At 52.4% G+C, this 57,671-nt stretch carries 50 protein-coding genes and 1 other RNA gene (1 of these 51 running past the window's edge); 41 read left to right on the top strand and 10 right to left on the bottom strand.

The features are described 5' to 3' along the window. The 3 genes from pgsW to pgsB form a co-directional block, all read right to left on the bottom strand. Positions 1-110, bottom strand: partial view of a poly-gamma-glutamate system protein gene (pgsW, locus tag NFS31_RS08530; RefSeq protein ID WP_251493459.1) — the start only. Its footprint begins 1,045 nt before the window's first position; 110 of the gene's 1,155 nt are visible here — the first part of the coding sequence; its start codon is at positions 108-110; its stop codon lies off the left edge, out of view. 104 nt (positions 111-214) lie between these two features. Continuing rightward, entirely contained in the window at positions 215-622 is a 408-nt protein-coding gene (locus tag NFS31_RS08525) for a poly-gamma-glutamate biosynthesis protein PgsC/CapC (RefSeq protein ID WP_251493456.1), read from the bottom strand. Further along, positions 615-1,751 (bottom strand): poly-gamma-glutamate synthase PgsB, encoded by a 1,137-nt coding sequence (gene pgsB, locus NFS31_RS08520; protein ID WP_251493453.1) that lies wholly within the window; start codon positions 1,749-1,751, stop codon positions 615-617. The genes NFS31_RS08525 and pgsB overlap by 8 nt, the downstream gene beginning before the upstream one ends. 268 nt (positions 1,752-2,019) lie before the next feature. On the opposite strand from pgsB, the gene NFS31_RS08515 reads away from it, so the two are divergent. The 6 genes from NFS31_RS08515 to NFS31_RS08490 all read left to right on the top strand — a co-directional run bounded on the left by NFS31_RS08515 (position 2,020) and on the right by NFS31_RS08490 (position 8,324). Continuing rightward, complete coding sequence (locus tag NFS31_RS08515) at positions 2,020-3,288, top strand: TRAP transporter large permease subunit (protein ID WP_251493450.1); 1,269 nt, start codon at positions 2,020-2,022, stop codon at positions 3,286-3,288. A 15-nt stretch (positions 3,289-3,303) separates the two neighbouring features. Beyond that, positions 3,304-3,450 carry a hypothetical protein gene (locus NFS31_RS08510; protein ID WP_251493448.1) on the top strand — a complete coding sequence of 49 codons (147 nt, stop codon included), beginning with the start codon at positions 3,304-3,306 and terminating at the stop codon, positions 3,448-3,450. Between the two features lie 13 nt (positions 3,451-3,463). Further along, positions 3,464-4,606 (top strand): M14 family metallopeptidase, encoded by a 1,143-nt coding sequence (locus NFS31_RS08505; RefSeq protein ID WP_251493446.1) that lies wholly within the window; start codon positions 3,464-3,466, stop codon positions 4,604-4,606. A 342-nt stretch (positions 4,607-4,948) separates the two neighbouring features. Next, on the top strand, positions 4,949-5,716 hold the full coding sequence (locus NFS31_RS08500) for a M14 family metallopeptidase (protein WP_251493444.1): 768 nt from the start codon (positions 4,949-4,951) through the stop codon (positions 5,714-5,716). Between the two features lie 33 nt (positions 5,717-5,749). Continuing rightward, entirely contained in the window at positions 5,750-7,594 is a 1,845-nt protein-coding gene (ggt, locus tag NFS31_RS08495; protein ID WP_251493442.1) for a gamma-glutamyltransferase, read from the top strand. A gap of 67 nt (positions 7,595-7,661) precedes the next feature. Continuing rightward, positions 7,662-8,324, top strand: coding sequence for a DUF6305 family protein (locus tag NFS31_RS08490; protein WP_251493440.1), 663 nt, complete (start codon positions 7,662-7,664; stop codon positions 8,322-8,324). 97 nt (positions 8,325-8,421) lie between these two features. On the opposite strand, the gene NFS31_RS08485 is transcribed toward NFS31_RS08490, so the two are convergent. Continuing rightward, on the bottom strand, positions 8,422-10,560 hold the full coding sequence (locus tag NFS31_RS08485; RefSeq protein WP_251493438.1) for a methyl-accepting chemotaxis protein: 2,139 nt from the start codon (positions 10,558-10,560) through the stop codon (positions 8,422-8,424). 319 nt (positions 10,561-10,879) lie between these two features. Between NFS31_RS08485 and NFS31_RS08480 the strand changes: the two genes are divergently transcribed. The 11 genes from NFS31_RS08480 to NFS31_RS08430 all read left to right on the top strand — a co-directional run bounded on the left by NFS31_RS08480 (position 10,880) and on the right by NFS31_RS08430 (position 20,463). Continuing rightward, positions 10,880-11,554 (top strand): Rossmann-fold NAD(P)-binding domain-containing protein, encoded by a 675-nt coding sequence (locus NFS31_RS08480; protein ID WP_251493436.1) that lies wholly within the window; start codon positions 10,880-10,882, stop codon positions 11,552-11,554. Further along, a complete protein-coding gene (locus NFS31_RS08475; RefSeq protein WP_251493434.1) occupies positions 11,467-12,555 on the top strand; it encodes a sodium/glutamate symporter in 1,089 nt (362 codons plus the stop codon). The genes NFS31_RS08480 and NFS31_RS08475 overlap by 88 nt, the downstream gene beginning before the upstream one ends. 120 nt (positions 12,556-12,675) lie before the next feature. Beyond that, positions 12,676-14,106: a sigma-54 interaction domain-containing protein gene (locus NFS31_RS08470; RefSeq protein ID WP_251493433.1), complete on the top strand. Its 1,431-nt coding sequence runs from the start codon at positions 12,676-12,678 to the stop codon at positions 14,104-14,106. 3 nt (positions 14,107-14,109) lie between these two features. After that, positions 14,110-14,976: a YitT family protein gene (locus NFS31_RS08465; RefSeq protein ID WP_251493432.1), complete on the top strand. Its 867-nt coding sequence runs from the start codon at positions 14,110-14,112 to the stop codon at positions 14,974-14,976. Between the two features lie 168 nt (positions 14,977-15,144). Beyond that, positions 15,145-15,402, top strand: a complete 258-nt coding sequence (locus NFS31_RS08460) for a hypothetical protein (protein WP_251493431.1) — start codon at positions 15,145-15,147, stop codon at positions 15,400-15,402. A 585-nt stretch (positions 15,403-15,987) separates the two neighbouring features. Further along, a complete protein-coding gene (locus tag NFS31_RS26870) occupies positions 15,988-16,731 on the top strand; it encodes a hypothetical protein (protein WP_275563881.1) in 744 nt (247 codons plus the stop codon). A 298-nt stretch (positions 16,732-17,029) separates the two neighbouring features. Then, complete coding sequence (locus NFS31_RS08450; RefSeq protein ID WP_251493430.1) at positions 17,030-18,742, top strand: recombinase family protein; 1,713 nt, start codon at positions 17,030-17,032, stop codon at positions 18,740-18,742. 78 nt (positions 18,743-18,820) lie between these two features. After that, on the top strand, positions 18,821-18,970 hold the full coding sequence (locus NFS31_RS08445; RefSeq protein WP_251493429.1) for a hypothetical protein: 150 nt from the start codon (positions 18,821-18,823) through the stop codon (positions 18,968-18,970). Between the two features lie 48 nt (positions 18,971-19,018). Then, complete coding sequence (locus tag NFS31_RS08440) at positions 19,019-19,306, top strand: hypothetical protein (protein ID WP_251493428.1); 288 nt, start codon at positions 19,019-19,021, stop codon at positions 19,304-19,306. Then, a complete protein-coding gene (locus NFS31_RS08435) occupies positions 19,299-19,808 on the top strand; it encodes a retropepsin-like domain-containing protein (RefSeq protein WP_251493427.1) in 510 nt (169 codons plus the stop codon). Before NFS31_RS08440 ends, NFS31_RS08435 begins: the two co-directional genes overlap by 8 nt. A gap of 55 nt (positions 19,809-19,863) precedes the next feature. Further along, positions 19,864-20,463, top strand: coding sequence for an N-acetylmuramoyl-L-alanine amidase (locus NFS31_RS08430; protein ID WP_251493426.1), 600 nt, complete (start codon positions 19,864-19,866; stop codon positions 20,461-20,463). A 190-nt stretch (positions 20,464-20,653) separates the two neighbouring features. On the opposite strand, the gene NFS31_RS08425 is transcribed toward NFS31_RS08430, so the two are convergent. Beyond that, complete coding sequence (locus NFS31_RS08425) at positions 20,654-21,376, bottom strand: hypothetical protein (RefSeq protein ID WP_251493425.1); 723 nt, start codon at positions 21,374-21,376, stop codon at positions 20,654-20,656. Positions 21,377-21,828: 452 nt separating this feature from the next. Between NFS31_RS08425 and NFS31_RS08420 the strand changes: the two genes are divergently transcribed. The 10 genes from NFS31_RS08420 (at position 21,829) to nagA (ending at position 34,949) form a co-directional block, all read left to right on the top strand. Next, complete coding sequence (locus tag NFS31_RS08420) at positions 21,829-25,224, top strand: UvrD-helicase domain-containing protein (protein WP_251493424.1); 3,396 nt, start codon at positions 21,829-21,831, stop codon at positions 25,222-25,224. 64 nt (positions 25,225-25,288) lie between these two features. Next, positions 25,289-26,356, top strand: coding sequence for an L-threonylcarbamoyladenylate synthase (locus tag NFS31_RS08415; protein WP_251493423.1), 1,068 nt, complete (start codon positions 25,289-25,291; stop codon positions 26,354-26,356). 30 nt (positions 26,357-26,386) lie between these two features. Continuing rightward, positions 26,387-28,207, top strand: a complete 1,821-nt coding sequence (locus tag NFS31_RS08410) for a B12-binding domain-containing radical SAM protein (protein WP_251493422.1) — start codon at positions 26,387-26,389, stop codon at positions 28,205-28,207. A gap of 20 nt (positions 28,208-28,227) precedes the next feature. Then, a complete protein-coding gene (locus NFS31_RS08405; RefSeq protein WP_251493421.1) occupies positions 28,228-28,950 on the top strand; it encodes a 3'-5' exonuclease in 723 nt (240 codons plus the stop codon). Between the two features lie 146 nt (positions 28,951-29,096). Next, the gene (locus tag NFS31_RS08400; protein WP_251493420.1) at positions 29,097-30,587 is read left to right on the top strand and encodes a VanW family protein; all 1,491 of its coding nucleotides are present in this window, start codon (positions 29,097-29,099) and stop codon (positions 30,585-30,587) included. Between the two features lie 13 nt (positions 30,588-30,600). After that, on the top strand, positions 30,601-31,173 hold the full coding sequence (locus NFS31_RS08395; protein WP_251493419.1) for an AIR synthase family protein: 573 nt from the start codon (positions 30,601-30,603) through the stop codon (positions 31,171-31,173). Positions 31,174-31,185: 12 nt separating this feature from the next. Further along, a complete protein-coding gene (locus NFS31_RS08390; protein ID WP_251493418.1) occupies positions 31,186-31,668 on the top strand; it encodes an Lrp/AsnC family transcriptional regulator in 483 nt (160 codons plus the stop codon). Beyond that, positions 31,665-32,831 carry an aminotransferase class I/II-fold pyridoxal phosphate-dependent enzyme gene (locus tag NFS31_RS08385; RefSeq protein ID WP_251493417.1) on the top strand — a complete coding sequence of 389 codons (1,167 nt, stop codon included), beginning with the start codon at positions 31,665-31,667 and terminating at the stop codon, positions 32,829-32,831. The genes NFS31_RS08390 and NFS31_RS08385 overlap by 4 nt, the downstream gene beginning before the upstream one ends. Before the next feature lie 371 nt (positions 32,832-33,202). After that, positions 33,203-33,694 (top strand): tRNA (cytidine(34)-2'-O)-methyltransferase, encoded by a 492-nt coding sequence (locus NFS31_RS08380; RefSeq protein ID WP_251493416.1) that lies wholly within the window; start codon positions 33,203-33,205, stop codon positions 33,692-33,694. A gap of 58 nt (positions 33,695-33,752) precedes the next feature. Then, on the top strand, positions 33,753-34,949 hold the full coding sequence (nagA, locus tag NFS31_RS08375; RefSeq protein ID WP_251493415.1) for an N-acetylglucosamine-6-phosphate deacetylase: 1,197 nt from the start codon (positions 33,753-33,755) through the stop codon (positions 34,947-34,949). Here nagA and NFS31_RS08370 read toward each other — a convergent pair. From NFS31_RS08370 to NFS31_RS08350, 5 genes are all read right to left on the bottom strand, one after another. Beyond that, positions 34,912-35,478 (bottom strand): Uma2 family endonuclease, encoded by a 567-nt coding sequence (locus NFS31_RS08370; RefSeq protein ID WP_251493414.1) that lies wholly within the window; start codon positions 35,476-35,478, stop codon positions 34,912-34,914. The two genes, nagA and NFS31_RS08370, sit on opposite strands and share 38 nt — an antisense overlap. A gap of 348 nt (positions 35,479-35,826) precedes the next feature. Next, on the bottom strand, positions 35,827-37,746 hold the full coding sequence (locus NFS31_RS08365) for an extracellular solute-binding protein (RefSeq protein ID WP_251493413.1): 1,920 nt from the start codon (positions 37,744-37,746) through the stop codon (positions 35,827-35,829). Beyond that, complete coding sequence (locus NFS31_RS08360) at positions 37,746-38,570, bottom strand: ABC transporter permease (protein WP_251493412.1); 825 nt, start codon at positions 38,568-38,570, stop codon at positions 37,746-37,748. Before NFS31_RS08360 ends, NFS31_RS08365 begins: the two co-directional genes overlap by 1 nt. 101 nt (positions 38,571-38,671) lie before the next feature. Next, complete coding sequence (gene potA, locus NFS31_RS08355; protein ID WP_251493411.1) at positions 38,672-39,748, bottom strand: spermidine/putrescine ABC transporter ATP-binding protein; 1,077 nt, start codon at positions 39,746-39,748, stop codon at positions 38,672-38,674. A 41-nt stretch (positions 39,749-39,789) separates the two neighbouring features. After that, the gene (locus NFS31_RS08350) at positions 39,790-40,323 is read right to left on the bottom strand and encodes a helix-turn-helix domain-containing protein (RefSeq protein WP_251493410.1); all 534 of its coding nucleotides are present in this window, start codon (positions 40,321-40,323) and stop codon (positions 39,790-39,792) included. A gap of 352 nt (positions 40,324-40,675) precedes the next feature. Between NFS31_RS08350 and NFS31_RS08345 the strand changes: the two genes are divergently transcribed. The 14 genes from NFS31_RS08345 (at position 40,676) to NFS31_RS08280 (ending at position 57,108) form a co-directional block, all read left to right on the top strand. Next, positions 40,676-41,740: a lactonase family protein gene (locus NFS31_RS08345; protein WP_251493409.1), complete on the top strand. Its 1,065-nt coding sequence runs from the start codon at positions 40,676-40,678 to the stop codon at positions 41,738-41,740. Between the two features lie 103 nt (positions 41,741-41,843). Continuing rightward, a complete protein-coding gene (gene aroC, locus NFS31_RS08340) occupies positions 41,844-42,956 on the top strand; it encodes a chorismate synthase (RefSeq protein WP_251493408.1) in 1,113 nt (370 codons plus the stop codon). A 471-nt stretch (positions 42,957-43,427) separates the two neighbouring features. Beyond that, complete coding sequence (locus NFS31_RS08335) at positions 43,428-44,024, top strand: TIGR01440 family protein (RefSeq protein WP_251493407.1); 597 nt, start codon at positions 43,428-43,430, stop codon at positions 44,022-44,024. A 285-nt stretch (positions 44,025-44,309) separates the two neighbouring features. Further along, positions 44,310-45,869 (top strand): 23S rRNA (uracil(1939)-C(5))-methyltransferase RlmD, encoded by a 1,560-nt coding sequence (gene rlmD / locus NFS31_RS08330; protein ID WP_251493406.1) that lies wholly within the window; start codon positions 44,310-44,312, stop codon positions 45,867-45,869. A 163-nt stretch (positions 45,870-46,032) separates the two neighbouring features. Further along, positions 46,033-47,973 carry an 8-amino-7-oxononanoate synthase gene (gene bioF, locus NFS31_RS08325; RefSeq protein ID WP_251493405.1) on the top strand — a complete coding sequence of 647 codons (1,941 nt, stop codon included), beginning with the start codon at positions 46,033-46,035 and terminating at the stop codon, positions 47,971-47,973. After that, complete coding sequence (locus tag NFS31_RS08320) at positions 47,963-48,445, top strand: hypothetical protein (protein ID WP_251493404.1); 483 nt, start codon at positions 47,963-47,965, stop codon at positions 48,443-48,445. Before bioF ends, NFS31_RS08320 begins: the two co-directional genes overlap by 11 nt. A gap of 313 nt (positions 48,446-48,758) precedes the next feature. After that, positions 48,759-49,020: signal recognition particle sRNA large type (gene ffs / locus NFS31_RS08315), an RNA gene on the top strand. A gap of 199 nt (positions 49,021-49,219) precedes the next feature. After that, the gene (locus NFS31_RS08310; RefSeq protein WP_251493403.1) at positions 49,220-50,299 is read left to right on the top strand and encodes a 6-phosphofructokinase; all 1,080 of its coding nucleotides are present in this window, start codon (positions 49,220-49,222) and stop codon (positions 50,297-50,299) included. A gap of 15 nt (positions 50,300-50,314) precedes the next feature. Further along, entirely contained in the window at positions 50,315-51,931 is a 1,617-nt protein-coding gene (gene dnaX / locus NFS31_RS08305) for a DNA polymerase III subunit gamma/tau (RefSeq protein WP_251493401.1), read from the top strand. 54 nt (positions 51,932-51,985) lie between these two features. Beyond that, positions 51,986-52,339 (top strand): YbaB/EbfC family nucleoid-associated protein, encoded by a 354-nt coding sequence (locus NFS31_RS08300; protein ID WP_251493399.1) that lies wholly within the window; start codon positions 51,986-51,988, stop codon positions 52,337-52,339. A 4-nt stretch (positions 52,340-52,343) separates the two neighbouring features. Continuing rightward, the gene (gene recR / locus NFS31_RS08295) at positions 52,344-52,943 is read left to right on the top strand and encodes a recombination mediator RecR (protein ID WP_251493397.1); all 600 of its coding nucleotides are present in this window, start codon (positions 52,344-52,346) and stop codon (positions 52,941-52,943) included. A 67-nt stretch (positions 52,944-53,010) separates the two neighbouring features. Continuing rightward, on the top strand, positions 53,011-55,488 hold the full coding sequence (locus tag NFS31_RS08290; RefSeq protein WP_251493395.1) for a tetratricopeptide repeat protein: 2,478 nt from the start codon (positions 53,011-53,013) through the stop codon (positions 55,486-55,488). An 85-nt stretch (positions 55,489-55,573) separates the two neighbouring features. Continuing rightward, on the top strand, positions 55,574-56,401 hold the full coding sequence (locus tag NFS31_RS08285; protein WP_251493393.1) for a Cof-type HAD-IIB family hydrolase: 828 nt from the start codon (positions 55,574-55,576) through the stop codon (positions 56,399-56,401). Between the two features lie 2 nt (positions 56,402-56,403). Beyond that, positions 56,404-57,108 (top strand): CvpA family protein, encoded by a 705-nt coding sequence (locus NFS31_RS08280; protein ID WP_251493391.1) that lies wholly within the window; start codon positions 56,404-56,406, stop codon positions 57,106-57,108. Positions 57,109-57,671: the final 563 nt, after the last annotated feature.

Below are 57,671 nucleotides of genomic sequence, written 5' to 3'. Positions count from 1 at the left end.
GTCCTGGTCTGGCGGATCAGGAGCAGGGAGGCCAGGAGCATGAAAAGCGGGGCCAGCAGCCAAAGATATCGTTTGAGATGCCGGATATCGCCGCTATGCATTCTGTTCATAAATCTCTTTTTATTGTCTGAGCGCTTCATATTTACCTCTGTAAAATCTTGTTTTCTCTGCAAAATCAGTGTGGCAATTCAGGAAACCTTTGAGCGGTTATCCGTCAGCGCATTAGAATAAACATCATACATGTAAACAGGGTTACAATCCCCAGTGAAAGGAGCGTGGGCAGAACGTGCTGGCGCTCCATGTCGCGTCCGAGGATTCCGGGAATGAGATTGCCGATGGAGACCGCGGCGCCGGCTCCCAGGGCGCCGGCCAGGAATTTAAGCAAAACACCGGTCATGATATAGACGGCATAGCGTCTGCGGCCGTACAGAATCATGTATTTGGACAGGAAATGGACAATGGCGACGCAGAGAAGAGCCAGGAGGACGGTTCCCGCCAGGCGCTTTAAGTCATAGGAATACATGGCAAAATAGGCCGGGACGATGATGCCGCCCGGAGACAGATCTGTAAATTCGGTGTAGATCAGGCTTGCTATAATGCCTAACAAAAGAATATCATTCATCGCGTAGTCCCCCTTTTGCAACAGATCCTGTTATCTCAGGATGTTCTTCCTCCAGTTCTTTTATCATCCGGTATCCGGCGCCCTTGATATTCCCGATCCCCACCAGGAGCGCTCCGGAAGGAATCTGCTTTAAACAATCCCTGTAGTTGCGTACGACCCGCAGATCCGCCACGCCGGCCCTGGCAAAGAGGCGCTTTGGAAGGGCCGCGCCCGCCCCGGTCAGGTATACGGTGTGATCCCTGTAATGCGGAAAAAAGTGCCGGGCGAACAGGAGGGCGCGGTCGGGCCTGTCCTCCCTGTGGTTATATAAAAAACAGAGCTCTGCGCAGCCATTCCGTTCATCCTCCACATTGTTTTTCGTGGATTGTGGATCATTGGCCGAAAAAAGGTTTACAAAGTGGAAAACCTCATGGCGCCCGTTCTCCATGGAGTACCGTTTCCGGATGCCGAAGTCCTCTTTGACAGTGGGAAGGCTTTTTTGAAATTCTTCCTCCGTCACGCCGAGCAAGGCGCTGACCGCCCGGGCGACGCCGATATTTTCCGAGGACGTGCCGGTGGCAGGGCAGAGCGCGAGGCGGCAGTTCTTTTTCTGGCAGGCATCCTCAAACAGCGAGGCCGCAAGCGGGTCGGCGGTGTAGAGCGTCCCGTTTTCAGGGATAGTGGACGATAAGGAGGCGGCGATCTCCTCCAGCGAGTCCCCCATCTCAAATACATGATCATAGCGGACATTGGTGATAACCGTGATATCGCTCCTTACGATCTGCTCCTGGGCGATTTTCTGGAGCTCTGGATTGACGGCCATGCATTCCAGAATGAGGATCTGAGCACCCTCGCGCCTGGCGCGGCGGATAATCCGGAGCTGTTCATGGATATTGGCGGGCCCCAGACGCCGGACCGGGCTTTCATGGCCGTTTACATCGATGATCATCGCGTCCGTGCCGGTTGTTTTTGTGAAAACCCTGTAGCGGGTCCGCAGCGCCGCGTCAATCAGGCGGCAGGTGGATGTCTTTCCGCGGATGCCGTTGACATGGATAACCGCGCGAAACGAGGCCAGGCAGGCGCGGTTGATGCGGTTTTCTATATAAAAATAGCATAAAACAACGGCAAATAAACATATAAACACATACATATTGAATCCCTCCATGCCCATCATAACAGCTTATTCCGAAAAAATCAAAAAATATTGTCCAAAAACTTGAGAGAAAAATGGGAAAAAATAGACAGAGCACATTCTGATCAGTATGATGTTAAGCATAACGATCTGAGGTGAAAAGAGGAGGGACAGGATATGGGAAGAAACGGGCCGGTATAGGCAGATATGGAACGGTAACCGTCCAGGGTTATCTGAACCGTTACATGGAACGAGAGGACTATTTTTTAGAAAGAAGGAGAAAACAGTGAGTCACGAACTTATCGTATTTATCGTAATGATCGGTATCTTTATGCTGGGCTGCTTCCTTGCAAAGCTTCCGGTGGGCGTGTCAATGATGCTGTCCGCGATCGGGGGATGCCTGGCCGGCGGCGTGGGGATTCCCGTCCGCCATCTGGTAGAAGGTACGTTTTCGTATGTGGATACCATTCTTGTCATTGTCACAGCCATGGTATTTATGAAGGTGGTGGAGAAATCAGGAACGCTGGATGCTTTAAGCGCTTTAATTATTAAAAAATTTCATAAGCATCCCGCCATTCTTCTGATCCTGATTATGATTGTCATCATGTTCCCGGGTATGATCACAGGTTCCTCTACGGCAGCCGTTCTGTCAGCGGGAAGCATCATGGCCCCTGTGCTTCTGATCATGGGCCTGGACAGTGTTACCGCAGCGGCCCTGATCGCCATGGGCGCGCTCCTGGGCATGGTTGCTCCGCCAGTAAACCTGCCGGCGATGATCATCGGCGGCGGCATCGACGTTCCCTTTGTGGGCTTTGGGATTCCGCTGCTTTTACTGACGATCCCGGTGGCCATCTTTGCCGCGCTGTTCCTTGGACTTAAGCAGGCAAAAAACATGGATTATGAGAAAATGGCCCCGCATCTTAACACAGAGGCAGCGGAAAAATACGGCTTCCGCGTATACATACCGCTGTTTGTGCTGGTGCTCCTGATGCTTCTGACCAAGATCTTCAAGGTGATCCCGGATATCGGAATGCCCCTGATGTTCCTTTTAAGCGCCGCGGTGGGCTTATTTACAGGACGGAAGGTCAATGTGGTTCCCACGATTCAGGAGGCGCTTCACAGTTCCCTGCCGGTTATGGGAATCCTGATGGGCGTTGGTATGTTTATCCAGGTCATGACACTGACCGGCGTGCGCGGCTTTATTGTCATGACATGCCTGGGACTGCCGGAAAATATGCGCCTGGCGGCTTCCGGAATCTCGATCCCCTTATTCGGAGCGGTATCATCCTTCGGCGCTTCCTCCGTGCTGGGCGTGCCGTTTGCGCTGGCGTTCTTAAATATGGATACTGTATTCACCATCGCGGCCCTGTCCTATATCGCGTCGCTCGGAGATATGATGCCGCCGACCGCGCTGGCCGGCCTGTTTGCCGCCAAGGTGACGGGAGTGGACAATTATGTGAAGGTTTTAAAGCGGTGCCTGATACCCATGGCGGTGATGCTGGTGTACGGCCTGCTCTTTATCTATTTCTCAAAAACGATTGCAGGACTGTTTTAAAGGAGGAACGCGGATATGATAACATTGATTTACAGAGCCATTGCGCTTTTGTTCCTTGTATTTACGGCGGTTGACATGTATAAGGAAGAGGCTCCGTCCATGAAGATTAATAGCTGTATGGTCATGGTTCCTCTCCTTCTGCGCGTCCTGATGATTAAGTAAAGGAGGAGTGGAAATGGATTTTTTTAAAAAGAATAAACATCTTATGACGGCTGTCTGCGCTGCGGCAAGCCTTGCGGTTGCGGGCATTGCGGGCAAGGATTTCTATGATTTCAGGCATTATCAGGAAGTGATTATACCCGGCCCGGGCGTAACGCGCACCTTTATGCTGAGTGATTACAATGAGAATTTAAAGGGAACCTTTGGCGATACGACGGTGTATGTGATGGAAGGCGAGCGGGAGGGCGGAAGCTTTGTGATTCTCGGCGGAACCCATCCGAACGAGCCGTCGGGCCACATGGCGGCCATGACGATTGTGGAGAGCGGAAAGGTCGAGGCAGGCACGCTTTATGTGATTCCCAGGACGGATAACAGCGCCTTTACCCACAACGATCCCCAGGAGGGCTCGCCGCACTTTTTCCACATTGACACAAAGAGCGGGACAAGGGAGTTTGTATTCGGCTCCCGCGCTTCAAACCCCATCGACCAGTGGCCGGATCCGGACGTGTACACCCACAGCTCGGGCCAGACGCTTTCCGGAAGCGAGATGAGAAATATCAACCGCACCTATCCGGGCGTGAAGGACGGCACCATGACAGAGCAGATTTCCTATGCCATCACAAATATGATCAATACTCTGGATATTGATATGGAGATGGATCTGCACGAGGCGTCCCCGGAGTATCCGACCATCAACGCAACCGTGGCGCATGAGCGCGCGATGAGCATGGCTTCCATGGGCATTCTGGAGCTTCAGATGGCGGGGGTGGATATGTCCCTGGAGCCGTCGCCGGTATCCCTGCACGGCCTTACGCACCGCGAGCTGGGGGATCACACAAATACGCTGGCTCTTCTGATGGAGACCGGAAATCCGTCTCAGGGGCGTCTGCACGGAAAGACGAGCGAGGATCTCATTTTAACCGGAAAGGACGATTATTACATGAAGGCGGCCGCGGCCGGGTATCTGTATATTCCGTATGATGAGAATGGAGCGCCGCTTGAGATGCGCGTGGGACGGCATTTACAGGGCGTGCAGGAATATATAAGAGCCTTTACGGACATGTATGGGGCCGAGAAGGGCGAGATCGTGGTCAGCGGGCTCCCGAGTTATGAGGATCTGACGTCGGGCGGGCACAGGCTGGGAGAGTATTTGAATTAAAGAGCCTGCCTGTTACAGAATAATACACGTTTCGTTTCCAATATATTTACATAAGCAGGGGATCCCGTTCTTCGGAGGTATGTCTTACAGACCTTTGGGGAAGGGGATTCTTTGCGTGTGCTTTGTAAAAGCCGGCTTTTTGGAGGGGGATGGATCGTGTGCGGGCCAATAGTAACAATTCAGGTTGTCAGAACTGTTACCTGAACGGCAACATTGCCTTCGGGAAAAATGAGAAAAAATAGACAGGACAATTGAAATTGTTTATGATGAGGATAATAAGAATTCAGGTCGTAATGTCATTTGCCAAAGACGTCAGAACGTCTGTAAAATAAGGCGGTTAATATGAGAAAACAGATATGGGCCATAGCTCTCTGCCTGACGTTTTTCGCCGCGGCTTGCGGATATGTGCGGGACGCAGGGACGAAGGAGGAGGAGGCGCGCCGCAGCGAGTACCGGCTTCTTGAGGGAACCGGGCTGGAGCTTGCGGCAGTCCGGATTGAGGGAGTGGATCAGGACAGCGGCGGGACGCTTTATATTGTGGGAGGAATCCACGGCGATGAGAAGGCGGGGTGGATGGCCGGAGAGATTCTCAAGGATATGGAGATTTCGGCCGGGACGGTTTACATCGTCAGTCCTGCAAACCGCTACGGGGCCGGGAAGGATCAGAGGAATACCAGGGAGGATCGGGATTTGAACCGGAATTTTCCCGGCGATCCGGACGGGTGCGATGCACAGCGGATCGCGTGGGCTATTTATTCGGATATCCGCGATAAAAAGCCGGATCTGGCGCTGGATCTGCACGAGGCGAGGCCGGGGACGCAGAACAGGGACGCTCTTGGGAATTCGCTGATCTGCCGGTCGATTGACGGGATCGGCGATCTGATCCTGGAGATTCTTACCAAATCAGCCGGGGGGGAGATATGTTCCGGGGCTTTTACGCTTTACGGCTCTCCGCCGCCGGGAAGCATCAACCGGACTGTGTCGGACGAGCTGGGGATTCCGGTGATCACAGTTGAGACATTCCGGGAGGACGAGCTGGATATCAGGGTGAGGAATCATCTGGAGATCGCAGGGCTTGTGATGAGATATTACGGGCTGGCGGGCGATTGAAGGGTGTAATATATATTTTAAGGAGGAATTGACATGAAAAAGAACATGAAGAAGCTTCTTGCGCTTGCGATGACGCTGCCGCTGACCGCGTGCGGGAGTCCGTCGCAGCCGGAGAGCGCCGCGCCTGAGACAGTTGCGGCGACAGAGGCTGTACAGACGGAAGCAGCGGAAACAGAGTCAGAGCAGGATGACGGGCTGACACCGGTTGAACAGGTGTGGTCCCCGGTGGACGAGGACGGGAACACGAAGCGCGGCGACCGTGAGGGGAGCGGTTCAAACGGCGTTGTGACCTCTGCGAATGTATATGCCTCCCAGGCCGGCCTTGCGGTGCTGGAGCAGGGCGGAAACGCAGTGGACGCGGCGATTGCGGTGTCCTATGCGTTAGGCGTTGTGGAGCCGCAGGCATCCGGTATCGGCGGCGGCGGTTTTATGCTGGTACATACAGCGGATGGCGAGGACAGCTTTATCGATTACCGCGAGGTGGCGCCCGCAGCGCAGGATGCCTATACATGGCTGGACGAGAACGGCGAGGTGAAAAATAACGGACTGGCGAACAGCAGGGGCGGACTGGCAGTCGGTGTTCCGGGAGAGGTCGCAGGTATGGAATACGCCCTTGAACATTTCGGTTCAGGAAATGTTTCACGCCAGCAGGTCATGCAGCCGGCGATTGATCTGGCGACGCAGGGCTATGTGGTAAGTAATTACCAGTCCAGCGCAATCACGGATCATTACGGCGATATGGTAGGCGACTATCCGGATCTGGGGAGCTATTATCTGCGCGAGGATGGGCTGGGCTATCAGACCGGAGATATATTCACTAATCCGGATCTGGCAAAGACGCTTCAGATGATAGCGGATAATGGCGCAGACGCATTTTACAAGGGCGAGGTAGCGGACGCGCTCATTGAAGCGGTTAAAAAATATGACGGCGTTATGACAACGGAAGATCTGACAGCATATAAGGTTAATCTGCGTGAACCTGTCAGCTCCACATACCGCGGTTACAAGATTATATCCTGCCCGCCTCCGTCCTCTGGAGGAACACATTTAATCGAAATCTTAAATGTGCTGGAAAATTACGACATATCGGCCATGGAGGTAAACTCCGCGGAATATGTACATCTGTTCTCTGAGGCGTTTAAGGCGGCGTTTGCGGATCGGGCCGCTTATATGGGTGATACGGACTTTATTGAAGGCGTTCCCTTAGACGGACTGACCAGCAAGGATTATGCGAAAACGATTGCTGACAAGATTACGGATGAGAGCCAGAAATGGGATAAGGGAGATCCGAAGCAGTATGAGGGAAATTCGACCACTTCCTTCTCTGTGGCTGACAAGGACGGAAATATTGTAACGGTTACGCAGACAATCGAGTGTTTCTTTGGAAGCGCGATTGCAGTGCCGGGATACGGATTTATCCTGAATGATCAGATGCATGATTTCTCTACGGATCCGGAATCTGTAAACTGTGTAGAGGGCGGAAAGCATCCGTTATCCTCTATGAGCCCGACCGTAGTCCTCAAAGAGGACGGCTCGCCGTTTATGACGCTGGGCACGCCGGGCGGCGTGAGGATTTTCCCCACGATTGCGCAGGTTATTTCCCGCGTAATCGACAGCAACATGAATTTGCAGGAGGCCATCAACTGCGGGCGTATTTTTGATAATGGAAGCGATGACGGCGTGTGCTATGAGACGGCGGCAGAAGGCGTAGTAAGCGGGGAAAGCGCAAAAGCGCTGGAGGAAATGGGACACACGGTAACCGCCAAGGGCGAGTGGGATATTTTCTTCGGAGGCGTACAGGGCGTAATGTATCTGGAGGACGGCACGCTGTTTGGCGCGGCTGACCCGAGACGCGACGGCAAGGCGCTGGGATATTAATAACAGCAAACATGAAACCGCGCTCCGGCCGGGGCGCGCGAAACGATAAATAAAGGAGATAAGGATTATGAAAAAGAAATTAGCGGTGATTGCATTATGTCTTTCCATGGCGGCTGCTTCCCTGACCGCATGCGGCGGCGGGAGCCAGGCCCCGGAGACGCAGGCGGCCCCTGCGGCTCAGGAGCAGGAAAAGGCCCCGGCTCCGGAGGGAGACGGCGCGGCGGCAGGCGATGTGCTGGAGATCACAGAGGCCATTGCAGAGGGGCCGATTATCCTGACCAGCGTAGGCCAGAGCGCGGACGTGAACGTGGTTCAGACTTTGATGAAAAAGTGTGAGATTGAGACCGATTTAAATGCGACCATGACGGCCGATGATCTGGAGGGCTACAAAACGCTGGTGCTGGCCATTGGGGGAAGCTCCAAGGGGCTCGGCGCGGCCGGAGTGGATGAGAATCAGGAGCTGGATCGCGTGAAGGCGGTTATCGCAAAGGCAAAAGAGCAGGGCGTGACCATCATATCCCTGCATATCGGCGGAAGCGCGAGACGCGGAACCCTGTCCGACAAATTCGTTCCGGACGCCCTGCAGGCGGCGGATGCGGCCATTATCGTATCAGAGGGCGATGCCGACGGCCTGATGAAAGGGATTGTGACCGCCAACAGCATCCCGGCTTCCTTTGTAGAGAATCAGGTGGGAGCAGTAGAACCGCTTAAGATCCTGTTTGGGAAATAACAGATAATATAATAAATGGAAAACAAAGGGCAGGCCCCCGAAAACCTCATTATAGGATGGTTTTCGGGGGCCTGCTTTAAATACGGGTTTTTACGGATTACCGCTGAGGATTCTTTAAGCGGAATCCTTTGACAAGCTCATAGAGCCGCTTGGAGAGCCCCAGAAGTTCCGTGCTTGTTCCGGCGCTTCCCTGGACGGACGCGGAGTTGGTCTGCATCGCATTGCTGATCAGATCGATATGGTCTGTCAGATGATCGAGAACCTTCTTTTGCTCCTGCGTGGCGCTGTTGATCTGGTCTACAGAGCTGGAAACCTCGTTTGCCCCCTCAACGACGAGCGAGAGGGATTTGGCCGTATCATCCGCGATCCGGATGCCCCGCTCGACAGCCTGATGGGAGGCATGGATCAGCTCCTCTGTCTGCTTGACAGCGTCCGCGCTCCTTGCGGCTAAGTCGCGGATCTCCTTGGCTACAACGGCAAAGGTTTTTCCGGCTTCCCCGGCTCTCGATGCTTCCACAGAGGCGTTCAGGGAGAGGAGATTCGTCTGATCCGCGATGCCCTGGATAGCGCCCACGATCTTCTGGATCTCGGATGAGGACTGCCTGATATCCGACATCGCGCTGACTAAATTGCTCATCTCATGATTGCTGCTCACAATCTGCTCTTTCACGTTCAGCACCGTTTCATTCGCCTTTTGCGCATGGTCAGCGTTTGCCGTCATGTCTTTGGACAGGCTTCCGATGGAGGTGGTCAGCTCTTCAATCGCCTGCGCCTCTGCCAGAACGCTTTTCGCGAGCCCGTGCGCGTCCACAGACATGCTTTCCGCCCTCTGGGCAACCGCGTCCGCCGAGCTGTTGATCTGGTGCAGGGTGTTATTCAGCGCGCATGAGATCTTCTCAATCGAGTCCTGAATGGGAATAAAATCGCCGATATATTTCTGCGTGATATTGATATCAAGATTATTATTCGCCATCTCAGAGAGCTGTATGGAGATGTCATGGACGTAGTTGTTCATGGTTGTGCTGATGTGGTTGAACGCCTGCGCCAGCCGTCCCAGCTCATCCCTGGAACGCACGTCAATATGGATATTTAAATCACCCGCTTCCAGCCTGGCGGCTCCGTCCATGATGGTCTGGATCGGAGAGAGGTATTTTTTAATGATGTAGTAGACGATACACAGCATCAGGATTCCAAATACGATAATGGCCAGGGAGAGCTTAACAATATCGCTGATAATGGGGCCGTAAAATTCTCCTTTGTCAATGGACAGATACAGCATCCACTGGTTTCCTCCGCTCATCGTCAGGGGAACACTCACGGAAATTCCGCGGTTTTTGGTTGCGAAATTCGTGATGTTATTTTCAAGGACATATAAACTGTTGGCATTCTCAGAAGGCGGCATGCCGCTGAGGCTGTCCTGCGCCTTACTCATAATCGCATATCCGGTGTCTGAGGCGGGTTTCCCGACAGCGGCCGGATTGGCGGTATCTACCAGGATCGTTCCGTCCTCTGCGAGCGCTACCATATGGGCGGACTCATAGCCCGTGCCGGCAAAACGCATGGACTGCAAATCGTCCAAGGCCACATCCATACCGGCCACGCCCATAAAATTTCCCTCTGTATCATGAATGGGGGCGATAACGCTGATCATCATGATCTCTTTACCCATGAGCTCATATACATAGGGCTCCATCAGATAGGGCTCGCCGGTTGACTTGATTTGCTGGTAATACGCTTTTTCGTAGGTGTCAAAGGCGTCCTCATGTTTTTCAAAGAGATAGCCGGAGCCCTCGGGATCCGGGTAAGCGACTGCCTCATAGGCAATATCCCTTCTATGTACGCTGTACGGATCGCCGTTGGCGTCCGCGACCGTATTCTGCTCAAAATAGGCGAATACGGTAGTAAAATTTTTATTTCCCTCTAAAATACCGACCAGGGCGTTATCAATCGCATCGCGCTGCTCCTTTGGATCCAGGGCCGAAATATTGCGCAGAGAATCCGCAAACGCGGTGGCCTTCGCATAGGAAGCTTCAACATTATTTGCAATTAAAAAGGAGTTTTCGTAAGCGACGGATACCAGCTTCTCATTTGTAATCTGAAGCTGGGAGCGGGCGGACAGCGAGCTGGATACCGCAATTGTTACGAGAAAGATCGCTCCAATCATGAGAGCAATTTTTGAAATGATTTTTGTGCTGAGACTTGTGCCAGAGGCTTTGATTTTGGCTTGACTGGACATGGCCGTTTTTTTCCTTTCATAAGAGTTTTTGCAGTACATTGGCCGCTCTTCCCTGACAACATGGCCAATGCTACATTATAATAGCAAAAAAGTAAGAATATATCAGCTTTTGAACATATTTTTAACAGAATTTTAACGCCCATTTTTGGATACAATATGCCCATTAATAAGCATACAATTTGCCCAAAAATGAGCAGTTTTTTGGCGGAGTTATTGGATTTTCTCGAATTCTTTTTTGGCATGACTTTTGCTGTATATGTAAGTGTATAAAATAAAACGGTCCGTATGGACACAAAATGAAGGATTGGAGGAAATGAAGATGAAGTTTGGGGTATTAAAGGATATTAAGCAGGGAGAGTACCGTGTGATTGCCACGCCGGCGGAGGTGAGCATGATTGCAGGAGACGGCCATGAGGTCTATGTGCAGAAGGGCGCCGGGGCCGGGGCCGGATTTACGGATGAGGCGTACGCGGCCGAGGGAGCAAAGCTTGTGGATACCATGGAGGAGATCTACGCAGCCTGTGATTTTGTCGCCAAGGTAAAAGAGATTGAGCCCTCCGAGTATGGGCTTTTGCGGGAGAACCAGATTATATTTACATGTATCCATCCCGCCGCGCATCCGGAGGAGGTTCAGGCGCTCTTAGACAGCAAATGCATCGCGTTTACCGCAGAGGATTCCCACCGCTGCGGTTCGCCCAACTGTGAGGCAGCGGGAAAGGCGGCGGCGTCCGTGCTTCATGCCCTGGGCGCATGGGTTACGGTCATGGATATCAACATAGGAACGCTCCGGGATATCGGAAAGCAGTTTAATGAAGAGGTCAACACCATGATTTCCAACCGGTACAACATCGCAAAGCTGCTCCCGGAGATGGATGTGGTGTATAACTGCGTGAAATTAAGGCCGAGGTGGAGCGGATTGGCTCGTATTTTTCTTATAAGGTGCTGGCTCAGACCATCCAGTTCAGCCTGGTTCCCCTGTTCGGGATTCTGGTGATTTCCAGATTGTTTCCGAACATCAATTACGGCTTTGGCCTTTGTCTGGCAGCCGGTTTTTCCGGCGGACATGGGACAGCGGCCGCCGTGGGATCTACCTTTGCAAGGCTCGGGGATCCGGACGCGATGGATATTGCCATGACCTGCGCGACAGTGGGGATCCTGTCAGGTATTTTCGGCGGGCTCTTCTTTATCAAGCTGGGGACAAAGCGGGGATGGACGAAGTATATTAAGAGCTTTCAGTATATTTCCGGCGATCTGAGGACCGGTTTGATTCCAAATGAAGATCGGAAATCCATGGGACAGGAGAGCATTTCGTCCATGGTTCTGGATCCGCTGGCCTGGCATCTGGCGATCCTGCTGGTTGCCTCCGGGGCGGGGCTCTTGCTCTACCGGTGGATATTTAACGCAACCGGCCTGGATCTGCCGACGTATCTTCTGGCCTTCCTGATCGCCATTGTCATGTTCCTGGTATTTAAAAAAGTGGGAGTGGGAAACTATATAGATGAGAATGTGATCAGCCGTATTTCCGGAACAGCCACGGATTATCTGGTATTTTTCGGGATTGCCTCCATCAAGATTTCAGTGATTGTCAAATATGCGGTTCCTCTGACGCTGCTTTTGCTGGCCGGGATCTCGATTGTTGTGCTCACGCTGATGTTCTTTGGAGCTGCTATGAATAAGGGGAGCTGGTTTGAGCGCTCGATCTTCGTGTTCGGCTACTCGACCGGGGTATTTGCCATTGGATTTATCCTGCTGCGCATCGTGGATCCGGAAAATCTGTCCAAGACCTTAAACGATACGGCCTTTGCCGCGCCGTTTACGACGCCGATTGAAATGTTTGCCTGGTCCATGGGCCCCATGATGCTTCTCAATGGGAATCACTGGAAATTTATCGGGATTTATCTGGCAATCACGGCAGCCTGTGTGATCGTGAATATAGCGCTGAAATGGTGGTGGCTGAAAGAGCCTCTGGACCGGCCGGCAGAAGGGTGCGATTAGTACAGCCCTGCGCAGAGAACGATGAATACAGCACCTGTCCTGCGCGCTTGTGTTTGCCCGGGTTTTCTGCTACTATTTATAAAAATACAGGGCAGTTGAAGAAAGGGAACGTGAGCGCGTATGGAGTTATTAAAAAAGCTGTTCCACGGGAAAGGTTATATTGACGGAATTACGATTATCAACCTTGAAGGCGAAATCCTGTTTACGGCCAAGCTGAACGGGAAGCTTTCTAATGAAGAAAACGCGTGCCAGCTTGTGGGAAAACGGTTTCTGGATATCTATGAAAATCTGGATTCGGAGAGCAGCACGATGTTAAAGGCAATGGAGCTGGGTATGCCGCTTTACGTGGAGAACCAGCTTCTCAAGACAAAGAGCAGGGAGGAGATTCACATCACCTCTCTGTCTCTTCCTATTAAAAGCCGGGGTCGGATTGTGGGCGCTATCGATCTGTCCATGGAGGTGAGGCAGGAGGAGCTTTCGGATGCCCTGGACAGCATTGATTTAAAGGATCTGGTGTTTCCCCTGGACGGTTCTAAGAGGCTGGATCGCCAGAATACGGCGGTTTTTACGGAGCATGACATCATCGCAGTGGATGAGAAGATGAAGCAGGCGAGGGATTATATCAAGGTGGTGGCCGCCTGCGATCTGCCGGTCATGATTTATGGGGAGACGGGGACGGGCAAGGAGGTGTTTGCCCAGTCTATCCATAATGCCGGCGACAGGAGAGATAAGCCGTTTATCGCCCAGAATTGTGCGGCGCTCCCGGAAACACTTCTGGAGAGTATCTTATTCGGAACCTCAAAGGGGGCCTTTACAGGCGCTGTGGAGAATAAAGGGTTATTTGAACTGGCAGACGGCGGAACGCTGTTCCTAGACGAGATTAATTCCATGCCCCTGTCTCTGCAGCCAAAGCTTCTCCGGGTTCTCCAGGACGGGAGCTTTAGAAGCCTGGGCTCCAGAGTGATGAAGCGCGTCAATGTAAAGCTGATCGCGGCGATGAATACCGATCCGGTAAAAGCCATGCAGGAGGGCCAGCTCAGACGGGATATCTATTACCGCTTAAGCATGATGTCCATTACCATACCGCCGCTTCGCGAGAGGAAAAGAGATATACCGCATTTTATCAAATTTTATATAGGCAAGCACAACGCGACCTTTCACAAGAGGGTGCAGTATGTGTCAAAGGAGCTGATCGCCCGCCTGGAGGAATACGACTGGCCCGGCAATGTTCGCGAGTTGGAACATGTCATTGTGTACGGGATGAGCGTGGTTGATGAGGGCAGGGACGTGCTGAGATTCGAGGATGTGAAGGCGAAATTTGCAGAGTTTGGCCGTGCTAAACAGGAGCCGGCAGACAGCGGCGTAAAGGGCGGCGCGCCGTGCGCTTCCCTTAAAAGTGCGGTGGAGGCATATGAAAGGGAGCTTATTGCCGGGACGCTCCGGGAGACAGGAGGAAATCTTTCAAAGGCTGCAAAACGGCTTGACGTACCCAGGCAGACGCTTCAGAGAAAGGCGGCCCGGCACGGGCTGCTGAAGGAAGGAAAGGCATAAGGGATGAATGGAATGATCAATAAAAATGCAATTAAGGATGTACTGTTTTTGCTGGCCGGCGCGGTCGTATACAGTATCGGAACGCACAGTTTCATAGAGCCGGCCAATATTGCGCCGGGCGGCGCGGTAGGCATTGCGCTGATGGGGAATTTCCTGACAGACCTTCCGGTGGGACGTCTGACGCTGGCCGTGAACCTGCCGCTCCTTGCGCTGGCCTGGTTCCACTTAAGCAGGAAATTCACGATCCGCACAGCCGCTGCCTGCGGCATATGCTCGCTGATCCTGGATTTTGCCATAGCCCCGCTCTGTCCAATTTATGGGGGAGATCGGCTGATGTGCAGCCTGTACGGCGGTATTTTGGTGGGCGTAGGCATGGCGCTTATCTTCCTGTCCGGTTCCACCACAGGGGGCAGCGATGTAGTGGGCTATCTGATGCAGAAAAAATATCCCCATGTATCCATCGGACGGGCGCTGCTTTTGATAGACGGGCTGATCCTCTCCATATCCGTGTTTGTATTTAAAAATGTGGATGCCGCCCTCTTTGGCCTCATCTCGCTGTATGTGCAGACAAAGGTCATTGATATGATGATTTACGGAAACGATGCGGGCAGCAAGGTTTCCATCATCACGCGCTTTCCGCAGGAGATCGGGAACCGCATCATACGGGAGCTTGACCGGACCGCTACGATCATCCCCTGCCGCGGCGCTTTCAGCGGGCAGGAATCCACAATCGTGCTCTGCACCGTGAGAAAATCAGAATTCAGCATCCTCAAGCGGATCATCGGCGAGACGGACGAAAATGCGTTTGTGATGGTCACAGAGACGACCGAGGTGTTCGGGCTGGGCTTTAAGGATGTAGTGGAATCGTGACGGCTGTCCGGACAGCCGGCACATCACGCGCCCCGGAGCAATTTCAGACACGCGCTGGCGCCGCATTGTATAATCCCGGGATCAACAGCGGGCGCAGGTTTTGGCATTCCGGCCTCAAATGGGAATATATATTTTATAACGGAAGGAAATCCCATATGAGGTTTGTCTATGAAGCGGATAGCGCAGCGGATTATGAAACGAGTGACAGTAGAGGCGGCGGCCGGACTGGCGCTGACAGGGATGCTGTTTATGACAGCCCGGTACGCCGGGCTGGCGGCGTCGGGAAGCAGCGTACATATCGGAAAAGAGCGGCCGGTGGTGGTTCTGGACAGCGGACATGGAGGGACTTTTCACAGACCCAAAAATGATTCTGGCCTGGGAAAGGATTTGTCGATATCAGGGGGAGTTTTGCAAGGTTTTTTATGATAGACTTGTCTTTAGAAAGGCAGGTCTATTATTATGCAAAAATGAATGTAAACTTGGCTGATCGCCATTAGATATAAGGCTGAAAAATGCACAAATACAGAATGTTCACTGATTTTTAGTACTTGTAAAGCGGGGACATGTATGCTAAAATAGACCTTGAGAAATTCAAGGATGACAAGGTGTACCACCACGGAGAGTTGGCGCTCCCCGTGGCAAGGATGGTATCTGGGCTACCACACAATACTGACAAATCAGCGATACACAAATGTAATTATAAGGCACTGGAGGTAAAAGTGCAATCTTTTTGTGTTGTAAGTTGATGAAGCTAACCTTAAGATATATTTGCGAGGTGTTAGTGTGGACGCATACTGGCGCCTCATTCTTGATTTCTCACTCAGGTGCTTTGGTGGCGGAGCGATCCGCCACTGGGGTGCGTTAAGTGAGAAGTCGGAGTTTGAAAAGACTACGATTTATTTGCCGTGTTCGTAGTCTTTTTTATTTCTTCGATTTTGGCGTTTGTAACCATGTTGATCCAAAACGGCAAAATTACAAGAAAGCAGGAGTTGCCTGCGGAAAGAGGGAAAGATGAAAAGACAGTTAAAGACAATTGTCGCTTTTGCGGCGGCGGCAGCCATGACGATGGCAGTGGTGGTAACGGCGAGTGCGGCTGACTGGAGGCAGGATGCAAAAGGCTGGCGGGTTGAAAATGAAGATGGTTCCTATCTGACAAACCAGTGGTATCAGTCACCGGCCAGCGGATTATGGTATTATATGGGCGCTGACGGGTATATGCTTACAAATACTACTACCCCAGATGGTTATGTTGTCAATGCGGATGGAGTTTGGGAGCAAAATGCTGCGGCAAGTCAGCAAAGTGTCTCAACATTGGCTGCTTCGGATTTTATTATATCCGGCGACAGTGATATGAGTTGGTATAATAATAGCTTTTTGGAATATTGCGAAGTGGAGGCTACTGGTTCATGGGCAATTGTCCCCTATAGTAAGGATTGGCCGATAACGACCAGCAGGGGGATTTCCTTTCAAAATAGCAGGACAGATGTAATCAACGCTTATGGAAATCCTAGCCAGATATTTTCAAAAGTTACAGCAGAAAATGATGGTATGTATCGTTACTATACACAAGTGATTGCTGTAACTGATCCTCAATATGACGATGGAGAACGTTATATGGCAAGCTTACTGGAGCCATTAAGCTGCATACATTATGCTATGAACGAATATAGCATAAGATTTTATTTTGATCAAAATGATCAAGTGGCTTGTATTGGGTATGCAAAAAATATTGAAAACATAAATTATTCTTATTGAGTCAACAATCTGTCATAAATTTTTTAGAGCCGCTGGCAACAAACCGCCAGCGGCTTTTTCCATGCCCTGCCAGGCGGCAAACCACCCAATTATCAGGATCTGTATCATATTCAATCCGTTCTGGGAATACGTTGTTAGAAAATGCAGCGGATTCATCAGATATGAAAAATCAGGCCGAGGGTAAAAAGCAAAAGGTTAATACCTGGACAGTTGTCCGCAGCTATCAATCAAAGTTTTCTTATGCAGAGGCTGTGGAGCGATTGATTAAAATTCATAGTGTTACCAAGGAGAAATAGAGATGGAAACGAAAACTAAGAGATTTAAAATACATAATTCCCTGTATCCTGACAAATGGAGCGCAGGCATTTATGTCAGACTTTCTGATGAGGACAGAGATAAGAAAAGAAAAACTGATTTTAGTCAGAGTATTCAGAATCAGACAGATTTTTGCAGGTCTTATATTGAATATTTGAATAATCAGCCGGACGAGGAATTTACACTTGCAGAATATAAAATTTATTGTGATGACGACTGTACGGGGATGAATTTTGACCGAAGCGGGTTTCAGGAAATGATGCGTGATGTTCAGGCAAATGTAATTGATTGTATTATCGTAAAAAATTTATCACGTCTGGGCCGTTATGATACAGAGATGCAGATATATCTGGAAAAAAAGTTTGAACAGCATGGCAGGGAGGTTCGCCTGATCGCCATTGGCGATAACTATGATAGTTTATACAAAGAAAATAATCTTGAATACAGAATCCGGCTGATGCTTAATCGGGAATATTCAGAAACGCAGCATAAGAATGTTAGCATTGCTATGCATTCCATGCAGAAAAAAGGTTTTTTTGTGGGGGCATTTGCCCCCTATGGGTATCAGAAAGACCCTGAAAACAAACATCATCTTATCGTTGATCCTACGGCTGCTGTTGTGGTTAGAGAGATTTTTGACAAGTATCTCATGGGGATTTCTCCTAAAGAGATTGCGGCTGACTTGACCAGGGAAGGGATTGTAAATCCAGCAACTTATAAACGACTTCATGGTTCTAATTTCAGGTGCAGCAAAAAAATATCGGATGAGGAAGTGCATTGGCGTAGCGATGGGGTCAAAAAGATTTTAATGGATGAAACTTATACGGGGACGCTTGTTCAACATAAGCAGGTGAAGCGGAAGCTAATGGATGATAAGCCAACACGGGTAAAGAAAGACCAGTGGATTCGCTGTGAGGGAACACATGAAGCGGTTATTTCTAAGGAAGACTGGATAACTGCTCAGTCTATGATGAAAGAGGTTAAACGGGATATTACGAAAAAAGATGAGGTGACGATTTTTAAGGGTATACTAAAGTGCGGAGATTGCCGCCACGCCATGCGGAAAAGGCAGGATTCCTACAAGCAGCAAAAAAACGGCGAAACGGTGAAGTATTTATATTATAATTGTGCAACCTTTCGTGATTATAGCCAGCATAAGAAGCAGCTTGGAGAGAATGCGCCCAAGTGTACAAGCCATTATGTATCAGATAAACTGCTTCGTGGGATTGTAATTGACGATTTGAATAAAATCATCTGTCAGGTGGAAAACCTGCGGGAATTGGCGAAGAAACATCAGCAGACGCCAAAACAGGAGTTTCCTGGGATTGGCCATCAGATTGAAGTTAAACAAAGAGAAATCTCTAAATACGTAAATCGTTTGGAAAAGGCCAGAGATAACCTGAACGATGAAATGATCAGTAAAGAGGAGTACATGAGCGATAAAGCAAGATACGAGGCGGCTATCAATAACCTGGATAATGAGATCAAGCTGTTGCAAAAGGCCGATTCCAAGGTCAGCGATGTGCTTTCTAACCCGTGGGTAGAGAGGCTTTTGGAGAATGGAGCGATCACAGAACTTGACCGTGCTACAGTGGTGGAGTTTATTGACAAGATTTATGTGTTTGAAGATAAACATATTGAGATTGTCTATAAGTTCAGCGGGGAGTTTGACGGATTGTTTGTGAAGTCTGTTTAAGAGTATCCGTGAAATTTTAGACAACTTGCAATATGTTGGGTAAAATGTTATACTTATTTAAAAAGGAGAGTTATTAAAGTGACACCAATAGGCCAGGAAGATGAGAAGTATGTGTCGCAGTGTGCATACCAGGACTTGCAAAAGTATAGAAAAGAGGGGCTGCTGGAAATCGATTTTAAAGCAGAGTTGGAGCAGGAGTTGATGGAAAAGTATGAAAGTATTCGTTGATGCAAATGTCATTTAAGATGATCTGTTGGAGAGGAGCGTGATACAGCTATGCCAAAAACGCATGAAAAGAATGGAATTATTTATTTTGATAAACCTTTTAAAACAACATTAGTGTCCTGGGTATTAGAACATGAGTTGTGCGACAGCCTGGTTTTAGATAGAGAAGAGCTGATTGACGATGGGTGTGATGAGTGGATCTATGTCCGCTGCTATGCCAGAAGCAGAGAGTATAATAACCGCTTATATTCCGATGTATTTCTGTCAGAACTTAAAAATGAGGGATTGAGAGTGCTGTATGGCTCTGGATGCCAGCAGGAGGTAGCCTATATTGATTAGAGCATTGTACAGTGAAAGCAGACGTTCATTTTCTGTAAATGTGGCATTGACGGCAAACAAGGAATATAAGCTGTTTCGTCAGCACATTGTATTCAAATTTGATACAGGCGCAGCGGCTACCGTGCTGTCTTTAGGTGCATTGCTGAATACGCAGACCATTGAACTGTGCAGAGGAGCAGAAATAAAATTTAGCGGTGCAGATTCAGTGAAGCTAAATTCTGCTTTTGGACATGGTACTGATGGGTATAAGGCTTGCATCAAAAGCGTGAGGGTTGCCGGAACTTTCTTTGAAAATTTTTATTTTTATTTTCTGCCTAATGTACTGGAATTCACGGCATTGCTTGGCGATGATGTGATCTCATGCTGCAGTTTTACCCATGAGCCTTTAGGCCATATCCTCTGTGATATTAATATGGACTGTTATCAAAAAAGGCATAAGGATTTTGAAGATGCGATTGATGCAACCAGATTATTTATGGATGAACTAAGGCTCTGTTTATAATTGCCAGTTTGATAAAAATTTTACGGGGTAGTTCCCTGGTATGGGCGCTCTATCCTTGTCCAGAAGAATCCTTATCTCTTTTGGTCTGTTCCCGCCTCCCGGACATGGAGGCAATGACCCGGGAAAAGTGGGGGTGGATAAGAGCCTGGAAAAGGATATCAACCTGGCAATCACGCTGAAGCTAAAAGAGTATCTCGAACAATCCGATGTGGAGGTGATACTCACCAGGGAGGACGATAGAGGGCTCTACACGGAAAAAGATCACAGCAAAAAGGCGGCAGATATGAAAAAGCGGTGCCAGATAATCGAGGCCGCAAAGCCGGAGATTGTGGTCAGTATCCATCAGAACAGCTACCATGAGGAATCCGTATCCGGAGGCCAAGTCTTCTACTATAAGGGATCGGAAAAAGGAAAACGGCTGGCGGAGCTTATACAGGAGCGCTTCGATTACGTCCTTGGAAAGGGAAACCGAAGGCAGGTCAAGGCAAATGATAATTATTACCTTCTTTTACATGTAAAATGCCCCATTGTGATTGTGGAGTGCGGATTCTTAAGCAACTGGGAGGAAGCCAAAATGCTCAATTCGCCGGAGTATCAGGATCGCCTGGCGTGGACGATACATATGGGGATTATGGAGTATTTAAACAGCAGGTAAAAGAAGTTTTGGAGTTGTGCTATGGAACGGGGAGTGTCCATGTCAACACTGGAAAAAGCAATTGATTTCGACTTTTAACAGCATCCTTTTATTCCCGCGGGCAACGAGCCAAGTGGGCATGCTTGCATGCACATTTGGCGACTGCCGCGAGGGTCAAATACCCCGCTGCTCTGCAGCGCTGCATCAGTATCTATTTATCTGCTGCAAATGGAGTAAACGGCGGATTTGTATAAACATATTTTTCCATAAGTTTGGTCGCGGCTTCCTCGCTTATCGGCGCTGCATTTTCAGCGTCATATTGAGATACCGTTGAATGAAACCATGGATTTTCCGGATCCTTCGCCCCGTCATAGATGACCGACTCCGCCAACTGAAGCTTTGAGCCGTCAAAGACAAAGTAAGAATAGGATGAGTTAGAAGCTCCGCCGGATCCCTCATTTGCTATCATCCCATTTTCACAGAGATAGAATCTGTTCCTTTCCCATCCATCTAATACATGAATCAGTTCCCCGTCCGATATCGTGTAAACATCATAGATAATGCTATTGCCCGAACTATCAGGATTTGCCCCGTATCCCCCAAAAATCAGTTCGTTTATGCCATTTCCATCTATATCTGCCACCCAATATCCCAAAGTTTCATAATGATCATATTTACTCCTGTAAATGACGCTGCTAAAGTCATAATTTGCTGGTGCTTCTCCGTCATTTTTTATGATGCAATCTCTTGCGGCCTCAATCAATTCATTATACTGATTATTGATTTCAACAGATTTTTCCTCTTTATTTTCCGGTATATATGATGTTTGATATAGCTTTTGAGGGCTCATTACAGCGGTTGGTTTTGCATAGCATCTTATTGTTGGATAAAACATAAAAAAGTATAAAGCGGCAGCTATAAACAGATTTTTCATAAACATTCCCTCCGTAAGTGTATTTTTAAATGGATTATAAATTTTGGGGCAAACGATAATCGGAAAAAAATGTATGACAAAGCATATTTGTCAATGTTTAAATTATAGCATTTTTCATAGTAAAATCAATACTGAAAAATTATACCACGAATAGTTTATTAATGTGTTTTTGATTGAATCAAGATATTTTTAACATTAATAAATAAAATAATGTACAATTTAGAATATTGCACCAATTACAGCATTACTCACCCAATTCAACGCCTGCAAAAAACGTAGCCAGGAGGAGGTTCCATATCTCTCCTTGGCTGTTACTATCCCCCGCCAATTTCAACCTTGCAACCTTCAGAAAACCGGGCTATAATAATCCCATCCTGACAAACATCAGAAAAACAACCCAACCAACCAAAGCGGCTCCATCCCGCTCAACAGACAAATAAAGGTGAATACTCATGTATATTGCAGATTTACATATCCACTCCAAATATTCCAGAGCCACCAGCAAAGACTGCGTCCCGGAATCCCTGGATCTCTGGGCCAGGCGCAAAGGGATCGATCTGCTGGGGACAGGCGACTTTACCCATCCCGCCTGGCGGCGGGAGCTAAAGGAAAAGCTCGTACCGGCAGAGGAAGGGCTGTACAGGCTGAAAGACGGCCTCCGCCTTTCCGATCCGCTTTCCGGCGGGAGGCGTAATCCCCGGTTTGTGATTTCCGGCGAGATCAGCTCCATTTACAAGAAAAACGGGCAGGTGCGGAAGGTTCACAATGTCATTCTCCTCCCGGGCCTTGAGGAGGCGGAGGCGCTCTCGAAAAAGCTGGAGGCGATCGGCAATATCCACTCAGACGGCCGCCCGATCCTTGGCCTTGACTGCCGGGATCTGCTGGAAATTACGCTGGAGGTGTGCCGGGAGGCGATCTTTATTCCGGCGCATATCTGGACGCCTCATTTTTCCATGTTCGGGGCATTTTCCAAATTTGAATCGGTTGAAGAATGCTTTGAGGATCTGACGCCCTGTATTCACGCCGTGGAGACAGGGCTTTCTTCGGATCCGCCGATGAACTGGCAGCTCTCCGCCCTGGACCGTTTCCAGCTCATTTCCAATTCGGATGCGCATTCTCCGTCTAAATTGGGAAGGGAGGCCAATCTTCTGGAAACGGAGATGTCTTACGCGGGGCTTTACGGGGCGGTGCAGGAGGGAAAGGGCCTTAAGGGAACCATCGAATTCTTTCCGGAAGAGGGAAAGTATCACTTTGACGGCCACCGCAAATGCCATGTCTGCTTAAGCCCAAGGGAGGCGGCCCGCTGCGATGGCATCTGCCCGGTCTGCGGGAAAAAGCTGACGCTCGGGGTATCGCACCGGATCTCGCAGATGGCGGACCGGGACGAGGGCTTTACCCCTGCGGGAGCCAGGCCGTTTGAAAGCCTTGCGCCTCTGCCCGAGGTAATCGCCTCATGCATGGGCGTCTCTGCGGCCAGCAGAAAGGCGCAGCGTCAGTATGAGGCTCTTTTAAGGGATCTGGGAAGCGAGTTTTCGATATTAAGGGAACTGCCTCTGGAAGATATACGAAAAAAGGGCGGATATTTTATCGCGGAGGGAATCCGCCGGCTCAGGGCCGGGGAGGTAAAGCGCAGCCCCGGTTTTGACGGAGAATATGGGATCATCCGGCTTTTTGAGCCGACGGAGCTGGATGCCATGGACGGGCAGATGAGCCTGTTCTCCAGCCTGATGGAGAGCGCGGCGGCGGCGGAACCGGAAAGGAAGGCGGAAAACGAGGGGGAGAAGGCGTATATATCAGGGAATCCGGATTTAGCAGGGAATTGCGATATATCGGGGAATCCGGATTTAGCAGGGAATTGCGATATATCGGGGAATCCAGATATAGCAGGAAATCCGGACATAGCTGGCGGGCAGGATATAACAGGCGGGCCGGGGGCGGCGGCCATACCGGAAGCGCCGGATCGCCTGAATGAGGAGCAGCTTGAGGCGGTCCGCTCCCTGAATCCGCGGATTGCTGTGACAGCGGGCCCGGGGACGGGGAAGACGAAAACACTGGTTTCCCGTATCTTATATTTATTGGAGGAACGCCGCGTGAGGCCGTCGGAGATAACGGCGGTTACGTTTACCAACCAGGCGGCGCAGGAGTTAAAGAAGCGTCTGGAGGAACAGCTCGGGGGCAGACAGGCGGCAAGGCGGCTGCGGATCGGCACATTCCATTCGATCTGTTATGATCTGCTGCGGCAGGCGGAGGGAGACTTCCTTCTGGCGGATCGCGCCCTGGCGCTGGAGCTGGCGGAGGAGACGCTTGCCAAAACAGGTTTAAAGCTTAAGCCGAAAAGATTTTTGGCGAAAATTTCAGAAAGGAAAACGGCTGTTTCGGATCCCGGCGGGCTGCAGACGCCATCTGCGCCCCGGGAACCGGAGCAGAAGACGCAGGATTTGCGGCAGGAACCGGCCGACGCGCTTTTTGAGGAGGCGGCCGCGGACTACGCATCGCGCCTTTCCGGGCTTAAGGCGCTGGATTTTGACGATCTGCTGCTAAAAGCGCTTTCGCTGTCTGAGAACCGGGAGGATCCGGTCGTATGCCGTTTTCTGAAGGGCTTTCACTATCTTTTGGCAGATGAATTTCAGGATACCAGCCCCCTGCAGTACCGTCTGATTGAAGAGTGGAGCCGGGGCGGAAAGGAGCTGTTCGTCATCGGGGATCCGGATCAGGCGATCTATGGCTTCCGCGGGGCTGATGCAGAGAGCTTTCTCCGTTTTCAGGAGAAAGACGCGCAGATCATCCGTTTAAAGAAAAATTACCGCTCCACGCCGCAGATCCTGACAGCCGCGCAGACCGTGATGGATAAGGGGGGCGCTCTGGAGGCGGTCTTAGGTCCCGGGCCGAAGGCCAGGCTTTTGAAGGCTCTTGGAGAGCGCGAGGAGGCGATTTTTACAGCGAAGGAGATTAACCGGCTGGTGGGCGGGATGGATATGCTGGACGCGCAGGGCGGTTTCTACAGGCAGGAGGGACGCGCGGTGCGAAGCTTCGCCGAGATTGCGGTTCTTTACCGCACGCACAGGCAGTCAGCTTTGTTGGAGATGTGCCTGAAAAAAGAGGGGATTCCATATATTGTGGCCGGGCGTGAGGATTATCTCGACGATCCGTCGGTCCGGGGGACGCTGAGCTTTTTCCGAAGCCTCTTAAGGCCGGAGGATGGGACTGCGGCCTGGCTTTCAAGACGCAGCTTCCGAAAGATGTTTGGAAGCCGGGAAACGGGCGGTGAGGAAGGCGAAACCCGGCCCGGAACAGATGAACGATATCAGGAATTGGCAGAGAGGTTTGGGCGTGTGTGCAGGCGGGGCCGTCCGTCCGGGATCCTGCATGCATGGATGGAGGAAACCGGCCTTTTGGAGGATCCGGCCATGGAACGGCTCTGTTCCATGGCTCTTCTGCATAAAAATATGGAAGAGCTGGTAGACTGTATCGCCTTTGGACGGGAGAGCGACCTAAAGCGGTGCGGCGGGAAGACATGGACAGCGGACGCTGTGACGCTGATGACGCTTCACGGCTCAAAAGGGCTGGAGTATCCGGTGGTGTTCATAAACGGCGCGGGAAAAGGGCTTGTCCCGCTGGAATACGGCGGCCATGCCGGACGCGGCGCGGCTGACATTTCGGAGGAGAGGCGTTTATTCTATGTCGGCATGACAAGGGCCAGGGAGGAACTGATTATGACCTGCGCAGGCGAGGAGACGCCGTTTCTGGCAGATGTGCCGGAGGAGACGGCGCCCCGGGAGCAGGCCAGGATACGGACGCAGGAGAGCGGCATGCGCCAGCTCAGCCTGTTTGACTGGATGAAGCAGTGAGGATAGGCAGTAAGGCTCACGAAACAGTCAGATGCGAAGAGGAGTAAGAGCGAAGGGCAGGATTATGGTAAAGACAGAGATATGGAAAATATCGGATTCGGGACATTTTACGCAGGAGGACAGGAAACATCTGCGCGGGGCGGCAGACATCATCAGGGGCGGCGGCCTGGTGGCATTTCCCACGGAAACGGTGTATGGGCTGGGCGCCAACGCGCTGGATGAGAGGGCCGCGGCAAAGATTTATGAGGCAAAGGGGCGTCCCTCGGACAATCCTCTGATCGCGCATATTTCTTCCCTCGAGGAGCTTGAACCTCTGATCGCCCGTTTTCCGGAGGCCGGGCGGCGTCTGGCTGAAACCTTCTGGCCGGGGCCGGTCACGCTTATATTTGAGAAGAGCGGGCGGGTTCCGTACGGGACGACAGGAGGGCTTAAGACAGTGGCGGTGCGCATGCCGTCCGATCCGGCGGCGGCTGAGCTGATCCGGCTGTCCGGCGTTCCGGTGGCGGCCCCCAGCGCCAACCTCTCAGGCCGTCCGAGCCCGACGCGGGCCGAGCATGTGCGTCAGGACCTGGACGGACGGATAGATTTGATATTAGACGGCGGCCCTGTGGGGATCGGGCTGGAATCTACGATCGTGGATGTGACAGAGGAGATCCCGGTCCTTCTGAGGCCGGGGGCAATTACGATGGAAATGCTGCGGGAGTTATTGGGAGAGGTGCGCATCGATCCGGCTATCCTGGGCCCTGTGGGAGCGGACGCGCGCCCCAGGGCCCCGGGGATGAAATACCGCCACTACGCGCCGCGGGCTGAGATGACGCTGGTGGAAGGCGGGAGCGCCGCGGTGGCGAGCCGTATCCGGGAGCTGGTTGACGAGCGGCAGAAACAGGGATACACGGTGGGCGTGATCTGTACGGACGAGACAAAGGAGAGCTATCCGCGCGGCCTTGTGCGCAGCATCGGCGCGCGCTCGGACGAGAGGTCAGTAGCCCGCAATCTTTACGCGCTTTTGCGGGAGTTTGACGATCTGGGGGCGGACTATATCTATTCCGAAAAATTTTCCGACGAGCGGCTGGGACAGGCGATTATGAACCGTCTGAACAAAGCGGCGGGATACCGCGTTTTAAAGGTTTAGTAGGAACGGTGAATCAGGAAAAGAGGCGTCATGAAGGTTTTATTAGCGGCAGTCAATGCAAAATATATTCACTCGAATCTGGGAATTTACAGCCTTAAGCGGTATGCAGAGGAAAGCCTGAAGCAGAGGGATGCACGGCGCCCTGCAATCCGGATTGAATTGGGGGAGTATACCATCAATCAGACAGAGGAGAGCATCTTACAGGACATCTACAGGCGCAGGCCGGATGTGGTGGGATTTTCATGCTATATATGGAACATAGTTTATATAAAGTCGCTTGTGCGGGATCTGAAAAAGGTGCTGCCCAAAACCCGGATCTGGCTGGGAGGGCCGGAGGTATCGTACAATTCACGGGAGGTTCTGGAGACGCTTCCGGAAGCGGAGCTCGTCATGCTGGGAGAGGGCGAGGGCGCGTTTGCCGGCCTTCTGGCGGCGGAAAGAGGGAATGACGCGGGGAAATCAGGAGGAGAGGCCGGCAAAGACGGCGCAGGGACGGAGCAGGGGGAAAAACCGATCCGGCTCTCCCCTCGTTTATCAGATATCCCCGGCATTGCCTGGCGGGACGGGGAGGGAAACATCACAGTAAACGGCCCCGCGCCGCTTCTGAACCTGGATGAGCTTCCGTTTCCGTATGAGAGCCTGGAGGGATTTGAAAACCGGATACTCTATTATGAGAGCAGCCGCGGCTGCCCGTTTTCCTGCAGCTACTGTCTTTCTTCTATAGATAAGTCTGTGCGCTTCAGGAGCATTTCCCTTGTAAAAGAGGAGCTGTCCTTCTTTTTAAATCACCGTGTTTCGCAGGTGAAATTTGTGGATCGCACCTTTAACTGCAAAAAGAGCCATGCTCTCGCAATCTGGCGGTTTATCTCAGAGAATGATAATGGGATCACGAATTTCCATTTTGAGATCGCGGCGGATCTGCTGGATAATGAAATGCTGTCCGTGCTGCGTGAAATGCGGCCGGGCTTAATCCAGCTCGAGATCGGCGTGCAGACCACGAATCCGGACACGATCCGGGAAATCAGGAGGCGGACGGATCTCAAAAGGCTTGCGGAGAATGTATCCTCTATCCATACGTTTCAAAATATCCATCAGCACCTGGATCTGATCGCGGGCCTTCCCTTTGAAGACCTCGAACGGTTTAAGAAGTCCTTTAATGATGTGTACCGCATGCAGCCGGAGCAGCTTCAGCTCGGCTTTTTAAAGGTTTTAAAGGGTTCCGCCATGGAGGAGAGGGCGTCCCGCTACGGCCTTGTCTTCTGCTTTCGTCCCCCGTATGAGGTTCTGGCCACGCGGTGGCTGGATTACGGGGATGTGCTGCTGTTAAAGGGCGTGGAGGAAATGCTGGAGGTCTATTACAACAGCGGTCAGTTTGAGAATACCATGCGCGCTCTTTCCGGGGAATTTGAGGATCCGTTCTCCATGTATGAATCCCTGTCCGCCTGGTATGAGAGAGAAGGGCTGAGCGGAGTCAGTCACAGCCGTCTGGCGAGATATGAGATACTATTTCGCTTTATCGGAGCGCATGTTACCGATTCCCACAGGAGAGAGGAGTACCGGGATCGGCTGGCAGAAGATCTGTATTTGCGGGAAAATGTAAAAAGCCGTCCGTCCTTTTTAAGGGATCAGACGCCGTATAAGGAGATTGTCCGCGCCTTTTTTAAGAAGGAAGCCGAATCGCCGCGCTATCTTGCGGGTTATGAGGGATATACGGCGCGCCAGATCATAAAAATGGCGCATATGGAGATCTTAGGAGACGGGGCAGCGCTGTTATTTGACTATAAAAACAGAGACGCGCGTTTCGGAAACGCGGCCGTGACATATTTTGAGGGCATGGGAAAGCAGGTATGAGGTTGGAAGAGGCTTTGCAAATGAGAGAGAGAAACATGTATACGGCTCTGGATCTGGAAATGACAGGGCTTGATGTGAAAAGCGACCGCATCATTGAAATTGGCGCGATCCGTGTCGAACATGGTGTTGTAACCGGGACGTTTTCCACTCTTGTGAGCCCGGGCAGGGAGCTTGAGGCCCGGGTGCAGGAGCTGACGAATATCACGGACCGCATGCTGGAGGGCGCGCCGGGGATCCGGGAAGCCATGGAAGGGCTTTCTGCTTTTACGGAAGGGCTCCCGATTTTGGGGCACAACATTGCCTTTGATTATCGTTTCCTCAAACAGGCGGCGGTCGATCAGGGGATGTGCTTTGAGCGGGACGGGATCGACACGCTGGCTCTGTGCCGCCGGTTCATGCCGCCGGATGAGAAGAAAAATCTGGGTTCCGCCTGCCAATATTACGGCATCGGGCCGCAGGCCGCCCACAGGGCCCTGGCGGATGCGTTTTCTGCACATTTTTTGTATCAGACGCTTTTAAAACGCCATTTTGAGGAAAAACCGGAAGCATTTATGGCAAAGCCTTTAAATTACCATGTGAAAAGGCGTCAGCCGGCGACAAAAAAGCAAAAAGAAGTCTTGCGGGATTTGATAAAATATCATAAAATAAATCTATCTGCGCAGATTGACGGGCTTACGAGAAACGAAGTCTCGCGCATGATTGATAAAATCGTTTCACAATGTGGAAGAGCGGCAGAGAGGTGATAAGGATATGTTCAATTTTAATAATGAAAAAAGGAGAAAAACGATTTCAGCAGTCATTATTATTGTGATTGTTCTGGCCATGGTGGGCGGAATGGTGCTTCCCAGCTTATTAATGTAAATATGACATTTGGACAGGGGACAGGTTTATGAAAAAGAAGATTTTGATTGCCGCGGCAGCAGCCTGCGCGCTGACCGGCGGATATGCGCTCATCGCGCCGAGCGCGCAGGCCGGCACGATCCCCGCAGGAATGACGGCAGGGGAGTTTGATCTGGCCGGGATGACCGGAGAGGAAGCGGGTGAGAAGATTCAGGCATACGTGGAGGAGATGTCCGGCCAGGAGATAAGCCTTACGGTTGACGGAAATGAGGTCAAAACCACCGCGGGCGGGCTGGGCTTTGCCTGGAGCAATGAGGCAGAGGTTCAGGAAGCGATTGACCGCTATGCGGGCGGGAATCTTCTGGACCGCTATGTAAATATGAAGAGCCTGGAAAAGGAGCCGGTAGCGCTGGATATCGAGACGGCCGTAGATTCGGCGAAGGTGGCGGAATTTGTCGAAAACCAGTGCCAGAGCTTTGTGCGGCCGGCGCAGGACGCGGTGCTTACCAGAGAAAACGGGGTGTTTCAGCTCACCGATTCCGTGACCGGAATCGAGGTGGATGTGGAGGCCACGAAGGAGCGTCTGAATGAGGCTGTCAGGGGAGGGATTACGGAACCGATCCGCCTGGAGGCAGTCGTCACGGAGACGCAGCCCGCGAGGACGGGCGAGCAGCTCGCCCAGATTCAGGATGTGCTGGGAACCTTCAGCACGAACTTCAGCACAGGCAACGCCTCGCGCTCCAAAAATTTAAGAAACGGCGCTTCCAAGGTCAACGGCTGTATTCTCATGCCGGGCGAGGAATTTTCCGCCTATGTCACTCTGACGCCGTTTACGATTGAGAACGGATATGCCTCCGCCGGCTCGTACGCCAACGGCCAGGTGGTTGACACCGTGGGAGGCGGGGCGTGCCAGCTCTGCACCACGCTTTACAATGCGGCCCTGCTTTCCGAGATGGAGATCACGCAGCGGCAGAATCATTCCATGGTGGTGGGCTATGTAAAGCCTTCGCAGGATTCGGCGATTGCGGGCACAGTAAAGGATCTGAAATTTAAGAATCCCTACGAGACGCCGATCTACATCGAAGGAGGCGTAAACGGAGGCACGCTTACGTTTACCATATTCGGAAAGGAAACAAGGCCGGCCAACCGCGAGATTAAATTTGTATCAGAGACGCTGGGCGTCACGGATCCGGGCGCGCCCACGACAAGAGTGGATCCGTCCCTCGCTCCGGGAGCGAAGGTGCGGGTGCAGTCCGCGCACAGAGGACTCAGATCCCGTCTGTGGAAATATGTGTATATAGACGGCGTGGAGACGGAGAAGGAGATCCTTCACACAGACAGCTATATGGCTTCCAAGGCGATTTACCGCGTGGGGCCGGATCTCCCGGCCGCAGCCCCGCCCGCGCCCGCCGTCCCGGCGGAGCAGCCGCAGCCTGCAGAGCCCGTGCAGCCGGCGCAGCCTGAAGCGCAGCCGCAGCCGTCCGGCCCAGCCGGGCCAGCCGGCCCGGCCGGTGTTTCCGGTGATGTGCCGGCCGCGTAGCGGAGGTATTGCAGTGGTGAGAAACGCATGTATCCCCGCCTTTGGGCAGATGCAGGCGGGCCAGGATCTGGTGCTGGCAGGCTGCATCGCCCTCTGGGGGACGTCCAGGCTGGCGTCTGTGGGAGAGGAGAGGCTTAAGGAGCGGTTTACGCCCCGGTTTATCCGGCGGTGTCAGGAGATATATGGATCCAGGCGGCTTTCATGCTCCCCGGAATGCTTCGGCGCAGCCTCATGGTGCAGCCCCGGAGAGGGCGGCATCATGGCGGCTCTGTGGGATTATTTAAGCCATTTTGGCCTGGGCTTTGAGATTGACCTGAAAAAGCTCACGGTTTTACAGGAGACCATCGAGGTGTGCGAGGTATTTGATGTGAATCCATACCGCCTGCACACCGGCGGCTGCCTGCTGTTCACAGCGGACAACGGGGGAGCGCTGGCCAGGAAGCTGGAGCGGGAAGGGATACGCGCGAGTGTGGCCGGATGGATAACGGGCGGCGTCGGCCGGCAGATCATAAACGGTGAGACACATAGCTTTCTGGATCGGCCAAAGCCCGATGAATTGTATAAGATCGATAAGCAGCAGATATGAAGGAGGCAGGGTATGAGGGAACGAATTTTAGCGGTGATTGAAAAAAACAGCAAAATCAGCGTTAAGGAGCTGGCGGATTTACTGGGGGAGAATGAGGCGGCCGTGGCGGCGGAGATCGCTGGAATGGAGAGCGAGCATATCATTTGCGGCTATCACACCCTGATCAACTGGGACAATACGGATGAGGAAAAGGTGATTGCCCTGATCGAGGTAAAGGTAACGCCGCAGAGGGATATGGGCTTTGACAAGATTGCAGAGCGCATCTATCAGTACAGCGAGGTGAAGGCCGTTTACCTGATGTCAGGCGGCTATGATTTTACCGTCATGCTGGAGGCAAAGACCATGCGCGCAGTCGCGCAGTTCGTGGCGGAAAAGCTGTCCACCATAGACTCCGTGCTCAGCACAGCCACGCATTTTGTATTAAAGAAATATAAAGACCACGGCACTGTGCTTTGCGAGGGCCCCCAGGATGAAAGGATGTTGATTGTTCCGTGAGAAACCCATTATCAGATACAATAGTAAAGATTCAGCCGTCAGGAATCCGCAAATTTTTTGACGTTGTGAGCGAAATGAAGGGCGCCATCTCTCTCGGCGTGGGCGAGCCGGACTTTGACACGCCGTGGCATATCCGCGAGGAAGGCATCTATTCCCTGGAAAAGGGGCGCACCTTCTACACATCCAATGCGGGCTTAAAGGATCTGAAGATCGAGATCAGCAGGTATTTAAAGAGGCGCATGTCCCTGGAATATGATTATAACACAGAGATTATGGTGACCGTGGGCGGAAGCGAGGCCATAGATATCGCCCTGCGCGCCATGCTGAACCCCGGAGACGAGGTGCTGATCCCGCAGCCCAGCTATGTGTCTTATGTTCCCTGCACGCTTCTCGCCGGAGGAACGCCGGTGATCATTGAGCTGGAGGAAAAGGACGAGTTCCGCCTGACAAAGGAAAAGCTTCTGGAGAAAATTACGCCCAGGACAAAGGTTTTGATCCTCCCGTTCCCCAATAACCCGACAGGAGCGGTCATGGAAAGAGCGGATCTGGAGGCGATCGCAGAGGTGATTGAGGAAAAGGATCTCTTTGTCTTAAGCGATGAGATTTATGCGGAGCTTACATACAAGGGAGAGCATGTGTCCATCGCTTCGATACCGGGCATGAAGGAGAGGACTGTCCTGATCAACGGATTTTCCAAAGCCTATGCCATGACAGGCTGGAGGCTGGGATATACGGCGGCGCCGGCGGTCATCTTGAAGCAGATGTTAAAGATTCACCAGTATGCGATCATGTGCGCGCCCACGACGAGCCAGTATGCGGCCATTGAGGCGCTGCGAAACGGCGACGAGGATATCGCCAGGATGAAGGAAGCCTACGACGAGCGCAGGAGATACCTTTTGGGCGCGTTCAGAGAGCTGGGAATGGACTGCTTTGAGCCTTATGGGGCGTTTTATATGTTCCCGTGTATCAAACGGTTTGGAATGACGTCGGATGAATTTGCGAACCGGCTGCTTAGGGAGGAGAAGATCGCCATTGTTCCCGGAACGGCGTTTGGGGACAGCGGGGAAGGGTATCTGAGAGTGTCGTATGCGTATTCGCTGGAGGATCTGAAGAAGGCGATTGGGCGGATCAGGCGGTTTGTGGATAAGTTGGATGGGAAATAGTTTGCAGGTTGGGGGATGACGCTGGGGGGACGCCATGGAGCGGCCATATATCCAGCAGAAACCCCGCTTCCGCTCGGAGAAAAGCGCAGCGGTACTAAGCCCTTTAAAGACCTCGCTAAGTACCGGCGGTTTTCTACGGGTTTTTGCTGGATATATGGCCGCTCCATGGCTGCGTGATTGCTGGCTGTAAGGGACTGTAAATTAATATGCTGTACTGGGGATTGATGTCCTTTGCCGCGGGGTGAAGGACTTTCCTGATTTTGGGCGCAGAGGAAGGAACGTATCCCTGCCTGGGTAGGGGATGCTGTGGAATAAGGTGGGCAGGGCGCGCGGGATTTTTCGCGGCGGTTCCTTTGTTGAGGGTGAGTGAGATGAATATTGTGTTATATGAGCCGGAGATGCCAATGAATACCGGAAATATAGGGAGAACGTGCGTGGCGACGAATACGCGGCTGCATTTGATCGAACCGCTGGGGTTCCGGCTGGGCGATAAGGAAGTGAAGCGGGCGGGGCTGGACTACTGGCCGCGTCTGGACGTGACGGTTTACAGTGATTATGAGGATTTTCTGGAACGGAATCCGGGCGCGAAGATTTATATGGCTACGACGAAGGCGAAACGGGTTTATACGGATATTTCTTATGAACCGGACTGCTATATTATGTTCGGGCCGGAGAGCAGGGGGATTCCCGAGGAGATGCTGGTAGAGAACAGGGAGAATTGCATGCGGATTCCCATGTGGGGGGAAACGCGGTCGCTGAATCTTTCAAATTCGGTGGCGGTGATTCTGTATGAGGCTTTGCGGCAGAATGGATTTGAGCGTATGACGATGGAAGGGGAGCTGCACCGGATGGGGTGGACATGACGATATATCTTCATTTTGTTCATTTGATGCTTCGGAAATCTCCAAAGGAGGTCATAAAATGTCTGAGACAAGCACACTTATTCAAAGCAGGCGCGTATGGCTGGCAGGGCAGTTTTCCCCGCTCCAGCTTGAGATAAAAGACGGGCGGATCGATGGCGTATACCCATACGCCTTGCGCGATCCGGATATCGATTACAAAGACAACCGGATTCTCCCCGGTTTTATGGACATCCACACCCACGGCGCATATGGCTTTGACACAAATGACGCCGATCCGGAGGGCCTTAGGAAGTGGGCCGGGAGGCTCCCGGAGGAAGGGGTCGCGTCATTCCTTCCGACTACGGTTTCGGATCTGCCCCCTGTTTTAACCGCATCCGTAAAGAATGTCGCGGACGTGACGGAAGCCGGATATGAGGGGGCCGAGATTCTGGGAATCCACCTGGAAGGGCCGTATCTCGATATGGAGCGGCGGGGCGCGCAGCCGCCGGAGGCGGTCGTACCGGCGGATGTGGAAGAGTTTGAGCGCTACCAGCAGGCGGCCCGGGGCATGATCCGCTATATCACGCTGGCCCCGGAGCACGACGAAGGATTGAAGCTGACAAAATACTGCGCGCAAAACGGGGTTGCGGTCAGCATGGGCCATTCCGGCGCTTCGTATGATCAGGCGCTTCTGGCCGCCGCAAACGGGGCTTTGTCCGCAACCCATGTATATAATGGAATGTCCCCCTTCCATCACCGGGAACCCGGCCTTTTAGGCGCGGCCCTGCGGCTTCGGAATCTTTTCGGAGAGATCATCTGCGACGGACTTCACGCCCATCCGGCGGCGGTTTACCACTTTTTTGCCGCAAAAGGCCCTGATTTCCCGATCATGGTGACCGACTCCCTGAGAGTAAAAAATTGCCCGCCCGGCGGCATATACCGGCTGGGCGGGCATGAGATAGAAGTAGACCGGGACGGCGCGGCCCGCTTAAAAGACAGCGGCACGCTGGCCGGAAGCACGCTGCGCATGAACCGCGGCCTGAAATTCCTGGTGGAAGAGGCGATGATCCCCTTTGACGCGGCGCTGAATGCCTGCACAATCAATCCGGCCCGGCTTCTCGGCGAAGATCGGAGAAAGGGAAAGCTGGCCGCCGGGTACGACGCGGATATCGTCATACTGGCCGATGATTACGAGGTCATACAGACCTATTGCCGGGGGCGGATTGTATATACGGCGGCTAAATATCCAGCAGATTGGCAATATCAGAAAAACTGATATACAAATCATCAAAGATATTTACCTTGATAATCGAATCGAATGAATATTGGACACTCACGATATCCCCCTCAAAGTCGTTTACAGTAACGATCTTTCTCCGGGAATCAACGATCCAATACTCACGCACGCCGGCATTTTTGTAGTAGTAGAGCTTGCGTATATAATCATCTGACGGATTGCCGGGAGAAACGATCTCAATAATAAAATCCGGGGCGCCGTTGCAGCGCTTTCCATCCAGTTTATCCTTATCACAGATAATCATAATATCGGGCTGGACAATCGTAAGAGGCTTGTCGGACAGCTTAACGTCAAACGGAGCGCTGAATACCTGGCAGCCTCCGTTTTTGCGTTTGATATAGTTGTAAAGAATATTCGACAATTCCATCGACAGCATCTGATGTATCTGCGACGGGCTGGCCATATCACAGATAACATCATCAAAGACTTCTGCCCTCCGGTTCTCCGGCAGAGCCTCGTATTGTTCCAGAGTGATGGTTCCCGGCCGCAGTTGTAATGCTGGAGGCATACATAAGCTCCTTTCTGGTCATGATATTTTAACAGGAAAATGTACTTAGGAACTGCAGAGAAATAACCGATAAAACCATTATCACAGAAACCCGCATAAAATGGGACCTTGGGCTTGAAAAGTTTGAGCGGTATTTATCTGCAAAGGCCCGCCAGTAACGTAGCCGGAGACGGCTTCTGTATCCATTAGAAACCCGTAGAAAACCGCCGGCGCTTAGCGAGGTCTTTTCGAGCTTAGCGTCCGCTGCGCTTTTCTCCGAGCGGGAGCGGGGTTTCTAATGGATACAGAAGCCGTCTCCGGCGGCCCTCTCACGGCATAAAACTATGGCGGAAAAAGCTCTAACCTCCCCTACTGCGATTTCACTTCCTTCCACAGTTGATTATACACCCCATCCACCTCGTCGCCGAGATATAGGTAGACCTCGCTGCCAGCCAAATCTTCCATATCAGGGAAAATGGCCTTATTATTCTGCAGCTCCTCATCAAGAAGCTCAAACGCCCCCTGATTGGGAGTTGAATACGTGATATACTCAAAGTTTTTCAGAGCAATATCCGGCCTGCACAGAAAATTGATCCATTTTTCCGCATTTTCCTTATTCCTCGCATTAGCCGGAATCACCCATGAATCGACCCACAGATTCGTACCTTCCTCAGGAATGACATATTCCAGAGAGTAATCAAGCCCCTGCGCAGCCGTCTCTTCCTGTATATAAAGCATTTCACCGGAATAGATCACGCCTACGGCCGCCTCGCCGCCGATCATTTTGTCGCGCGCCTGATCAATCACATATGCCTGTACTAGCGGCTTCTGGTCAATCAGTTTTTTCTTTGCCTCCTGAAGCTCGGCTTCATCAGAGGTATTCATGGAATATCCGAGCGACTTTAAGGAAACCATGAAGGCGTCGCGGACGCTGTCCTGCATGAGGATCTCGCCTTCGTAAGCGGGATTCCACAAGTCATCCCATCTGGAGGGAACCGGAAGCCCCTTTTCTTCAATGAGCTTCGTATTGTAGAGAATTCCCACCGTGCCCCAGGTATAGGGGACGGAATACAGGTTATCCGGATCAAAGCCCCTGGACATTTCCATATAGCGATCTCCGATCTGATCGAGATTCGGGATATTTCCAAAGTCAATCTCTGCCAGAAGCCCGTTCTCGGCCATTCTCTGGATCATATAGTCCGAGGGACACACGACGTCATACTGTACGGCCCCGGCTTCAATGACAGGGTACATTTCTTCATTTGTCTCAAACACATCATAGGTGACCTTGATTCCGGTTTCCTCCTCAAACTGCTCAATCACGGATTCATCTATATATTCGCCCCAGTTATAGACAAACAGCTCGTCGGAGCGGGCGGCAGAGTACCGGCTCCAGGTGGAAAAGCCCACGCCGGCCCCAATCGCCAGGGAGGCCGCGGCCAGAATCCCCTTTTTGATGCGCCCGGCGAGGATGCTTTTCGATGCGGACGCCGCGTCTGAGCCGGAAGAGGGCGATTTCTCCGGCGCAAAATTCGTAATGATGAGCAGCGCCAGCACGGTCAGGAAAATGAGAGTGGACAGCGCATACATGGACGGCCGGATCCCGCGGCGCACCTCGCTGTAAATCAGGGTGGAAAGGGTGTCGATCCCCGCGCCCCTGGTGAAATGGGTCACAATAAAGTCGTCGAGCGACATGGTAAAAGCCATCAGGAAGCCGGATAGCACGCCGGGTACAATATCGGGAAATACGATCTTAAAAAATGCCTGTAAAGGCTTTGCGCCGAGATCCAGGGCGGCCTCATAAGCAGAGCGGTTCGTCTGCTTTAATTTCGGCATAACGCTCAGGATCACATAGGGGATATTAAAGGTAATATGCGAGATCAGCACAGTCTTAAAGCCCAGGGAGATCCCGAACGCGATAAATGCCAGCATCAGAGAAATTCCGGTCACGATATCCGAATTCAGCATGGGGATATTGTTCACGCCCATCACGATGCTGCGGGGCAGCTTTTTCATGCTGTTAATCCCAATAGCGGCCACGGTCCCGATGATCGTGGCGGTAAGAGCGGAGACAAAGGCGATCAGGAGCGTATTGTTCAGCGCGTTTATAATGGCCTGATTCTGGAACATCTCCGTATACCATTTTGTCGTAAAGCCGCCCCAGAGGGTTCTGGACTTCGTGTTATTAAAGGACAGAACCATCATGGTCGCGATCGGCGCATATAAAAAGATCAGGATCAGAGCCAGATAAAAATCCTGAAAAAATTGTTTAAAGCTGTATCGTTTCATCAAAATGCGGCCCCCTCTCCGTCTTTGTCATATTTGGCGATCAGAGCCATGCTGAGTAAGATAAAGAGCATCAGCACAAGGGACAGGCCCGCCCCCAGGTTCCAGTTATTCCCTCTGGTAAATTCCTGTTCAATGACATTTCCTATCAGGAGAATCTTGCTGCCGCCGAGCAGGTTGGAGATTACAAAGGTGGTCAGGGCAGGCACAAACACCATGGTAATACCGCTGATGATGCCCGGAAGGCTGAGCGGGAGCCAGACGTGAATCAGCGTCTGGAACTCGCTGGCCCCCAGATCCTTGGCGGCGTTGATGGTATTGTCGTCGATCTTGGCCATCACATTGTAGATGGGCAGGATCATAAAGGGCAGGAAATTGTAAACCATGCCCAGGATAATCGCGCCCGGCGTATTGATGACGGCAATATTCGGCAGGCCGAGGAGATTGAGCACGCCGTTGATAACGCCGTTTTTCTCCAGAAGCGTCTGCCATGCCAGCGTGCGCAAAAGGAAATTCATCCACATGGGAAGGATGAAAATAAATACCATAAAGCTTCCCTTTCCGATGCCCCGCCTGCGCAGGATCAGGGCCAGGGGAAAGGACAAAACCAGGCAGAACGCGGTGCTCGCCAGGGACAACAGGAGCGACAAAAGAAGTGCCTTTGCATGCTCCGGCGTCCGGATAGAGAGGACATTCGCAACCGTAAAGGCCCCGCTTTTATCGGTCAGGCCATAGAATACGATCAACAGGAGCGGAATCACCGTAAAACCGATCATCCAGATGATATAGGGGCCGGCTAAGAGCCGCTTTGCCGTCTTACTTTGCATGACAGCCTCCTCCTTATAGTATGGTATACACTCTCAAAGTCTCACAAAATGAGGAGCGGTGAGATGCTGAGAATATATTCGTGACAGGGAACAGCCTGCGCTTATTCCGTTACGCCCACCGCCTGCTCATCTTCAGAGGCCGGCTTATTCATGATCTGGATGTCAAAGGGATCCACATGGATGCCCACCGCCTCCCCCACGGGAACCATATCCGTGCTGTGGACAAGCCATTCAAAGCCGTCCGGCGTGGTGACCTCCATCTCATAGTGAACACCCTTGAAAATCAGGTGGGTCACAACGCCCTGGAGCGTTCCGTCCCCGGGCCGTACCAGATCGATATCCTCGGGCCGGATCACCACATCCACAGGCTGGTTGCAGCCAAAGCCCTTATCCACACAGGCAAATTTCGCGCCGAAGATTTCAACCAGCTCATCGCGCAGCATCACGCCGTCCACGATATTGCTCTCCCCGATAAAATCAGCGACAAACGCGTTCTCCGGCTCGTTGTAGATCTGCTCCGGGGAACCCATCTGCTGGATGTAGCCCTGATTCATGACCACGATCGTATCCGACATCGTGAGGGCCTCTTCCTGATCGTGCGTGACGTAAATGAAAGTGATGCCCAGCTCATTCTTTAAGCGGATCAGCTCATACTGCATATCCTGCCGCAGCTTTAAATCCAGCGCGCCCAGCGGCTCGTCGAGGAGAAGAACCTTGGGTTCATTGACAATCGCCCGCGCAATGGCAATCCGCTGCTGCTGGCCGCCGCTTAAGGAATCCACAGAGCGGTTTTCAAAGCCGCTTAAGTTCACCAGCCGCAGGGCGTATTTGATTTTGTCCTGAATGTAGCTTTTGGGTTTGTTCTTAATCTTTAAGCCAAAGGCGATGTTATCCGCGATATTCATATGAGGGAACAGGGCGTATTTCTGAAAAACGGTATTGAGCTGCCGTTTATTTGGCGGGAGTTTTGTGATATCCTCACCCCCAAAGATAAGCTGCCCCTTATCCGGAGACTCGAACCCGCCGATAATGCGCAGCGTCGTCGTCTTCCCGCAGCCGCTGGGGCCGAGAAGCGTCACAAAGGAATTCTCCCTGACAGAAAGGCTTAAGTCGTCAAGGACGATATCGCCGTCAAAGTTTTTTGTAATATGTACTAAATCAATCAGTGGCTGGCTCATAATATTCCTCCGGTCTGGTAAAAATGGCATTTGAAAACGGGCTAAAAGCTGGGCGGCGAACTGACCCAGATAAGGACGGCCCCGCCGCGGCTGGACAGATAATGCGTCTTGCCGCTGACATAGTAAAAGGATTCGCCCTTTTTCGCCTTATAAGTATGGTCGCCGAGGTGGATAGATATACTTCCCTGCAGGACATAACCGAATTCTTCGCCCTCGTGGGGGGCGTCGGGGTACGTGGATCCGCCGGCTTTAAGAGTCAGACGGATGGGCTCCATGGTGTTTTTCTGCGCATTGGGGATGATCCACTGTATTTCATTGTTCAGCTCCGGATCCTGCTTGACAAAGTAATCATTTTGCCCAAACACGATCTGTTCCTGCGGCTCCTCGTTAAAAAATGTTTTAATACTCGTGCCAAGGCACTGCAGAATATCCATCAGCGTGGCGATGGACGGAGAGGTGAGATCGCGCTCAACCTGGGAGATAAAGCCCTTGGAAAGCTCGGCGCGGTCGGCCAGCTCCTCCTGGGTCAGGCCCTTTAAGATGCGCAGTTCCTTTAAACGTGATCCTATGCTCACGGTTTGCCTCCTTCTTATAAAATATGTACTCCCGGAATCTGAGCACATCTGACAAAAAATCATCTCACAAAATCAGGCGAGGTGAGCTCCCGGGAGCACGTAAGTTTACCAATACTAAATGAAGGTAAAAATAATCCCGATGTTTAGAAATAATAAACACCGCGCAAGTAACATTATACAGAAAGAAAACGTTCTGTCAATAGTTTTATTCAGAGATTGACAAGAAAAGAGAAAAATACGATAATAGGGGGAGACAGGCGGACGCTGCCGGCCACAGAGCAGGCGGGGAAGGATGCATGGCAGGCTTTGCGAAATACACCGCGGCGGCAGAACAATTTGAGGAGGAAGCAGGATGCAGAATAAATATATGGCGTATGTGGGATCCTATTCATACAATGGCCAGGCAAAAGGGATTACGGTATATGATGTGGATGTGGAAAAAGGGCTGTTCCACTACCGGTGTGAGGAGGAAGTAGACAATTCATCGTATCTTACAGTTTCAAATAACGGGAAGACGCTGTATTCCATCGCAGACGAGGGGATCGTATCCTTCCGCATACAGGAGAACGGGGCCCTGACGCGCTTAAACAGCGCCAACACCAAGGCCATGAGGGGCTGCCATATCGCGACAGATGAAAAGGACAAATATATCTTTGTCTCTGGCTACCATGACGGCAAGGAGACCGTGCTGAGATTAAAGCGCGACGGCTCCATCGGGGAAATCACGGACGGCGTGTATCACAGGGGCCTGGGGAGCGTGGCGGAGCGCACCTTCCGTCCCCATGTAAGCTGCGGCCGCCGCACGCCGGACGGGAAATTTGTATTCGTGGCGGATCTGGGGATCGACCAGATCAAAATCTACCGCTTTGATCCCGTTAAGGGCCTTCTGACCCTGGTTGACGCGCTCCGCTGCGAGCTTGAATCCGCGCCGAGGCATTTTATCTTTTCCGCGGACGGCCGTTTCATGTACCTGATGTATGAGGTGAAAAATGTAATTGACGTCTATACGTATGAGACCGGGGATAAGGTGCCGGTTCTGGAAAAGATCCAGACCATCACCTCCACAGCGCCGGAACGCTTAAGCCAGCTCACTGCGGCCTGCGCGATCCGCATGTCGCCGGACGAACACTATTTATACTGCAGCAACGCGGGCGATAACTCCGTCAGCGTTTACCGCCGGGATCCGGATACCGGCCTTCTGACTCTCCTGTGCTGCCTGCCCATCAGCGGAGATTATCCGAAGGATATCGCCATTTTCCCGGATCAGAAGCATCTGGCCGCGATCAACCACGGGAGCAACAGTATTTCCTTTTTCAAGGTGGATTATGAAAACGGGCTTCTGGTAATGTGCAACCGGAGCATTGAGGTGAACGAGCCCAATTGCTGCGTGATTGTGAAGGTACCAGGAAGCAGATAGCCGCCGCGGGGGACAGACGCGCAGGGAGATGTGCTCCTGGAATGCCTGATTTTGCGAGATTCCGGGAGTACATGCAGTAAAAAAAGGAGAAAAGGAGCAGGATATGGCGGGTTCAATATATGGCAGGATTCTGACAATGACGACCTGGGGCGAATCCCACGGCCCGGGGCTTGGGGTAGTGGTGGACGGCTGCCCGGCCGGGATTCCGCTTACAGAGGAAGACATCCAGAAGCTGCTGGATCGTAGAAAGCCGGGCCAGAGCCGGTTTACGACAAAACGCAGCGAGAGCGATTCCGTGCGGATCCTGTCCGGGATCTTTGAGGGAAAAACAACCGGAACCCCGATTTCCATGCTGGTGGAAAATCAGGATCAGCGGTCAGCGGATTACAGCCAGATCGCCGGTTGCTACAGGCCGGGACACGCGGATTATACGTATGATGAAAAATACGGCTTTCGCGACTACCGCGGCGGCGGCCGTTCCTCCGGGCGCGAGACGATCGGCCGCGTGGCGGCCGGGGCGGTGGCGGAAAAACTCCTGGCAGAGCTCGGCGTAACGGTGACAGCCTATACAAAAAGCATCGGGCCCGTGTCAGTCAGCCCGGAACGCTTTGATTTGGCGGAATGCGGGCGCAACCGCCTCTGTATGCCGGACGCAGCCGCGGCCTCCGAAGCGGAAGCATATCTGGAGAAGCTCATGGCTCAAAAAGACTCCGCCGGGGGCGTGGCTGAGTGCATCATAAAGGGCCTGCCCGCCGGCGTCGGCGATCCGGTTTTTGAAAAATTAAGCGCTAACCTTGCAAAGGCGGTCTGCTCCATCGGCGCTGTCAAGGGATTTGAGATCGGAGAGGGCTTCCCCGCGGCAAAGATGACCGGAAGCACGCATAACGACGCATTTTACAGCGAGAACGGAACCGTCAGAAAACAAACAAACCATGCGGGCGGGATACTGGGAGGGATCAGCGACGGCGGCGACATCTGCTTCCGGGCAGCGTTCAAGCCGACCCCGTCGATCGCCTCGCCCCAGAAGACCGTCAGCCGCGGCGGGGAAGAGATCGAATTAAGCGTGAAAGGACGCCACGATCCGATTATTGTGCCGCGCGCCGTGGTCGTTGTGGAGGCCATGGCGGCCTTTGCCGCGGCGGATCTGCTTCTGGCCGGCATGACTGCCAGGATGGATCGGATCCGGGAATTTTACAGGGGACGGACGGGACAGTAGCAGCTGATCCGTTTAAAGTCAGGAATATAAGGGGCTGCCGTAACAGTTCAGATAGCCGGTGAACGGTTACGGATTGTTTTTAAATAAAGAGACGCCGCGCGGCAGGGGCGTCTTTTTGCTTTAGGAACTGTTAAGAAATAACTTTTCAATAGTGCGCAGGATTTTTCTTCGGGAGCGCCACTTAAAAATCAGGCGCATAGTGGGCTATGTAACTGATTTTTGAGTGGTGCTATCGGAGAAAAAGACAAGCAATATGAAAAGTTATTTCTTGACAGTTCCTTAGCTGTACATTGCGGCAATTATGGAAAATGTGGCAATCGTGAAAACGGCGGCAATCGAAAAAACAGTGGCAATCGTGAAAACTGCGGTGCTCATGGAAATCGCGCTAATCGCGCAAATCGCGACAACCGCTAAAAAACGTGATAATCGCAGTAATCAGAGTAATGGCAATCATGACAGGGAGAAAACGGGATGGGACAGAATTATAACACAGGAACAGGTGTATCAGCGGAACAGGAACCAGAGGCGCATCTGAGGGAAATTTACAGACAGGTGAAACAGGCCGTACACGAGCTTTTGGAAGCGGCGTCATTAAAACAGGGAGACATCCTGGCAGCGGGCTGTTCTTCAAGTGAAATCGCATCATACCGCATCGGCTCCTACTCGAGCGCCGAAATCGGCCGGACGGTCTGTGACGCGCTCCAGTCCGAATTAAAGCCGGCAGGAGTCCGCCTGGCGGCCCAGTGCTGCGAGCACTTAAACCGGGCGCTGATCGTAGAGGAAGAGACCGCAGAACGCTATGGCCTGGAAATGGTCAACGTGGTTCCGCAGCTAAAGGCGGGCGGTTCCTTTGCCACAGCCGCGTACGAACAGATGGAGCGCCCTGTGGCAGTCGAACGCATACAGGCCCATGCAGGGCTTGACATCGGCGATACGCTGATAGGGATGCATCTTCGCCCTGTAGCGGTACCTGTGCGCATCTCCATCCGCGAGATTGGCGGCGCCCACGTGGCATGCGCCAGGACAAGGCTTAAATACATCGGCGGGGAGCGGGCGAAGTATTTGTAGATTTCAGTAAAATACAACCGTGGCGATTCGGCGCGCCTGAATCATTACGGATAGTTAGGAATTGTCCCGAAATAACTTCCTATATTCCTTGTCTTTTTCTCCGGCGGCACTGCTCAAAAATCAGTTACATAGCCCGCTATGCGCCTGATTTTTGAGCAGCGCTCCCGAAGAAAAATCCTGCGGACTAATGGGAAGTTATTTCGAGACAGTTCCTCAGTCAGTTACGCGCCGGCCAGAGCAATTTTCAGACATGCTCCGGGGCGGCGCTAAAGAGGAGAGGACTGCGTGGAAATCAGGAAGAATGACGTTTTAGAGCTGGAAATTGTCGATATGAGCGAAAACGGGGAGGGGATCGGAAAAGAGATCCGGAAGGAGCTCAGAACAGAGAACTCAAAAGAGAGCCCATGTCCGCATAAAAAACAGGAGCAAAACCGGGATCAAAACAGCAGCCGATACACATGGTTTGTCAGGGACGCCGTGATCGGCGACCGGATCGAGGCCAGAGCCATGAAGATGAAAAAGCATTACGGGTTTGCGCGGCTTTTAAAGGTGCAGAGGCCCTCAGCGGCAAGGATCGAGGCGAGATGCCCGGCTGCCAGCCAGTGCGGCGGCTGCCAGCTCCAGACGATGAGCTATGAGGAACAGCTCCGTTTTAAAGAGAGGAAGGTATACAATCACTTAAAACGGATCGGAGGGCTGGACAATCTGATGCTGCCCGGGGCTTTGGAGGAGAGCGGTCTGGCCGGCGCCGGGGCCCTGGCAGACGGCGGGAGCACGCAGGGTGAAGAGGAGAAGTCGAAATTAAAGGCCGGGGCGTATGTCATCATGGAGCCGATTATTGGGATGAAGGATCCATGGCGTTACCGGAATAAAGCCCAGATTCCATTTGGAAAAGACAAAGAGGGAAACGTGATATACGGCTTTTATGCGGGAAGGAGCCACCGCATCGTCGAATGTGAGGACTGCCTGTTAGGGGCCGGGGAAAATAAGGAGATATTAAAAGAGATCCGCGGCTGGATGGAACGTTTCGCGATTCCGCCGTATAACGAGGAGACTCACAGCGGCCTGATCCGGCATGCGTTGATCCGAAAAGGATTTTACACAGGTGAAATCATGGTATGCTTGGTGATAAACGGGAGGGCGATTCCCCACAGCGAGGAGCTGATCCGGCGCCTTTCCGGCATTTCCGGTATAAAAAGTATCTGTTTTAACATCAACACAGAGAAGACGAATGTGATCATGGGAGACGAAGTGGCCAGCCTAAGCGGCCCGCTCTATATCACGGATGAGATTGGCGGTGTAACGTATCGGATTTCTCCCCTGTCATTTTACCAGGTCAATCCCCTGCAGACTGTAAGACTCTATCAAACCGCGCTGGAGTATGCGGCTCTGACCGGAAACGAGATCGTATGGGATCTGTACTGCGGGATCGGGACGATTTCCCTGTTTCTGGCGCAGAGGGCCAGGCAGGTCTGCGGCGTGGAGATCGTGCCGCAGGCGATCCTCGACGCGAGGGAGAACGCCAGGATAAACGGGATCAAAAATGTAGAATTTTTTACGGGAAAAGCCGAGGATGTTCTGCCTGAACAGTATAAAAAGGAAAAACGCCATGCGGACGTCATCGTAGTCGATCCGCCGAGAAAGGGATGCGATACGGTCTGCCTGGACACCATCGTAAAAATGCGGCCGGCCAGGGTGGTTTATGTGAGCTGCGATTCGGCTACACTGGCGAGGGATGTCAGATATCTGGGGGAGAGAGGATATGAGGTGCAGAGGGTGAGGTGCTGTGACATGTTTGGGTGGAGTCCGCATGTGGAGACTGTGTGCCTTTTGGCGCGTTTGTGATTTCATTTCAAATGTAAACTAAATAAAATTTATAGTTGACAATTATTCCCTGTTATAATAAAATAAAGGAGCAGCAAGCACAGAACGCGCCCCCCTGGAACAAACGCCTCAGGCAGCCAATGGGAGCGCTTCTATATTCCAGAGAAAGCAGGGAGATACCTAAATGCCGTTATACAGTATAAAAATGCGTGCAAGCGCCCATGGCGCGCACATTTCCGGCGCGGAAAAAATTATCCCGGACAGCCGGATACCCGCAAATGCGTCCGGCCTTTTACAGCGCGGGCTGACCCATCCCAAAGGCAGGCCGGATATGCTGAATATCAAAATAGAACGCCTTCAGGACGAGGATATCCTATATCTTGACGCCCTTCCGGTAAACACCGTCGAAGTCTCCGATGTCCGGGAAGGCGTGCAGGAGATACGAAAATTCCTGAACGCGCTCTTTCTTGAAAATACAGAAAACATAATCGCCCTCCTGCCGGAAATGAATTCTATGCGCGGCGCCCTCCTGCTGGATGTGGATACGCTTGAGCGGCTGGAGCCCGATCCGGAGCGCGGAGTCCGCGCGACCTACATGGATCAGGAAACCGGGCCCCAAAACGGCAAAGCGGCCTGCGCCGCCCCCAAAGATCACTATCAGGAAGCAATTGTCCTGGCCACCAAGGTAGCGAACGCGCCAAACATCATAGGCGAAATCTGCATTTCCGACGATCCCGGCTATGTGACCGGCTACGTCGCTTCCAAATCATCCGGATATAAGCGTATCACCAAACTAAAAGAATACGGCAGTGAAAGCGGCGGAAGGATCTTTTTATACCGCGGCAGCAGAGGCGATGTCGGAAAAACCATAACCTACCTGGAAAACCAGCCTGTGCTCGTACGAAACGTACAGCCCCTGGTACAGAAAGAAAAACCGGCGGGGAAATTTGATTATATAGAGAATGAACTGCGCGCGATGCGCCAGACACATTTATACCGGACCATGAAAACGCTCCGGTCCGCCCAATCGCGCGCCGTGGAATGCGGCGGCAGGACGATGCTCATGATGGCGTCAAACAACTACCTGGATATGTCGTCCAGAGCAGATGTAAAGCAGTATGCGGCCCGCGCGCTTGAGACCTACGGCGCAGGCTCCGGCGGCTCGCGGCTCACGACCGGAAACACAGAGCTTCATGAGCGGCTTGAGGAGAAAATTGCGGCCTTTAAAAACACCGAATCCGCGTTGGTATTCAATTCAGGCTACACAGCTAACACGGCCGCCATATCAGCGCTCATGGGCAGGGGAGACACCATATTCAGCGACGAGCTCAACCATGCAAGCATAATAGACGGCTGCCGGTTAAGCGGCGCGAAGATCATCGTATACAGGCACAACGACATGCGGGATCTGGAGCAGAAAATAGCTGAGAACCCCTGCGCCAGAGGGCTTATCGTCAGCGACGCCGTCTTCAGCATGGACGGAGACATCCTGCGGCTCCCGGAATTCGTACAGATAGCAGACAAAAACGGCTTGCTGTCCATGATTGACGAGGCCCATTCGACCGGCGTGCTCGGAGAGACCGGAAGAGGAATTATAGAACACTTCCACTATGAGCACAGGCCGGACATCCTGATGGGCACGCTCAGCAAAGCCATCGGCAGCGAGGGAGGCTTTGTCTGCGGGAGCAGAAACCTTACGGAATACCTGAAAAATAAAGCGCGCGGCTTTATCTTTTCCACATCGCTCTCCCCCGTCGCCATGGCCGCCTCATACAAAGCATTCGAGGTTATAGAAGAAAATCCCGGGCTTATCGCAAAGCTCCATGAAAACGTCCGCTTCTTCTGCCAGCGCCTGCGGGAAGGGGGACTGCCCATCCACTCAGAAACCGCCGTGATACCGCTCCTTATCGGAGACGAAAAAAAGACTGTGGAAGCCTCGCAGACGCTCTTTGAAGAAGGCTATTTTACATCCGCAATCCGTTACCCGACCGTAAAAAAAGGAAGCGCAAGGCTGAGAATCGCACTGATGGCAACCCACGAGCAGGGACAGCTAAAAAAAGCGGCCCAGGCAATCCTGAATCTTCCGGCTTTCAAAGACAAGAGGAACCAATACCATGACGACTAAAAAAACATATTCGGCCAGAGCGCTCGCATCCGACGGGATTTTGTCCGTCCTCCTGCTCATAACAGGAATGTTCAAAATACCGTCCTTCCTGCCAGGCGCAGAATTCCAGGTTTCAGCCCCATTTGCCGTAACCATCGCCAAAAACCTGGGCTTTAAAAGATACCTCATGATCGGCATAGCCTCCAGCCTCTGCGGCTTTGTCCTCGGAGTCCAGAATATCCTGAATATCACAGTTGCAATGATATACAGAATCACGGCAGGCGCTATCCTGACCCTGTTCAAAGACAGCAAACCCGCTGTAATCATCAGCGGCCCCTGCGGAACCCTGCTGTCAAGAATCATACTGGCACAGCTAACCGGAGCCGACATGCGCCTCCTGCTCCTGTACGCATTGCCGGGAATGGCATTCACCGCTGTCACAGCGCCGATTTTAATCAAAGCGGCAGAAAACTGGGGATTATTTGTTCAGTAATAATCTCAGGAGCTGTTAAGAAAGTAACAGTTCAGCCTTCGACTCCGCGAGGTGTTTTTTGTGAGCGAAGGTCACAGAAAACCCGAGGGCAGCAAGCACAATTTCTGTGCATCATTTGTTGCAGTTTAGCCGGAAGGCTGAACTGTAACTTAAAAAATAATATGCTCTAATCCCCATCTTGACAAACCCCTGAATGCCATGTATACTATATCAGACGGCGCAGAACGGATCACAATCCTGCCCGCCAAACCAACCCAAACAGGAAAAGCCGGCGGCCTACCCGCCAGAGCTTACGAACCAAGCCATAAAGTTTCCGCACAGCCGGGGAGTCAGCGGTGCCCTGTACCCGCAATCCGCTACAGCGGGGGTGATGTTCTGCCCCGGGCGGTTTTCTGCAGAGCCGCCCCCTGTAACTGGCGTTGAAGCCTGGGTCTTGCGCAACAGGAATCCGTGAACCGTGTCAGGGCAGGAATGCAGCAGCACTAAGCGGAAGCTTCTGTGTGCCGCAAGGCAGCCTGGGCCGAGTTAAGCGCAGGGGTAACGTCTGTGGAAGCCGTTCAAAGCAGGACGTGCGGATAAAAATAGAAGCAGAGAATCCATATAACGGGATTCTCTTTTTGTCTTATTATATTTTTTCCTTGCCCGCGCAAGTCGATTGTATTATAATATTCGCAGGCCAAAAGAAATGCGGCAGGCAGTAACCTGGCGGCGGCCTGGGATCAACCGTAAAGGAAGTACATAAAACAGAAAGAAAAAGGAAAGGGTGTGTCATTCATGAGAAGAATCGGTATCTTAACCAGCGGCGGAGATTGTCAGAGCTTAAATGCCACCATGCGCGGCGTGGCGAAATCATTATATAAAATGTTTGACGATGTGGAGATTGTCGGCTTTGAGGACGGCTACAAGGGCCTTATGTACGCGGACTACCGGGTGATGAAGCCGTATGAATTTTCGGGTATCCTGACGCTGGGCGGCACCATACTCGGGACCTCGCGCCAGCCGTTTAAGATGATGCGGACGCCGGACGAGAACGGGCTCGACAAGGTGGCGGCCATGAAGCACACCTACTATAAATTAAAGCTGGAGTGCCTGGTTGTCCTGGGAGGAAACGGAAGCCAGAAGACGGCCAACCTCCTGCGCGAAGAAGGGCTCAATATCGTATCCCTTCCCAAAACGATTGACAATGACTTATGGGGAACAGACTTAACCTTTGGCTTCCACAGCGCGATCGATATCGCAACAAATGCGATTGACTGCATCCATACAACAGCCGCCTCCCATGGCCGTGTATTTATCGTAGAGATTATGGGACACAAGGTGGGCTGGCTGCCCCTTTACGCCGGCATCGCAGGCGGAGCGGATATTATACTGATTCCGGAAATTCCCTATGACATCAAGGTTGTGGTGGACGCCATCAAGGGGCGCATGAAGAACGGCAAGAATTTTACGATCCTGGCCGTTGCGGAAGGCGCGATCTCCAAGGAGGATGCGGCCCTCTCCAAAAAGGAGCTGAAGGAAAAGAAAAAGAACGGGCCCACATATCCGTCCGTGGCCTATGAGCTGGGCGCCCTGATTGAAGAAAAGACCGGCCAGGAAGCCCGCGTGACCGTACCGGGGCACATGCAGCGCGGCGGCGAGCCGACTCCGTATGACCGCGTGCTGGCTACCCGTCTCGGCGCAGAGGCAGCGGAGCTGATCCGCAAAAAGCAGTATGGCTACATGGTAGCCGTGGACGGCAGGAAGATCACAAAGATCCCGCTGGAGGATATTGCAGGAAAGTTAAAGACCGTAGATCCCAAGAGCGACATTATCCGGGAAGCGAAATCCGTGGGTATCAGCTTCGGCGACGAATAAAGGAGAGCGCTGTCCATGTCCTATACTGCGTTATACCGGAAATGGAGGCCCGCCTCGTTTGATGAGGTAAGAGGCCAGGATCACATCGTTAAAACTCTCAAAAACCAGATAACGTCAGGACGCATCGGACACGCATATCTGCTCTGCGGAACCAGAGGCACGGGAAAAACCAGTATTGCCAAGATATTTGCCAGGGCAGTCAACTGTGAGCATCCCACAGACGGAAACCCCTGCGGCGAGTGTGCTCTCTGTAAGCAGATTGCGGCAGGCGCTTCCTTAAATGTCGTGGAGATCGACGCGGCGTCTAACAACGGTGTGGAGAATATCCGCGATATCCGCGAGCAGGTTCAGTACCCGCCCACAGAGGGGCGTTTCCGCGTATTTATCATAGACGAGGTTCATATGCTCTCGATCGGCGCGTTTAACGCGCTGCTTAAGACGCTTGAGGAGCCGCCGTCCTATGTGATATTCATACTGGCCACCACAGAGGCGCACAAGATTCCGATCACGATCCTGTCGCGCTGCCAGCGCTACGATTTCAAACGGATCACAGTCCCGGAGATTACAGCGCGTTTACAGGAGCTTACACAGGCGGAGCAGATGCAGGCAGAGGATCGCGCGCTCCGCTACGTGGCCAGGGCGGCCGACGGCTCCATGCGCGACGCCTTAAGCCTGCTGGATCAGTGCAGCGCCTTTCACTTTGGCGAGATACTGACCTATGAACATGTCCTGGAGGTACTGGGCGCGGTAGACAACCGCATCCTTGGCCGCCTGTTTAAGGCCGCCGCCTCCGGGGACGCGGGAAGCTGTGTCAGCGTGATCGAGGAGATGGTGATACAGGGGCGCGATCTGGGCCAGATGGTAAATGATTTTGTCTGGTATCTGAGAAACCTTCTGATCGTCATGGCTGCAGAGGATGCGGAGGATATGCTGGATATGTCCGCGGAAAATATTGCCGCGCTCCGCGAGGAAGCCATGCAGACGACAGGGGAGACGCTGATGCGCTATATCCGGATCTTTTCCGAACTATCCGGACAGCTCCGCTATGCAAGCCAAAAGCGCGTGTTGGTGGAGATCGCATTTATAAAACTGACTATGCCGTCCATGGAGCAGAACACAGATTCCCTGCTCCAGCGGATTTCCGCATTGGAAAAGAAGCTTGAGGAGCTGTCCCTGCATCCGTCGGCGTTTCCTGCGCCGGCATCGGAGAAAGGATGCGCGCAGGCGCTAAAAGAGCCGGGAGCCGGAGATATCCGGGAAGCGCAGACAGCGCCGGAAAAGCCGGTCGTGCTTCCCAGGGCCGAATACGACGATCTGATGCTGATTCGCGGGGAATGGGCAAAGATCGCCCGCCTGACAAACGGGGCCGTGCGCGCCGCCCTCAAAAATACAGCGGTGGAGCCGGGAGGCGGAGGCTGCCTCTGCATCGTATTCACGCTGCCGGGCAACTATTCGATTGTCAACCGTGAAAGCGTTTTAAAAGAGCTGAAACAGATTGTTGAGGAGACATATCAGAAACAGATTGAATTTAAAGCGCGCCTGGAGTCCTCGGGGGAGCTAAAGGACACGGCATATGTCAGCGACGAGGATCTGAAGGTGATCCATGAAGATATTGTGATTGAGGATGACTAATACAGCATTTCAACATAAATGAGAGACTATGAATTTCAGGAGGAGAAGCACACCATGGCAAAACGTGGCGGTTTTCCAGGCGGAATGCCTGGCAATATGAATAATATAATGAAGCAGGCTCAGAGAATGCAGCGTCAGATGGAGGAAACCACCAAAGAGCTCGAGGAAAAGCAGTACACGGCCTCAGCGGGCGGCGGCGCGGTGTCTGTGACCGTTTCAGGAAAGAAGGAGATTCTGTCCGTAAAGCTTTCTGAAGAGGTTGTGGATCCGGAGGATATTGAGATGCTTCAGGATCTGATTGTGGCCGCGACGAATGAAGCGCTGCGCCAGGCAGAGGAGGAGAGCAGCGCTGCGATGGCAAAACTCACAGGCGGCCTGGGAGGTCTTGGCGGAGGATTCCCGTTCTAGGATTATGGATTATTACAGTACGCAGATCACAAAGCTCATAGGGGAACTGTCAAAGCTTCCCGGCATCGGGAGCAAGTCGGCCCAGCGCCTGGCATTTCATATCATCAATATGCCAAAAGAACAGGCGGAGCATCTGTCAGCGGCCATCATGGAAGCCAGACAGAACGTCCGCTACTGCCGGGAGTGCTGCACCCTGACGGATGAAGAGCTGTGCCCCATCTGTAAGAGCGACAGACGGGATCATAAAACCATCATGGTCGTGGAGAACACGAGAGATCTCGCGGCCTATGAGAAGACGGGGAAGTATGATGGAGTTTACCATGTGCTGCATGGAGCCATATCGCCGATGCTCGGCATCGGTCCGGGGGATATCCGTTTAAAAGAGCTGATGACGCGCCTCCAGAAGGAGGAGACGCAGGAGGTCATTATCGCCACGAACTCGAATCTGGAGGGGGAGACGACGGCCATGTACATCAGCAAGCTTGTAAAACCATCCGGAATCCGGGTGACGCGGATTGCCAGCGGAGTTCCGGTGGGAGGCGATTTAGAATATATTGACGAGGTGACGCTTCTGAGGGCCCTGGACGGCCGCACGGAGCTGTAGCCGCAGGATATTACCGGGACAACAAAACGCCGGCGGATGCCGCGGGCGCTTAGGAGATGCGAAAGAGATGGATAAGTACGAGTTTAATATAAAGGTTGAACAGATAAAAAAACTGGTAAATAAGGGCGATTACGAGACAGCCATGAAAATTGCCGACGCAATTGACTGGCGGCGCGTGCGCAGTACGAGCCTTCTCACCATGGTAGCCCAGGTATACGAGCGGAACGCGGAATATCAGGAGGCAAAGGATATTCTTCTTCTGGCCTTTGAGCGGGCCCCCATCGGAAAGGGGCTCTTGTTTAAATTAACGGATCTGGCGCTGCGCGAGGGCAATGTCCAGGAGGCGGAAGCTTACTACCGGGAATTCTGCGAACAGGCAGGGGACGATCCGCGTCAGTTCCTTCTGTGGCATTTGATTTTAGAGGCCAGGGAGGCCCCCCTGGAACAGCAGATAGCGACTCTGGAGCGCTATTGCCAGGAGGATCTCGATGAGAAATGGCTGTACCGTCTGGCGGAGCTCTACAGGCAGGCAGGGCGGGATGAAGACTGTGTCCAGATCTGCGATAAGATCATGCTGCTTTTTGGTCTGGGGAAATATGTGGATAAAGCCATGGAGCTGAAGCAGCAGTTCGCACCGCTGTCAGAGTATCAGATGGATCTGGTAGAAAACCGTGAAAAATATGAGGAAAAACTGCGCGCTGTGGAGGAGGAGTACCAGAAACCTGCTAACCGCCGTTTAATACAGAGACAGGAATATTACAATTCGGAGGAAAATGAGATGGAGACAGGCAGGGATACATCCGGAGCGGAGATGGAAGCGATCCTCCATGAAGCCAGGGCAAAGGAGGAGCTGGCCAGAGAAATGTCAAAGCTGGAGCCATACGGCGAGGAGGAGGCTGCAGGCGGCGGAGAAACGAGAGTTTTCAGTCCGGCCCGCGACGTCCGCCCCGCCCGGCAGCCGCTCCAGGCCGAAGAGGATTCGCAGGCGCGTGACTGGCCGGAACAGGCGATAGCCCAAAAAGAGGCGTCGGCAACGGCAGAACCGCTGAAAATGAGCGCGGATGTGGATAAGGATATGGAGCCCTCGTCCACCGCCTCGCCGGGCGAATATGAAGAGCAGCCCGGGCCTTATATGGAGGAGCCGGCTGCCTATGAGGAACCGGACGCCTATGAACAGCCGGACGCTTACGAAGAGCTTCAGGACACCTATGAAGAGCAGTCCGAATCCTATGAGGACGAGATTTCTGAGATTGAGGACTGGGATCTGGCTCTGGAAGACAGATATCACCTCATGCTTGAGGCAGTAAGCCGGGAAGACGGCATAGCCATGGCTGTGGAATGTTTAAAAAGCATTCACCGTGAGATGGGGAGAAAAAATCCCGTGGCAAAAGTCAGCGGCGACAAATTAAACCGCAAAGGGCTCTATGCCGTGGCAGAACGCCTGCCGGGAAAGGATCTGATCATCGAGGGGGCGGCGGATCTGGATTCGGTTGTGATCGACGAATTAGACGCATTGATCGACCAGGATCAGACCGGTATCGTACTCGTGCTGTTCGACACGCCGCCCCGTTTACAGCAGATGTACATGCAATATCCTGATTTTGCGCAGAAATTCCGCTATATTCAATATCCGGATATGGATATGAATGCACAGCCCGGAGAGGAGCAGGAGACGGCCCGGGAAACGGAAATGCTTAGAATGGCGGCGGCAAGAGAGGAAGAGGCGGCGAGGCAGAGGCTGGCGGCCCATGAGGAGGAGATCCGGCGTCAGGCCCGCAGTATGGCGGAAGCCGAAGCCGCCAGCCAGGCGCGCCGTCAGGCCGAATATGAAGCTTCCAGGCAGGCGCGCCGTGAAGATGAATACGAAGCCGCTGAAGAAGCGCGCCGCAAGGCTGAATATGAAGCCGCCGTAAAGGCCCGCCGTGAGGCGGAATACGGAGAAGATGAGGAAGCGCGCCGCCAGGCCGAGTATGAGGTGTCAAAAGAAGCGCGCCGCGCGAGATATGAGGCGTCAAGGGCAGCCCGCCGTAAGGCGGAAGACGAACTGACGCAGGAAATCCGCCGCAGGACAGAAGACGACGCCGCTGAAGCAGCGCGTTATCAGGCCGAAAAAGAGGCGGACGAGGCTATCTATCAGGAGGAATACAGAGCAGAGCAGATGCGCCGCGAGGCGGACGAAGAGGCCGCAAGCCTTCAGGAGCGCTATGAGGAGGATGCCTCTGATGACGGATACAGCGACTACGCGCCGCAGGAAGGAGAGCCGGACGACGGGACGGTCATGGATGTAGAAGAATTTACGCAATATGCCTGCAAATATGCATCTGAGATCGACTGCAGCATTACAGGAAAGAGCCTTCTGGCCCTGTATGAGCGCGTGGAAATGATGGAGGAGGACGGAGCGCCTCTTACCCGGACGAGCGCGGAGGATTTGATAGAAGAAGCGGCTGACAGGGCGGAGAAAAAATCATTCGGCGGCCTGTTCTCGCCAAAATACGACAAAGAGGGGCTTCTGATCCTGAAAGAAAAGCATTTCTTTGACTCATAAAAGGAAAAAACGTGCATTACGGTAACCGTTCAGGCTGTCTGAACGGTTACGCATTACACACGCCGGATAATGCGAGGTGTTTTAAGTGTCTATAAAATTAATAGCCCTGGATCTGGACGGGACGCTGCTCACAACCGATAAGCGGATCACGGCCCGGACCAGAGCGGCAATAGAAGAATGTGAAAAAAGAGGAATAGAGATTGTACCTGCCACCGGCCGCGCCATGAGAGCCGTACCGGCCGAGATTTTAGAGCTTCCAGGCGTGAGATACGGGATATTCACGAACGGCGCTTCCGTCTGGGATATCAGGGAGGAAAAAAGCATTGCCGCTCAGTATATCGACTGGCAGACAGCGCTCAAAGCGATCGAAATACTGGAGAGATATCCGATGCTGTATGATCTGTATATCGAAGGGCGGGGAATCTGTGAAGCGCAGTTTCTGGAACGTCTGGAGGAGTTTGGCGTACCGCCGGAAAATTGCCGTATTATCCGCAGCTCACGGCAGCCGGTTCCAAATTTAATTGCCTATTTAAAGGAATTCCACCCCCCTGTCCAGAAAATCAACCTGATTTTCCGGGAAAAAGCAGTAAAAGCAGAGGTCAGGCGCGAACTGTCACAGATAGACGCCCTGAGCGTTACCTCTTCCCTGCCATGGAATCTGGAAGTGAACGCGCAGGGAGCGACAAAGGGAGGCGGCCTGGAGCGTCTCAGAGCGCATTTAAACATTTCCCGTGAAGAAACCATGGCATTTGGGGACGGAGAAAATGACCTCCCCATGCTGCAGGCAGCCGGGCTCGGCATTGCGATGGAAAACGGAGCGGACTTCCTCAAAAAACAGGCGGATATTATCACCCTGACAAATGACAGGGACGGAGTAGCCGCCGCCATAGAGCAATATGCCCTTGGAGAATAAGAATGGAAAAATGGCTGTCAATTGCGGTCGGAGTATATCTGGCCGGTATGATACTTTACGGACATTATAAAGGCTTTATCAAGCTCTCCGTTTCGGCAGCAGCTCTGATCGCCACCCTTCTGATTGCCCGCGGCGTCACTCCCAGGGCGGCTGATTTTATAAAAACCAACACCGGAATTTGCGCCGCCTTTGAGGAAAGCATTCTGTCTGCGCTGAATCTCAGCGAGACGGCCGATCAGGCAGGCCCGTCCGGACAGCGGATGATCATCGAGACGCTGGAGCTGCCCAAACAGCTAAAGGACGCTCTGCTGGAAAATAATAATAACGAGGTCTACCGCGTACTCGGCGTGGAGGCATTCAGCGGCTACATCGCGAAATATCTGGCCAACAGTATCCTCAATATGATCCTGTTCCTGATCCTGTTTGTAATTGTATTTACCGGCATTAAGATTGTAACGGTCTGGCTTGACCTGGTGGCGCGCCTGCCTGTTTTAAGCGGAGTCAACAAGATAGCAGGAGGCATTTTGGGAGGTGTGGAAGGCGTACTCTACCTGTGGGTAGCGTTTCTGTTCATTACAGCCTTTTCCGCCACCTCGATAGGCAGGCTCCTGATCCGTCAGATAGAAAGCAGCGCATGGCTGTCCTTTCTGTATGAGAGAAATCTGCTGGGAGGCTTCGCAATGGCGGTCATAAAGCATATTTTATAGCTCTTTACAGATCGGATAATGCGGGACAAAGTTGGCAGATAGGTCAGAGAATCTGCTGCGCTGGCTGTACGAAAACGCAGTGGCCCTATGCCCGTAACAGTTCAGGGTCATCTGAACTGTTACACTGAAGGAGCGTTATTAAAAAAGCCAAAAATATCCTTGACAAGCTGTATGGGAGATGTTATAGTTTAATCCCGATGTACAACATCGGCAAATTGAACAGAATATTCATCTGTATCAAACAACGGCTGTCCCGTTAGCAGATGCAGGAAAATAAAAAAGTCAAATAAAGTAGTTGACAGATACGGAAAGATATGGTATTATATCTAAGCTGTCAGCGAGATGACAGCTCAAGCAAAGAAAAGAAATAAAAAAGTTGTTGACAAATGTAGAAACATGTGATAGACTATAAAAGTTGCTACAAGAGATAACAACACAGAACCTTGAAAACTGAACAGTATATAAAACCCTGAAAATTCTTAAGATAAAAGGCTTATGGTTAAGCCTTGAAGTTTGAGAAAACATTCAGAACAAAACCAAACAGTAATAACGGTTAAAATTAG

The sequence above is a fragment of the Otoolea muris genome (genome assembly GCF_943193115.1).
GTDB classification, from domain to species: domain Bacteria; phylum Bacillota; class Clostridia; order Lachnospirales; family Lachnospiraceae; genus Otoolea; species Otoolea muris.
Note: the sequence above shows the minus strand (reverse complement) of the source record. Positions and strands in the feature narration are given on the sequence as shown.

Coding starts and splice junctions, on each gene's coding strand:
- NFS31_RS08525 (WP_251493456.1), bottom strand. CDS start 622: ATGAATGATATTCTTTTGTTAGGCATTATAGCAAGCCTGATCTACACC.
- pgsB (WP_251493453.1), bottom strand. CDS start 1,751: ATGTATGTGTTTATATGTTTATTTGCCGTTGTTTTATGCTATTTTTAT.
- NFS31_RS08510 (WP_251493448.1), top strand. CDS start 3,304: ATGATAACATTGATTTACAGAGCCATTGCGCTTTTGTTCCTTGTATTT.
- NFS31_RS08505 (WP_251493446.1), top strand. CDS start 3,464: ATGGATTTTTTTAAAAAGAATAAACATCTTATGACGGCTGTCTGCGCT.
- NFS31_RS08500 (WP_251493444.1), top strand. CDS start 4,949: ATGAGAAAACAGATATGGGCCATAGCTCTCTGCCTGACGTTTTTCGCC.
- ggt (WP_251493442.1), top strand. CDS start 5,750: ATGAAAAAGAACATGAAGAAGCTTCTTGCGCTTGCGATGACGCTGCCG.
- NFS31_RS08490 (WP_251493440.1), top strand. CDS start 7,662: ATGAAAAAGAAATTAGCGGTGATTGCATTATGTCTTTCCATGGCGGCT.
- NFS31_RS08485 (WP_251493438.1), bottom strand. CDS start 10,560: ATGTCCAGTCAAGCCAAAATCAAAGCCTCTGGCACAAGTCTCAGCACA.
- NFS31_RS08480 (WP_251493436.1), top strand. CDS start 10,880: ATGAAGTTTGGGGTATTAAAGGATATTAAGCAGGGAGAGTACCGTGTG.
- NFS31_RS08470 (WP_251493433.1), top strand. CDS start 12,676: ATGGAGTTATTAAAAAAGCTGTTCCACGGGAAAGGTTATATTGACGGA.
- NFS31_RS08465 (WP_251493432.1), top strand. CDS start 14,110: ATGAATGGAATGATCAATAAAAATGCAATTAAGGATGTACTGTTTTTG.
- NFS31_RS08460 (WP_251493431.1), top strand. CDS start 15,145: ATGAAGCGGATAGCGCAGCGGATTATGAAACGAGTGACAGTAGAGGCG.
- NFS31_RS26870 (WP_275563881.1), top strand. CDS start 15,988: ATGAAAAGACAGTTAAAGACAATTGTCGCTTTTGCGGCGGCGGCAGCC.
- NFS31_RS08450 (WP_251493430.1), top strand. CDS start 17,030: ATGGAAACGAAAACTAAGAGATTTAAAATACATAATTCCCTGTATCCT.
- NFS31_RS08440 (WP_251493428.1), top strand. CDS start 19,019: ATGCCAAAAACGCATGAAAAGAATGGAATTATTTATTTTGATAAACCT.
- NFS31_RS08425 (WP_251493425.1), bottom strand. CDS start 21,376: ATGAAAAATCTGTTTATAGCTGCCGCTTTATACTTTTTTATGTTTTAT.
- NFS31_RS08420 (WP_251493424.1), top strand. CDS start 21,829: ATGTATATTGCAGATTTACATATCCACTCCAAATATTCCAGAGCCACC.
- NFS31_RS08415 (WP_251493423.1), top strand. CDS start 25,289: ATGGTAAAGACAGAGATATGGAAAATATCGGATTCGGGACATTTTACG.
- NFS31_RS08410 (WP_251493422.1), top strand. CDS start 26,387: ATGAAGGTTTTATTAGCGGCAGTCAATGCAAAATATATTCACTCGAAT.
- NFS31_RS08405 (WP_251493421.1), top strand. CDS start 28,228: ATGAGAGAGAGAAACATGTATACGGCTCTGGATCTGGAAATGACAGGG.
- NFS31_RS08400 (WP_251493420.1), top strand. CDS start 29,097: ATGAAAAAGAAGATTTTGATTGCCGCGGCAGCAGCCTGCGCGCTGACC.
- NFS31_RS08390 (WP_251493418.1), top strand. CDS start 31,186: ATGAGGGAACGAATTTTAGCGGTGATTGAAAAAAACAGCAAAATCAGC.
- NFS31_RS08380 (WP_251493416.1), top strand. CDS start 33,203: ATGAATATTGTGTTATATGAGCCGGAGATGCCAATGAATACCGGAAAT.
- nagA (WP_251493415.1), top strand. CDS start 33,753: ATGTCTGAGACAAGCACACTTATTCAAAGCAGGCGCGTATGGCTGGCA.
- NFS31_RS08370 (WP_251493414.1), bottom strand. CDS start 35,478: ATGCCTCCAGCATTACAACTGCGGCCGGGAACCATCACTCTGGAACAA.
- NFS31_RS08365 (WP_251493413.1), bottom strand. CDS start 37,746: ATGAAACGATACAGCTTTAAACAATTTTTTCAGGATTTTTATCTGGCT.
- NFS31_RS08360 (WP_251493412.1), bottom strand. CDS start 38,570: ATGCAAAGTAAGACGGCAAAGCGGCTCTTAGCCGGCCCCTATATCATC.
- potA (WP_251493411.1), bottom strand. CDS start 39,748: ATGAGCCAGCCACTGATTGATTTAGTACATATTACAAAAAACTTTGAC.
- NFS31_RS08345 (WP_251493409.1), top strand. CDS start 40,676: ATGCAGAATAAATATATGGCGTATGTGGGATCCTATTCATACAATGGC.
- aroC (WP_251493408.1), top strand. CDS start 41,844: ATGGCGGGTTCAATATATGGCAGGATTCTGACAATGACGACCTGGGGC.
- NFS31_RS08335 (WP_251493407.1), top strand. CDS start 43,428: ATGGGACAGAATTATAACACAGGAACAGGTGTATCAGCGGAACAGGAA.
- bioF (WP_251493405.1), top strand. CDS start 46,033: ATGCCGTTATACAGTATAAAAATGCGTGCAAGCGCCCATGGCGCGCAC.
- NFS31_RS08320 (WP_251493404.1), top strand. CDS start 47,963: ATGACGACTAAAAAAACATATTCGGCCAGAGCGCTCGCATCCGACGGG.
- NFS31_RS08310 (WP_251493403.1), top strand. CDS start 49,220: ATGAGAAGAATCGGTATCTTAACCAGCGGCGGAGATTGTCAGAGCTTA.
- dnaX (WP_251493401.1), top strand. CDS start 50,315: ATGTCCTATACTGCGTTATACCGGAAATGGAGGCCCGCCTCGTTTGAT.
- NFS31_RS08300 (WP_251493399.1), top strand. CDS start 51,986: ATGGCAAAACGTGGCGGTTTTCCAGGCGGAATGCCTGGCAATATGAAT.
- recR (WP_251493397.1), top strand. CDS start 52,344: ATGGATTATTACAGTACGCAGATCACAAAGCTCATAGGGGAACTGTCA.
- NFS31_RS08290 (WP_251493395.1), top strand. CDS start 53,011: ATGGATAAGTACGAGTTTAATATAAAGGTTGAACAGATAAAAAAACTG.
- NFS31_RS08280 (WP_251493391.1), top strand. CDS start 56,404: ATGGAAAAATGGCTGTCAATTGCGGTCGGAGTATATCTGGCCGGTATG.